Raw genomic sequence first — 57,331 nt, 5'->3', positions numbered from 1 at the left:
CACGATGCATGTAGCGGGTGAGTTCCGCCTCGTCATAGACGATTTCCATCGCCCGTCCGCCGAGCACATAGGACGGACGCACCACCAGCGGATACCCGATGGCGGCGGCCAGGGTCACCGCCTCGGTTTCACTGCGCGCCGTGGTATTGGGCGGCTGCATGAGCCCGAGCTGATGGATCAATTGCTGGAAACGCTCCCGATCCTCGGCCCGATCGATGGCATCCGGCGTCGTGCCGATGATGGGCACGCCGTTGGCCTCCAAGGCGCGCGCGAGCTTCAATGGTGTCTGACCGCCGTACTGGACGATGACCCCCAGCGGCCGCTCCTTGTCCACGATCTCCAGCACGTCCTCGAGGGTCAGCGGCTCGAAATAGAGCCGGTCGGAGGTGTCGTAGTCGGTCGAAACGGTCTCCGGATTGCAATTGACCATGATGGTTTCATAGCCGTCCTCGCGCATCGCCAGGGCGGCATGGACACAGCAATAGTCGAACTCGATGCCCTGCCCGATCCGATTCGGACCGCCGCCGAGCACCATGATCTTCTTGCGGTCGGTCGGAGCCGCCTCGCACTCCTCCTCATAGGTGGAGTACATATAGGCCGTGCTGGAGGCGAACTCGGCGGCGCAGGTGTCCACCCGCTTGTAGACCGGACGCACGCCCAGTGCCCGGCGCAGGTCGCGGATTTCGCCTTCGGTCACCCCCGTCAAACGGGCGAGGCGCCGATCGGAGAAACCCTGGCGCTTGAGCGAGCGCAGCCGCACCGCATCCAGTCCGGCGCGGCCGTCTTCGAGCAGCCGCGCCTCGGTGGCCACCAAGTCCTGGACCTGGGCCAGGAACCAGGGATCGATCTGCGACAGGGTCTGGATCTCGTCGCACTCCATCCCGGCCCGAAAGGCATCCGCCAGATAGAAAATCCGCTCGGCGCCGGCCTGGCGCAGTTCGTGCCGGATCGTCTTATGGGCATCGGGGTGCTTGAGATCGACGATCTCATCGAGCCCGTAGCGGTCGGTCTCTAATCCGCGCAGCGCCTTTTGCAGGGACTCCTGGAAGGTGCGGCCAATGGCCATGACCTCCCCCACCGACTTCATCTGCGTGGTCAGGCGCGCGTTGGCCTGCGGGAATTTCTCGAAAGCGAACCGCGGAATCTTGGTGACCACATAATCGATGGCGGGCTCGAACGAGGCCGGAGTCGCCCCGCCGGTGATATCGTTGCGCAGTTCATCGAGTGTATAGCCCACCGCCAGCTTGGCCGCCACCTTGGCGATCGGAAAGCCGGTCGCCTTGGAGGCCAATGCCGAAGACCGGGAGACCCGCGGATTCATCTCGATGATGATCATGCGCCCGTCCGCCGGATTGATGGCGAACTGGACATTGGAGCCGCCCGTATCCACCCCGATCTCGCGCAGTACCGCGAGCGAGGCGTCGCGCATGACCTGGTATTCCTTGTCGGTCAGGGTCTGGGCCGGCGCCACCGTGATGGAATCGCCGGTGTGGATCCCCATTGGATCGAAGTTCTCGATCGAGCAGACGATAATGCAGTTATCCGCATGGTCGCGGACCACCTCCATTTCATACTCTTTCCAGCCTAGGGCCGATTCCTCGATCAGCAGTTCATGGGTGGGCGAGAGGTCCAGACCGCGCCGGCAAATCTCCTCGAATTCCTCGGTGTTATAGGCGATGCCGCCGCCACTGCCGCCCATGGTAAAGGAGGGCCGGATGATGCAGGGGAAACCGATCGAGGCTTGCACCTGGATCGCCTCCTCGATGCTGTGGGCGATCACCGACCGGGGCATATCCAGCCCGATCTTGCGCATCGCCTTGCGGAACAGGTCGCGGTCCTCGGCCTTGTCGATCGCCTCCCGCGAAGCGCCGATCAACTCCACCCCAAACCGCTCCAACACCCCGCGGCGCACCAGATCCAGGGCGCAATTGAGCGCCGTCTGACCACCCATGGTGGGCAGCAGGGCGTCCGGGCGTTCCTTTTCGATGATGGCGGCGACCGCCCGCCAGGTGACCGGCTCGATATAGGTGGCGTCGGCCATTTCCGGATCGGTCATGATGGTCGCCGGGTTGGAGTTCACCAGGATGACCCGATAGCCCTCCTCGCGCAGCGCCTTACAGGCCTGCGCCCCCGAGTAATCGAACTCGCAGGCCTGGCCGATGACGATCGGCCCGGCACCGATGATCAGGATACTGTGGATGTCAGTACGCTTTGGCATTCTGGAGTCCTTGTCCGCACATGAACACAAATGAACACAAATGAATGAAACGAATGCCTGTCATCACGGAGTCTGCTTGCGTTCTTTCATCAACGCAATAAAGTGATCGAAGATCGGTGCCACATCGTGAGGGCCGGGGCTGGCCTCCGGGTGACCCTGAAAACTGAAGGCCGGATACTCACGGTGGTGGATACCCTGCAACGAGCCATCGAACAGCGAGCGGTGAGTCGCCTCCAGACAGGCCGGCAGGCTCGTCTCGTCCACCGCGAACCCGTGGTTCTGGCTGGAGATCATGACCCGACCGGTCTTCAGATCCTGCACCGGATGGTTGGCCCCGTGGTGTCCGAACTTCATCTTGACGGTCCGCGCCCCACTCGCCAGGCCCAGCAACTGGTGTCCGAGACAGATGCCGAAGATCGGGATACGGGTTTCCAACAGCGCGCGAATCGCGGTGATCGCGTAGTCGCAGGGCTCCGGGTCGCCCGGGCCGTTGGACAGAAAGACCCCGTCCGGCTCCTGCGCCAGCACCGCGGACGCCGGCGTCCGGGCCGGCACCACCGTCACCCGACACCCGCGTGCCGCCAGCATCCGCAGGATGTTGCGCTTGATGCCGTAATCGTAAGCAAGGACATGATAGGGCTGCTCACCCGCGACGTCCTGATGTCCGTGGGCCAGCGACCAGACACCCTGGGTCCAGTCATAGGGTTCCGCGGTGCTCGCATATTGCGCCAGATCCATGCCCTTGAGTCCAGGGAAGCCGCGCGCCTCGCCCAGGGCCGCCGCTTCGTCGATCCCCTCCCCTGCTATCAGACAACCGCTCTGGGCGCCTTTTTCGCGCAGGATGCGGGTCAGACGGCGGGTATCGATACCGGCAATGCCGACCACGCCTTGACGGGCGAGGTAGGCGTCGAGGCGCTCGGTCATGCGAAAGTTGCTGGGCAGCAAGGGCAAGTCGCGGATGATCAGCCCCGCCGCCTGGACCCGCCCGGACTCTTCGTCCTGCGGGTTGACGCCGACGTTGCCGATGTGCGGATAGGTCAGCGTCACCAGTTGGCGCAAGTAAGAGGGGTCTGTCAGGATTTCCTGATAACCGCTCATGGCGGTATTGAAGACCACCTCACCGACGCTGGAACCGGCGGCACCGATCGCGACTCCCCGGAAGACCGAACCGTCCTCCAGGACCAGAACTGCGGGCATTTTCAAGGGTTTCTCCGAACGGGAGACGGCATCGCCGGCAACATTAGGGCCGCGAGGGCCACCGGGACGTCAGCGGGCGCACGCGAGAATGATTCGGATCAGGCTTCGGATCAGGCTTCGGATCAGGCTTTTGATCAGGCCTTGGATCAGACAGGGGGCCGAACCGCCTGGGATTCTATCGATTCGACGCTGAACTGTCCACGCGTGCTCGGGCCGGAGGTACGCGATGCGTCTCAGCCGCCGGCCGACGGCACCGCGGAACCGCTGTTACCGGCCCTGCCGCGCCCAGGCGACGATCCCTTGGGTGTCCATGGCGCCCGCGGTGCGCCGCACCTCGGCTCCCCCTTTGAACAGGGCGAGCGTCGGGATACTCCTGATCCCCAACCGCGCGGCCAGCGCCTGTGCCTCCTCGGTATTGACCTTGACGAGCCGGAACGCGGGCTCCAGGGCGCGCGCCGCCGCCTCGAAGGCCGGCGCCATCGCGCGGCAGGGACCGCACCAGGGGGCCCAGAAATCCACCAACAGGGGCACATCGCTGCGGCTGAGATGACGGGCGAACCCGGCCTCATCCAAGGCCACCGGATGACCCGCAAACAACGGTTGATGACATTGGCCGCACTTGGGGTCCGCCCCCAGGCGTGCCGTCGGCACCCGGTTGACCGCGTCGCAGGCCGGGCAGATTACATGCAAACTCTCTGACATCGGAGTGACCTCACCTTCAGCACTGATCGTAAAACCTCGTCCCTGAGTCAGGATGCTACAGCGTTGCCAGGGTCCGCAAGGGGTAGCGCCAGGACCCGAATCGGCGTCGGTGGAAATCCGCTCCACCTGACCTGGCTCGACGCGCATCCGAACCCTGTGATTTCCACCAGCCTTATCGGGTTCGCACCTGATATCCAGACAGACCTTCGCGTAGGGGCGGGTTTGAAACCCGCCCTACGTCCGGTTATCACGTCCGAAGGCTCTATGACGAGCTGACGGCAACGCGGACGCTGCCGCGATCTCCCCGCGGGGTCTGTACGCCAGCGCACCGACCCGCCGGACGGTCCAGCCTATAACAGCATGGACTAAGACGGATCTGAGCGCCGGCACCATGGGTCTCGCTGATTCCGCAGTGCCATCGCGCCCTCGCCAAAATAACGCCTCGGTCCTCGTGCGCAGTCAAGGCTGAACTGCTGATTACAGGAACTGATCCCGCTGGAGAGCGCGTCAACCGAACCTTTTTCTTCGACAGAGAGCACAATGATGAACCACAGTACCAACATCCTGGCCATTGGCATCGCGATCACCGCCATGAGCGCGGTCCTATCCACGTCGGCGCAGGCTCAAGACGGCGTGGTCGGCGGCCCCTTGCCGTTCGTGAGCTACGATCAGGACGGCAGCGGCAGCGTGACTGAGCAGGAGTTCGACCGGGTTCACACGCAGCAGATCAGGGACCGTGCGGCGGCGGGCGCGCCCATGGGCGGAACCGCCAATACGACGACCTTCGCGACCTTCGACCGGAATGGCGACGGGCAGATCACCTCCGCCGAATTCGTTACGGTCCAACCGCCCCCGACCTCGGGTGGTCCAGGGACCATGGGCTCCGGTGTGCAAATGGGGCTCAGCGATGGCCGGGGGGCCGGTATGGAAGGGACGCTTCCCAGCTTTGCCGATCTCGATGAAAACCACGACGGCAGCATCAGTCCGTCCGAATTCAACGACGCGCGAGCCAATCGCGCCGTCGAGAAGTCACAGGAAGGCCTGCCGCTCGGCAGCCTGCGCAATGCCCCGCCCTTCACTGCACTTGATCTCAATAGCGATCAACAGATCAGCCCGGAGGAATTCTACACCGTCCAAGCACAGCATTCGCAGCCGCAGCCGCCGGCGCCTCAGCGCTGAGATCGGCTTGATTCCCCCCGTGATCGCGCCCACGTTGACTCAAACTTGTCGATCACCAAGCCTCGGAGTCACACGTCATGGCCGATTCACCTTACGTCGTCACCGTCACCACCGCGAACTTCGAGTCGGTGGTGATCGACGGCTCCTACGACCGCCCGGTACTGGTCGATTTCTGGGCCGACTGGTGTGCGCCCTGCCGGCAACTGATGCCGCTGCTGGCCAAGCTGGCCGACGCCTACGCGGGTAAGTTCCTCCTGGCCAAGGTCAACACCGAAGAGGAGCAGGCCCTGGCCGCCCACTTCGGCATTCGCAGCCTGCCGACCGTGCAGTTGTTCATGTCCGGCCGGCCGGTCGATCAGTTCATGGGCGCCCTGCCGGAGTCCCAGGTGCGCGAATTCCTGGAGCGGCACCTGCCCAAGCCATCCGATGGACTCCTGGCCCAGGCCCAAGGCCTGATCGCTGCCGGCGATCTCAAGCGCGCCGCCGCGGTTATCGCGGAAGCGAAGGTCAAAGAGCCCGATAACGCGCGGATCGCGCTGGCCGAAGTCCAACTCACCGCGGCCCGCGGCGACATCGCCGAGGCCGCCGCCCAGTTGGAGCGGCTGCCGCTCGAACTTGCCCAGGATCCGGAAGTGACCGCGTTGCGCGGTCAACTGCGCTTCGCCGAGGCCCTGATCGGCGCCCCGTCAGCCGCCGTCTTGCAGCAGCGGCTGACTGCCGACCCGACCGACAGCGCGGCACGCTACCAACTTGCCGCTCACCGGGTGTTGGCCGGCGACTACGCGACCGCGTTGGAAGACTTGCTCACCCTGATGAAGCGCGACCGTCCCTATGGAGACGACGCCGGCCGCAAGGGCATGGTCGCCATCTTCGACCTGCTGGGCGGTCAAGGCGAGCTGGTGACCCGCTATCGTGCCAAGATGATGACCGCGCTCTATTAGCAGACTCCTTATGGCGTCTCGGTCGTTGTCGTTGTTTAACTTGTTTCCGACGCGTCACTGACCGCATCGCGGGCGCACGCTATCTATAGCGTTCGCACCTGATATCCAGACAGACCTTCGTGTAGAGGCGGGTTTGAAACCCGCCCCTACGTCCGGTTATCACGTCCGAACTATAACCCCAGTTCCCGCCAGCGGGCCTCGATGCGTTTGACCGAGACCGGGGCCGTGGTGCCCAACTGCTGGGCGAAGAGCGAGACCCGCAGTTCTTCGAGCAGCCAGCGGATTTCCTCCAGACGCGGGTCGGCGCGACCGGTGCGCGCGGCGGCGGCGCTGCGCTCACGCCAGCGGCGTTCGAGGTCGGCAAACTCGGTCATGCGCTGTTGGTCACGGGCGGCGGCAAAGCGCAGCCGCTCGGTGCGCTGCTCGGCCGCCTTGAGATAGCGCGGGTACTCTTTGAGGTGGACATAGGGAACGACGAGCAAGAAGCCACGGAACACCAGGCGGTCCACCTGGGCACGCAGGTCCTGGACCGCGCCCTCCCAATTGACCTGGGTGATCGCGGCGAGGCGGGCGCGCAGGCCATGGTAAGCGTCCAGGATCGCGGCGGCCAGGGTGCAGACTTCCTGCGCGGTGGTCATGATCCGGCCCTTGCGCTCACGCAGCCGCTGCTCAAAGGCGGCCTGGGTGCGGATGGGCTCCAGACCCTCGACAAAGGTGAGGTCCAGGATCAGCGCAATGAGCTCATCCGCCAGGTCGGGCTCTCTGACCTGGGCCGGTCCCGGACCGTCGGCCGCGCGTCCGGCCGGCGTCTCCGCAATCCGCGGGGCTTTGGCATATTGCAGCCGCATCCGATCCAGTCCGCCGAGTCCTTTCTTCAGGATGCGCAGGTCGGCGCCCAGGTGCAGCATGAAGAGTCGGCGCAAGCCGACCCGGGTGGCCGTCGCCGCACTCTCGGCGGAGTCCAGAACGCGGATGGCGACACTGTCCCCCAGATCGACCAAGGCCGGGAAGCCGCGCAGCCGGATGCCGGCGCGGGTCAGGTCGACCTGTTCCGGCAGCTCGCCGAAGGTCCAGCGCCTGAGCCCTTCCTGCTCCAGCCCGCTGGCCGGGATCTGCGCAAAGCTGTGCTGCCCCTGGCCGCCGTGGGCGCGCTTGAGTGCGACCGGATCGGCGCCGGTGGCGATGACCTGGCCCGTATCGTCCACCAGCCGGACTTTCATACGCAGATGTTCAGGGATGGCCGCCGGATCCCAGGCGCCTTCCGGTACCTGGATCCCGGTCAGTTCCCGGATGGCCTCACCCAGGGCCTGGATCAGCGGACGCTCGGACGGCTTGAGATGAGCCGCCAGGCGTGCCGCCGTATCCGGGATCGGCACCAGACCCTTGCGGATCTGTTTGGGCAGGCCGCGCAGGAGTTCGGTGATGCGCTCGGTGAGCAACCCCGGCACCAGCCACTCCAGGCGCTCGCCGGAGACCTGGTTGATCAGCGGCAGGGGAACGACCAGGGTCAGACCGTCCGCCTGGCTGCCGGGATCGAAGTGATACTCGAGCGGCAGCGCGGTGGCGCCGATCTGAAGACTGTCCGGGAAGCTCTCCGCGGTGACCGCCGCCGCCTCATGGCGCATCAGGTCGGCCATGCGCAGATGCAGGATCTTGGGGTCCCGGCGGGTCGCCTCGCGCAGCCAGCGTTCGAACTGGGCGGTCGAATAGATCCCCGGCGGCACCCGCGCATCGTAGAACGCGACGATGGCTTCCTCGTCCACCAGGATATCGCGGCGGCGGGACTTGGCTTCCAGGTGCTGGACGTACTCGATCAGCTCGCGATTGTGGCGCCAAAAAGGCGCACGGGTCTCGAAGTCGCCCGCGGCGAGGCCGTGCCGGATGAAGATCTCGCGCGCCTCGGCCGGGTTGATGGGCCCGTAGTTGATCCGCCGATGCGGCACCAGGGTGACACCGAAGAGGGTGACGCGCTCGTAGGCGGCGACCTGCCCGGCGTCCGCCTGCCAATGGGGCTCGGCGTAAGTGCGCTGCAACAGATGGGCACCGGCCGCCTCGATCCAGCCGGGTTGGACGCGGGCACAGATACGTCCGTAGTGCCGGGTGGTCTCGATCCGCTCGGCGGCGACGATCCACTTGGGGCCTTCTTTGAACAGGGCGCTGCTGGGATGGATGACGAAGCGGCTGTTGCGGGCGCCCTGATATTCGCGGTTCTCGTCCTTGAAGCCGATGTGACAGAGCAGACCGTGCAGCAGGGCGCGATGGATTTCCTCCGGCGTGCCGGCGGCGGCGCCGTCGTCCGGAACCGGCGTGGGTTCGGGCTCCCGCGCGCGGCCGGGCGCCGGGCGCACGGACGGGCGGGACCCGCGCCCACCCGCGGCTTGAATGGCGGGTGTCGCCCGCGCCCCGCGGGACTGATTGGCAATCCCCATCTCGTGCAACTGTTCACGCAATTGCGCATGGATGTCGTGCCACTCCAGCACCCGGTTCCAATTGAGGAAATGCTGTTGGCACAGCTTGCGGAACTGGTTCTTTGACAGGTGCTTGCGTTCCTGCTCCAGAAAGCGCCAGAGATTCAACAGCGTCAGGAAGTCCGAGTCCGGATGGTTGAAGGTGGCATGAATCTGATCCGCCGCCTGCTGCCGATCGAGCGGGCGCTCGCGCGGGTCGGCAATGCTCAGGGCGGCGGCGATCACCAGGACCTCCGCCAGGCAATGGTGATCGGCAGCGGCAAGCAACATGCGACCGATGCGCGGGTCGACCGGCAGCCGGGCGAGATGGCGGCCGAGTGCGGTCGGCTCGCCCTGGGCATCGATCGCCGCCAGCTCTTCCAGGGTGCGGTAGCCGTCCGCCACCAGCCGCGGGTCCGGCGGGTCGACGAAGGGGAACTGATCGATCGCCCCGAAACCCAGGACCTTCATCTGCAGGATGACGGCGGCCAGGTTGGTGCGGTTGATCTCGGGCTCGGTGAAGGCGGCCCGCGCCTGGAAGTTGTCCTCGGTATAGAGGCGGATGCAGATGCCGGAAGCAACCCGTCCGCAGCGCCCCTGGCGCTGGTTGGCCGAGGCCTGCGAGATGCGCTCCACCGGCAGACGCTGCACCTTACTGCGATGACTGTAACGGCTGATGCGGGCGAAGCCGGGGTCGACCACATAGTGGATGCCGGGGACGGTCAGCGAGGTTTCCGCCACGTTGGTGGCCAGCACCACCCGCCGGGTACTGTGCGGCTGGAAGATCCTGGCCTGTTCCTCGGCGCCCTGGCGGGCGAACAGCGGCAACACCTCGGTCGATGGCGGATGCTGCTTGCGCAGGGTCTCGGCCGTCTCGCGGATTTCGCGCTCACCGGAGAGGAAGACCAGCACGTCCCCGCGGCCGGCGCGCGCCAGTTCAGCCACCGCGTCGGAGATCGCCTGCTGCATGGCATCGTCGCGCTCCCCGGCATTTTCATCTTCCACCGGCGGGCGGTAGCGGACCTCGACCGGGTAGGTCCGCCCTGAAATCTCGATGATGGGAGCCGGGCGGCCCTGGGCATCGGCAAAGTGCTGGGCGAAGCGCTGCGGGTCGATGGTGGCCGAGGTGACGATGATCTTCAAATCCGGCCGACGCGGCAGCAGGCCCCGCAGATACCCCAGCAGGAAGTCGATGTTGAGGCTGCGCTCATGGGCCTCGTCGATGATCAGGGTGTCGTATTCCAGCAGGGCGCGGTCATGCTGGACCTCCGCCAGCAGCATCCCGTCGGTCATCAGCTTGATGCAGGTTTCCGGCCGCACCCGGTCGTGGAAGCGGATCTTGTAGCCGACCAGGCCGCCGAGTTCGCTGCCCAACTCCTGGGAGACCCGACTTGCCAGGCTGCGGGCGGCGATGCGGCGCGGCTGCGTATGGCCGATGCGGCCGAGGATGCCGCGGCCCAGTTCCAGACAGAGCTTGGGCAACTGGGTGGACTTTCCGGAGCCGGTCTCACCGCACAGCACCACCACTTGATGGGCCTGAATCAGCGCCGCCACATCGGCGCGGCGCTCACTCACGGGCAGTTCCGGCGGGTAAGCAATGGTCGGGACCAGGGCCCGACGCCGCTCGCCGAGTGCCTGGGAGGCGCGCAACGCCTGCCAGATCTTCAGCAGCCCCTGCTCCACCGGCTGTCCGGTCCGGGCACGGCGGCGCAAGCCCTGCAACCGCTGGCGCAGGGCGTGTCGATCGGCGATCAGACCGGTCGCCAGGTCCTGGTCGGTGGGAAACGGCAGGACTGGGGGTGGAGCAGTATTCAAGGTGCGCGGGAGACCACTCGGGCAAACAGGTCAGCCGGGAGGTGAAACCAACAGCGCCAACCACTGTCGCGACAGATATCGAACAGTTTGTCGGCTGATAGATGTCAGCATCCGGCCGGGAAAGGGGGTATGTTACCGCGCCAGGTCGGATCAGATGCTTCCGCCTGGTGAGAATTCCTGCCCGTTACGCGGCAGCGACCGCCCGGACACATCCGGCGACCCAGTCGGCGGCGGGCGCAATCAAGACAGACCCTACGAAGAAGAACGGACGGTAGCGCGATGACTCAAGACCGCGGCACGCGGCACCTGCCGAACCTGGACGCCACTGACACGAGGACCCGATACGTGAATGCGCCCATGGTGTCATACACCATATGGTGGCTACCCGACTTGATCAAGGGCCGGCACCGCTCCATCGCCGCGATGGTCCGGCGCTGCACCCTCGCCCTCACGCTGGGTGCGGCGATGCCGGCTCCACTTTACGCCCAGGCGGGACCGGTCCCGTCGCCGGCCCAGGAGGCCCCCAAGCCCGCGGCAAGCATAACAACCGACGCTGCCGCGCCAAGCGGACCCGCCGAGCCGACGGAGCGGCCGGAGCCCGCGCCGGGTTCCGTCGGCGCCTTCGAACAGGGCCCCGGCGTTCTGGGAATCAGCTTGCGCACCCAGCGACAGGCACAACTCAAGCATTACGTGAGCGAGCCCGTCGGACTGGTCGCCCTGGGACTGGAGGATTTGCGCTTCGCTCCGGTCAACAAGCGCACCCACGTGGAGGTCAATCTGACCAACCGGATCCCCTTCGAGGGCAAGGGAGATCAGGTCGGTCCCAAGGCCAAGCGCACGCTGGATGCACTCGCCGGGCTATTCGCGGACAACCCGCGGACCCGGGTGAAGATCATCGTACACACCGATGACCAGGGTGACGCGGGCTACAATCTGCGACTGTCCCAGCGGGCGGCCGATGCGGTCAAGCAGTATCTGGTCGGTCGCGGCGTCGCCGCCGAACGCCTGACCCCGGTCGGCCGCGGCGAGGCGGCGCCCCTGGCCGCCACCGGCAAACGCACACCCACCCGCCAGGAGCGCGAACGCAACCGGCGGGTCGAACTGGTGATCGAGCCTCTGGAGCCGTCAGACCAGCCTGGCGAGTCGGCACCGAAACCCCCGACCGAAACGGACGCCAAGCGCACGGCCGGCGAACCGCTGAGGCCGGAATGACCGGGGCACCACGCCCTATCCGGCTTCCAGCGCCGCGAAGTCGAATTCCATGGACTCGGCGGGCGGTTGGACATAAGTCCCCTGGATCAGATCCACCCCGGCGCGAAACAGCCGGGCGATGATGTCCGGCCCCTCCACCCCGGTGGCGATCGCCAGCGCCTGGCGTTCATGGATACGGCCGACCAAGGCCGCGAGCTGCGCTCCCTGCAGCCCGTGTGCCGCCTCTCGGGCCAGACGGACGAAGGCGGCGGGTAGCCGGTCGAGCACCCGCTCGCCGCGTTCGCTTGCCGTCATTCCATTGAGGCACAGACGGATGCCGAGCTGCTCTAATTGGCCGGACCGGCTGACCGCCAGATCCAGGTGGCGATCCGCATCCGCGATCTGAAACTGGATGATCGGGCGGAACGCGATCAGATTGCGGGCGCTGATCGCGTCCCGCAGGCCAACGACCCAAGCCGGATCGGCCGCGCCCGCAAGGGATTGATGCAGAAACAACTCCACCGGCCGACCCGCCTCACGACGGATGCCGAGCGCGTCCAGACCCGCGCCCAACAGCCAGCGATCGATCGTGGCCGCCTGCCCGGCCCGCAGCGCCAGGGGCGCAAACGCGCTCGGCGCCAGGAGTTCGCCATCGGGCGCGTTGAGCCTCAGGGTCGCCTCGTAGCGCTCGCTCGGCGCCGAACGCAGCGGCACCATGGGTTGGAACAGGAGCTGGAAGCGACCAGCCGCGACGGCTTCCAGCAACGGACTGCGCTGCGCGGCGGCGACCTGGGCCAGCGGCGCCGACGCATAGCACTCGACCCGACGCTGACCGCGGTGCAGACTCAGGCGCGCGGCCTTGCGCGCCCGCGAGACCAGGGTGACGGCTTCCCCGCCGCTTCGGGCCACCGGGCACCAGCCGACCCCGCGGTCAGCGACCGCGGCATCCGCCGCCAGGTCCTGCTGGACACCCTGCGCCAGCGTCTCGGCCCGCATCGCAAGGGCGCCCTCATCGCCGCCCGACAGGAGGGCGGCGACGCCGTGCTCGCCGACGCGGGCCGCCGGAGCCTCCTCCCCCAGCCGCGCGGAGACCGCCGCGCCCAGCCGCGTCATCACCGATTCATCCCCCGGCTGTTCGAAATAGAGCAAGGCCCAGTGCGTCGGCGATCCGGCACGCAGCAGGCGGTCGATCCGCGTGAAGAGGCGCTCCCGCCCGGCCAGCCCCGCGGCGGACTGCTCACTGACGGACTCGCGCACCAATCGATGGCGCGCACGCACCAGCCGTTCACGCACACGCGCCACCAGCCGCTGCGGTGAGACCGGTTTCGCCAGAAAATCATCCCCGCCGATGCGCAGCGCATCCAACTGCCGGCCGGGGTCGAGTTCCCCGGAGAGAAACAGGATCGGCAAATCGGCAAACCGCTCCTGTCCGCGGATGACGCCAGTCAACTCGATGCCGTTGACGCCGGGCATATGCAGATCCATCAGGATAAGGTTCGGCGCAAAGCGCTCCAAGGCGGCGAGGACTTCCAGCGGGTCGTGGACGCGCTCGACGACCAGACCGGCGTGCTCCAGCACCCGCGCCGCGAAGAGGGCCGCCACCGGCTGATCATCCACCACCAGCACCCGCTCCGGCCCCCCGTCCGGCAGCGCGACCAGGGACGCCACCCGCGCGGCAAGCGCTGCCGGCCCGAGGGTCGCCGACAGGCAGACCGCCGCCCCGGCGCGCATGGCCGCCAGCCGCTGCGCAAGCGCGTCCTCCTCACCCAGACAGACCAGCGGCAGGCAGCGACCCGCGTCGTCGGCGTGATCACCAGCCAAGCGCGTCAATTCCGCAGGATCGGCCAAGGCCCGCAAATCGACCAGCAGCAAGACCAGGGGGTGCTCGGGCAGATCCGGATCCACCGGAGCCGCGAGCCGCCGACGCAGCGCGTCCGGCTCCCCGTGGACCTCACTGCGAAAACCGAAGGTGCTCAGCTGCGGACCCAGGGCCGCGATCAAGGCCGTGTCGCGGGACAGCAGGAGGATGGTGCCGCGGGTCGGCCGGGTGGGGTTCGGGTGATTCATCCTGAAGCGGCTCAGGTCAGCGTATACAGCCGGCCGCCATCCTCGGGCAGGGACAGATCGTCGAAACCGGGACCGAAGCAATGCCCCTGATGGAGACAGAAGGCGAGCCATTTACCGAGGAACAGATTCGCCTTCCACTTGGCATCGAGCGCCGGCGGCTGATATTGGGCACGCAACGGCAAAACGGTCTGCCGCAGATCCAGAACCTCGACCTGGCGGGCATCGTGATAGACCCGCAAACGTGCGTCCGGGTCGGCTCCGAACCCAGCGAGATCGCTGGCCTGGGCATAACTCGAAGCAGCGCTCCAACCCCGATCAGGGTTGGGAAACCAATGGGTCAGCCGCGCGAGACTGGTATAGCGGGACTGCTCCTCGATCGTCAGGTAGAGGTCCACACTGCCCTTGCGGCGGGAGACGCTCAGCCCCCGCTGGTCTTTCAGATCAGGCGCAAGACGCGCGAGCAGACGGTAATTTTCCTCGCAGAGTGTCATCAGGTCGCCCACGGTCGGACGCCCTGACAACTGAATCAACTCGTCCAGAGAACAGAAGACGGCTTGCATGGGACCTAAGACCGCCGGACGCCTGAAGCGACGCGCTGAGTCGGCCGGATCCGCGTCGGCACCGCCTGAGCCGTCGGCTTGCGAACCACGGACGAGACGCCGCTCAAGCCGAACCGCCGGACGGATCGCCAGCCCCGCGCGCGGCCTGCTCCGCGGCGATCTGCTGTTTGACCTCCGCCATGTCCAGCGCCTTGGCCTTGCCGATCAGGTCGCGAAACTGGCTCTCCGGAAGCGCACCGGCCTGAGAAAAAATGATGACCTGCTCGCGAAAGATCATCAGGGTCGGGATAGACCGGATCTGAAAGTGGACCGCGATCTCCTGCTCGTCCTCGGTGTTGACCTTGGCGAAAACGATGTCGCCGAAGTCGGCGGACACCTTGTCGTAGATCGGGGCGAAGGAGCGGCACGGACCGCACCAGGGCGCCCAGAAATCGACGATCACGAAGTCGTTGGTGCTGATCGCCTCTTCGAAACTCTGCTTGTCCAGTTCTACAACCGCCATCGGAACCACCTGCGTAGTGAAATATCGGGAGATACTACCAGAATCCTGCGCAGACCGCGGTTTTCCGGGTTTTTCTGAGCGAATTCGGTACCTTGAAACAACTGTCGCGCACGAAAAAACCGGGCATTCGCCCGGTTTTCGAGCATCGACCGCAAGGCCGGATCAGACCGCTTCGAGGGCGCTGATGATCTGACCGCGAATCTCGTCCACGGACCCGATGCCATGGACCTTGATGTACTTGGGCGCGCCCTGACCGCCCGCCTGCGCCCAATCCGAGTAGTAATGGATCAGCGGCTCGGTCTGGTCATGATAGACCTTGAGTCGGGCCTTGACGGTCTCTTCCTGATCGTCGTCGCGCTGGATCAGCGGCTCGCCGGTCACGTCGTCCAGCCCCGCGGTCTTGGGTGGATTGAAGACGACATGGTAGGTGCGGCCGGAGCCCGGATGCACCCGCCGACCGGACATGCGGCGGATGATCTCCTCGTCGGGAACATCGATCTCGACCACCGCGTCGACCGCCACCCCCGCCTCCTTCAGCGCATCGGCCTGGGCCAGGGTGCGCGGGAAGCCGTCGAACAGATAGCCGCTTGCGCAGTCGCCATCAGTGATGCGCACTTTCACCATGCCCATGATGATGTCGTCGGACACTAGACCGCCCGCATCCATCACCTGCTTGGCCGCCTTGCCCAGTTCGCTGCCCTGCTTGACATGAGCCCGCAGCATGTCGCCGGTGGAAATTTGGGGGATACCGAAGTGCTCCTTGATGAAGCCGGCCTGGGTACCTTTTCCGGCGCCGGGGCCGCCAAGTAGGATCACGCGCATGGGATTAATCTCCTCGTCATTATTGACAGACGCGGCAGTGTGCCACAAGACCCTGGAAAAATCGCCCTTGAGGGCGATTTTTCCAGGGCGATCAAAGACTGAAACCCGGTCAGCGACCGGACAGCAGCATGGACATCATGAGCCCGTTGAGCCGGCCGACAAAGGCCGCCGGGTCATCGAGTTGACCGCCCTCGGCGAGTTGCGCCTGATCGAACAGGATCAGACCCAAGTCCTGGAAGCGGGTCTCGTTCTCCTCACTCTCCAGGCGCTTCACCAGCGGGTGGTCCAGGTTGACCTCCAGCGTGGGACGCTGCTTGGGAGCGTCCTGACCAACCGCCTTCAACACCCGCGCCAGATTGGCACTCATGTCGTACTCGCCCACCACTAGACAGGCCGGGGAGTCCACCAGGCGGGCGCTCGGACGCACCTTGTCGACCCGCTCACCCAGCGCGGTCTTGAGCCGCTCCAGCAGGGTGCCGTGTTCCTTGGCCGCCTGTTCGGTTTTGGCCTTCTCCTCCTGATCCGCCAGTTGGCCCAGGTCCAGATCGCCCTTGGTGACCGACTGCAAGTGCTTGCCCTTGTAGTCGTGCATGTGGTTGACCAGCCACTCGTCCACCCGGTCGGACAGCAGCAGGACCTCGACGCCCTTCTTGCGGAAGACCTCCAGATGGGGGCTGTGGCGGGCGGCGGCCGCGCTGTCGGCGGTAATGAAGTAGATCTTGTCCTGACCCTCTTTCATGCGCTCGATGTAGCCGTCCAGGGTCTCGTTCTGGGTGTCGCTCTCGGTATGCGTCGAGGCGAAACGCAAGAGCCCGCCCAGACGCTCCCGGTTGGCGAAGTCCTCGGCCGGCCCTTCCTTGAGGACCCGACCGAACTCGCCCCAGAACTCGGCATATTTCTCCGGCTCATCCGTGGCCAGGGTCTCGAGCAGGCTCAGGATGCGCTTGGTGTTGGCCTGGCGGATGCTGTCGATCTTACGGTTGTGCTGAAGCAGTTCGCGCGAGACGTTCAGCGGCAAGTCGTCAGAGTCCACCACGCCCTTGACGAAGCGCAGGTAATGCGGCAGCAGCTTGTCGGCCTCGTCCATGATGAAGACGCGGCGGACATAGAGCTTGACGCCGTGCTTCTGGTCGCGGTCCCACAGATCCCAGGGGGCCTTCTTGGGAACGAAGAGCAGGGTGCTGTACTCGTTGGTGCCCTCCACGCGATTATGGACATAGGCCAGCGGCGGATCGTAGTCGTGCGCGATGTGCTTGTAGAAGGCGTGATACTCCTCCTCGGTCACCTCCGACTTGCTGCGCATCCACAGGGCCGTTCCGCGATTGACCTTCTCCCATTCGGGAGCCTTGGCCTGGGGCTCCGCCTTGGCTTCGTCCTGCTCCGCGTCCAGCGCGTCCTCGTCCGGGCCGTCGTGGTGCTCCTTCAACATCTCCACCGGCAGGGCAATGTGGTCGGAGAACTTGCTGATAATGGAGCGCAGCCGCCAGCCGTCCAGGAACTCCTTCTCGTCGTCCTTCAGGTGCAGGGTCACGTCGGTACCGCGCCCGGCCTTTTCCACCGTCTCCAGAGTGTAGCTGCCGCGCCCGTCCGACTCCCAGTGCACCCCATGCTCGGTCCCCAGACCGGCCCGGCGGGAGACCAGCGTCACCTTGTCGGCGACGATGAAGGCGGAGTAGAAACCGACCCCGAACTGGCCGATCAGCTGGCTGTCTTTGGCCTGATCGCCGGTCAGCTTCTCGAAGAACCGGCGGGTCCCGGAACTGGCGATGCTGCCGATGGTCTCGACGACCTCCGACCGGCTGAGACCGATGCCGTTATCCGAGACCGTCAGGGTCCCGGCCTCCTGGTCCACGGTGACGCGGATTCGCAGGTCGACGTCACCCTCGTAGAGCCCGTCGTCGCTCAGTGACTCGAACCGCAGCTTCTCGGCGGCGTCCGAGGCGTTGGAGATCAGCTCGCGCAGGAAGATCTCCTTGTTGGAGTAGAGTGAACGGATCACCAGGTCCAGGACTTGGCTGACTTCGGCCTTGAACTCCAGTGTTTCCTTATGCGCTTCAACTGTCATTTCGGTTCGTTACCTCTTGAGTAATCATTCATTTTTTGACTTTCGGGTGCACTCGCGGCGGATCGGCATCCGCGCATCGGCGTGCCGCGGCTGCGGCCGTGCGCTCCCGGCGCCGGAATAGAATGGAATGGGTATTGTCGCACGCCCGGCAGCGGCTACAATCCAGCCTTCACGATCAGGGGCACCGCGCCCGTCGCGCACCCCGGCCGTGACCGACCGCCCGCGCCGCATCAATGTAGGCCATCACACCGATAATCAAGGGGTTGAATATGGAGTCGAACGTTATCGCCACTACCCCCTTCGAAGGGCAGCGTCCGGGCACCTCCGGGCTGCGCAAGAAGGTTCGGACCTTTCAGCAACCGCACTATCTGGAGAACTTCGTCCAGGCGATCTTCGACACTCAGACCGAACTGGCCGGCGGCACCCTGGTGGTCGGCGGTGACGGCCGCTACTACAACCGCGAGGCCATCCAGGTCATCCTGCGCATGGCTGCCGCCAACGGCGTGGCGCGTGTGCTGGTCGGGCGCGGCGGCATCCTCTCCACCCCGGCGGTCTCCTGCGTGATCCGCAAGTACAAGACCCAGGGCGGGATCGTGCTCTCCGCCAGCCACAATCCGGGCGGACCGGAAGAAGACTTCGGGATCAAATTCAATGTCGCAGCCGGCGGCCCGGCCCCCGAATCGGTGACCGAGGCGATCTTCGCGCGCACCCAGTCCATCGACCGCTACCGCGTACTGGACTGTCCAAATACCAATCTGGACATGCTCGGCACCGTCGCCATCGGCGCCATGCAGGTCGAGGTCATCGACCCGGTGGCGGACTACGCCGCCTTGATGGAAGACCTGTTCGACTTCAACGCGATCCGCGCGCTCTTCGACTCCGGGTTGTTCAGCATGCGCTTCGATGCCATGCACGCGGTCACCGGCCCCTATGCCACCGAAATCCTGGAAAACCGGCTCGGCGCGCTGCCGGGCACCGTGATGAACGGCATCCCGCTCGAAGATTTCGGCGGCGGACACCCGGACCCCAACCTGGCCCATGCCCACGACCTGGTGGCCCTGTGCGAAGGCCCCCATGCGCTGGACTTCGGCGCCGCCTCCGACGGTGACGGCGACCGCAACATGATCCTGGGCAAGAACTTCTTTGTCACGCCCAGCGACAGCCTGGCCGTATTGGCCGCCAACGCCCACCTGACCCCCGGCTACCATTCCGGCATCCGCGGCATCGCCCGCTCCATGCCCACCAGCCAGGCGGCGGACCGCGTGGCCGAGGCCCTGGGGGTCGAGTGCTTCGAGACACCCACCGGCTGGAAGTTCTTCGGCAATCTCCTGGACGCCGGCCGCATCACCCTCTGCGGCGAGGAGAGTTTCGGCACCGGGTCGGATCATGTGCGCGAGAAGGACGGCCTGTGGGCGGTGCTCTTCTGGCTGAACCTCCTGGCGGTCCGCCAGCAGTCGGTCGCGGAGATCGTCAGCGAGCACTGGCGGCAGTACGGTCGCAACTACTATACCCGGCATGACTACGAGGCGGTGGATGCCAAGGCCGCGGGCGCCCTGGTCGACCATCTGCGGATCATGCTCCCGGCGCTGCCCGGCCAACGCTTCGGCAACTATACCGTCGCTTATGCCGACGACTTCGCGTACACCGACCCGATCGACGGCAGCGTCTCAGCGAATCAGGGCATCCGCATCGGCTTCGAGGGCGGCTCGCGGATCGTGCTGCGGCTCTCCGGCACCGGCACCGAGGGTGCCACCCTGCGGGTCTATCTGGAGTTCTACGAACCCGATCCGAGCCGTCACCACCAGGACACCCAGGAAGCCATGGCGCCGCTCATCCTGATCGCCCGCGAACTGGCTCAGATCGAGGCCCGCACCGGACGGGCCGAACCAACGGTCATCACGTAAAGGCTTGTAATAAAAACAGATCGTCGACCCAAGAGTAAAGCTCCATCCACGAATAAACTGTCCGCGAATGGAGCCTCGCTCTTCGTTGTTGCCGGCGTGCGCCGCAGGGCCTCGATCGAGATTCCGGCCACTTGGGCTCGCCGGGTGCGTAGTCAGGCCATCCTGGCCTGACACCGTCAGGGCTGGAAGCCCTGACTACGCACGCCGCTGGCCGGGATTACGATCAAGGTCCGCCGCAGTGACCTTGGTCATCGTTCCGACCAGCTTTCGCTGTCGCCTAAGGCCAGAACTTTCATCCACAGATGTCACAGATGTTTTTCTTCATCTGTGAACATCTGTGAACATCTGTGACATCTGTGGATATATCCGAATTGCTATCTCTATTCTCGGCAGGTATCTACCGGCGACCATCACGCGCATCCTTCGCGCGACTCATATTGACACTCAGGTTACGTCATGCTGCATGAATTTATCGATTGGATCCTGGTCACCGTCAACGGCTGGGGCTATCCGGGCATCTTCGTCTTGATGGCGCTGGAGTCCACCGTGCTGCCGGTACCGAGCGAATTGGTGCTGATCCCGGCTGGCTATCTCGCCTACCAGGGCAAAATGAATGTCCTGGCGATCTGGCTCGCCTCCACCCTGGGCAGCCTGGCGGGGGCCGGCGTCAATTACGCCTTCGCGCTCTGGGTGGGGCGCCCCTTCCTGGAGCGCTATGGCCGCTGGTTCTTCGTGCGCCCCGCCCTGCTGCACAAGACCGACCTGTTCTTCGAGCGCCACGGGGCCATTTCGACCTTTACCGGACGCCTGATCCCCGGCATCCGGCACCTGATCTCACTACCCGCCGGGCTGACCCGGATGAACCTGCTGACCTTCAGCACCTATACCCTGCTCGGGGCCGGTCTGTGGTCCGCCGTGCTCACGGCCATGGGCTATTTCATCGGCGGCAATGAACGCCTGATCCAGGACAACCTGCCCCTGGTGACGGTCGGCGTCCTCCTCTTCGTCGCCTTGATCCTGGCGATCTACGTGTTCCGGCAGAAGCGCCGTCAAGCCTGATCCGGAGCATCGCCCCACGATGTGACTGTATTCGCTGTTGCGCTTGTTCCTTACTCAGGTGATGGTCGGAACACGAAACCGGGGACCAGGAGCAACAACAAGAACGGCGCCACCAGCCAATGCCCGCTGCCGGCTAGCAAGAGCGCGTCCAGCGGGATCAGGCCGAAGGTCAGTCGCTGGACCAGGCTCTGCACCGCCGCCGGACTACCGTCCGCGGTCAAACGCCACAGCCAATACCCCAGGGCCAGCACCGCCGGCGCCACCAAGGCCAGGATCAGCGGCTGCTCCATGCGGCCCGCGAGCACCAACTCGACGATCACCAGGGCCGCAAGCCCGAACAACACACCCGCGATCCGGGTGGTTTGCGGCGCCGCCCCCTTGGCCTGGGCCCCGACCAGGACCGTGAGCGCCGCCACATAAAGGAACACCGGCACGGCCAGCGCCTGGGCCCCGCTCTCCAGCCCCGCCACGGTCAAGCCAAACATCCACTGCATGTAGTGAATCGCGCCCATAAAGACTGAGCCCAGCAGGGTGTCTTGCAGAAAGCCGCGGTAGGCGACGATGGCGAGCCCCAGCGCGACCGCGATCCGCAGACTGGTCCCGCCGGCCAGCGCGGCGAACGCCAGCCCCAGGACCATGAGCCCGCCGCCCAGCACCCAGGCCGCCTGACCCGAGATCCGCCCGGAGGCCAGCAGACCCGAGGGTTCGCCCGTACCGCCCTGCCGCAGGGCAAAGCACTCCTTCAGCACCACACCAGACCAGCACAGCGCCGTGCCGGCGGCGAGTTGAGGGATCAGCACCAACCAGTGCGGCCAGCCCCCGGTGGCAATCAGATGCGCGGCAAGGATGTTGGACCACACCACGTAGGTCGCGGGCAGTCGGACCAGTTGCAGCGCGTCCTCGGTGGACAAGGCGATCTTCATAACAGGTCTCCGATCAGGCAGGGGGTTGAGCCGACGCGCCCGGGCTTGGTCATCGTTCCGGCGACCGGAGGTCGAGGCTTTAGCCGGCCCGGCGCGCAGGCACCACTGATTTTCTTTGAGATCTCGGGAATCGCCACCGGCTAAAGCCTCGACCTCCAGTTGCGGACAGGCCGTCGCTGGCCGAAACGATGATCAAGGCCACCTAGGCTCGCGTTGCGCAGGTCGGTCGATGCCTTGGCTTCGTCGAGTTCCACCTGGATTTTACCGAGTTGGGCCTGGCTTCTCCCAGGTCGGGCGCTGGGTCTCGTAGAATATAGCCGCAACGATGATCAAAGCCACCAACGGTCGCCCCGGGGTTACCAGTCCAGGCGCGCTAGACTCGGATCGCGGGCCTTCAGAGAACCAAGCCATGTACACCAACGCCCAGTATCAAGCGCGAGACGATCGGCCGGTCGATGACCAGATCGTCAACCTTGAAGTCACGGGACCGCACGCGGGCGGCCGAGCCGGACGAGTGCTGGGTGTTCGGCACCGCGCCCGCCGACCGCCCGCAACTGGCCGTCGAAGTGGTCTGGACTTCCGGACGGATCGACAAACTCGACATTGACCGCAAGCTCGGCGTTGCCGAGGTCTGGTACTGGCGCCGCGGGCGTCTGCAACCCTATTGTCTGCGCGGTGAACGCTATGTTCCCGTCACCGCCGGCGAAGTGTTACCGGGCCTGGATCTGGAACTGCTGACCCGCTTTCTCGACCAGCCCACCACGTCGGACGCCATTCGCGGCTATCGGCAGGCGTTGCAGATGGGGGGCGTTCCGGATTGAACCAAAGGAAGTCAGCCCGGAATCTTGCGATCATTCGGAGTTGTCCACAGATGATCACAGATGAAGATGAACATGTGTGTTCATCTGTGACATCTGTGGATCAGCTTTCCTCCCCACGACCTCGGCAAAAGGCCTGGCCGGAACGACGACCAACGCCGCTCAACTCATCCAAGAAGATCCCGTTACTCCGAGTCCGAGGCTAGCAGCCTGTCGGACTTTAGGCGATTTCCGAATAAGACGCTATCAAGAATCAAGCTCCGTAGGAGCCCGCTTGCGGGCGACGTGACCTGTCGGAATCGCGTCATTGTGCCCCCCACCCGTCGCCCGCAAGCGGGCTCCTACGGGTTGGATTTTTCGCGGAAATCACCTAACGTTAGATTGTAGAGCAACAAAAAGCCTTTTTATTGACTCACGCCCTTATCCTAGGGGCTAAGTCCGACAGGCTGCTAGACTGCCTGCGCCTGGCCCATCAGCGTATGCACCAGCACCCGCTCGCCACTCGGGTCCAGCGCCCTGGCCTGATCGACGACCTGCCGATGATGGGTGAACAAAATCACTTGGGTCCTGACTGAGAAGTCCGCCAGGGCGGCGAGCGTGGCCTGGGCGCGCGCGTCGTCGAACTGGATGAGAATGTCGTCGACGATGAACGGCAGGGGCTCGGCGCTGTCCAGGTAATGGTCCAGATTGGCCAGGCGCAAGGCCAGGTAGAGCTGATCGCGGGTACCGGTGCTCATGCCCTCCACCCGCACCCGCTCGCCGGTGGCGCGCCGGCCTGTCAGCACGGGCTGATCGCAGGTGTCGAAGTCGGTTTCGACCGCACTGAAGGCGTTGCAGGTCAGTCGGGCGAAATAGCCGCTGGCGCGGCTGAGGATGGGGTCGCGGTGCTGACGGCGGAAGCGCTCGATTTCATCGCGCAGAATCCGCGCCGCGAGTTTGACCCGGACATAGCGCTCGCCCTGGGCACGCAGGCTCGACAGACTCTGCTGCGCCTCCTCGGCCAGGGCAGCGGCAGCATCGTCACCGGCCATGGCGGCGAACTGGCGTTCGACCTCCACTTTCTGTTCGAACAATGCGGCCTGCTGCGGACGCAATTCACCCTCGATCCGCGCCTCCAGTGCCGTCAGTTCGGCCAGGACGGCATCGCGGTCGACCTGCCCGGCTTCCTCCTGCAACGCCTCGATCCCCAGACCATCGCCGGCGGTCACCAGTTCGATTTCGACCTCGCTCAGTTGCCGGCCCAACTCGCGATGTTCCTGGACTCGTTGCTCGACGGCCGCCAGTTGGTCCGGATCGGCGCAGCCGGCCTCGTGGCAGAGTTCGGCGAGCACCGCGTCGGCCGCCTGGATCGCGGCTTGCGCCTGCTGGATCTCCTGCTGCGCGCGGCGCGACTGGGCGGTGAGTTCATCGCGTCGGCTCTGGTCCTCGCGCTGCCTGACCAATTGGGCATGTAACTGCGGCACGGTCTCCTCGACCGGACGGCCGCGCAGTTCCGACGCCAGTCGCGCCAAGAGCGCGTCGACCTGAGCGCGGAACTGTACACCGTCGGCGTCGATGCCCTGGATGCGCGCGTCCAGCCGCTCGGCCTCACCGAGTTGTTTGAGGCACGCGTCGAGGCCCATCAGATAGTCGGTCAGCTCGCCCGGACTGGCATCCGCTGCCAGGCCGAGTTCAGCCGTTAGTGCACCCCAGGCAGCCAGCCAGTCGGCCCGCTCGTCCTGCCTGGTCTTGACCTCGAGCATCAGCCGCCGCTGGGATGCTTCGAGCGCGGCGATCTCCTGCGCCAGCAGGACGCGACGGCGTTCGGTCTCCTGCAGGGTGCGCAGTTGCGTCTCGGCCTGATCGAGCAGTGGATTAAGCGCTGCTGCTCCCGACGCGGGCGGCGTCGGCGGCACGGCCAGCCCCAGCGCGTCGAGCGCGGCCTGAACGGCGCGCAGATGACCCTGCCGGGTCGCCTCCAGGGCCGCCAACTCAGCCGCCAGCGCATCGCCCTGCCCGGCCCGTTCGCGCAACCGCAACGCCGCCGCGTGCCACTGGCGCATCTCACGGGGCGGCAGCGGTATCAAACCGCAGGGCGACCAGAGTGCGCACCAGGCCTGTTCGAGTTGCTCACTCTGCTCCGCCAGGCGCGTCGCGGCCTGCCCGGCCGCGTCCAGCCGCTGCTCACAGGCTTCCAACCGGGCCTGCGCGGCAGCCTGCTCATGGACCCGCTGAGCCTCGCGCCGCAGACGATCGGCGACCTCATCGGCCTGTGCCACCGCGCCCTCGAACGCCAGGGGCAGCGCGGTCCCCGCCGCATAGGCGTGGGCCGCGGCAGCGATGTCCTCGCCCTCGAGCCACTGCCGTTTGATGAGTTGCCAGCCGTGCTCGCGCGCGGCACGCGACTGTTCGAGATCGACCTCCGACGGCGCCGCGCCGGCCAACTGGAAGACCCGCAGTGACTCCGCGCTCTGCCGCCGCTCGGCCTCAACCTCGGCGCGCAGCGTCTCCAGGGAGCGTCGGGCCTCGTCCAGCCCCTGCGCGTCGGCGATGCAGCGCTCGATGGACTCACCGCTCGGCAAGGGCGCGGCCCGCAGCGCGTCCAGGTCGGCGCCCCAGAGCCCGAGTGCGGCCAACTCGCGACGGCAGGCGTCCGCGTGCTGCGTGCTGCGCGCGCGCGTCTCGGCGATGGCGCGCTCCAGATCGCCGGCCCGCCGGGCCTCCTCGGTCGCCCGGCGCAGTCCGTCCGGCGGCGGGCTGACCGGCAGCCCGGCGTGCGCGGCGCGCCGGTCCGCGAGTTGTTCCGCGGCCTCGGCCAAGGTGCCCCGCGCCTGTTCGAGCGCGGCGGCGACCGCTTCCTGACGCCCGCCGAGCTCGGTCGCCCGCCGCCGCCGATTGAGCAACGGACGCAAGGTCGGCGCCGCGTCCAGGGTCAGATCGGGACGCAGTTGCCCCAGCAGGGTGGCGGCCTGACCCGCCAAGGCGGCCCGCTCGGCCACCAGCCCCGGCCGATCCGCGGCCGCCTTGCGGTGACTGCCCAGTCGCTCACGCAGGGCATCGATCAGCTCGGCCTCCGCCAGCAGATCGGCGGACACCTGCAAGGCCGCGGCCTGCTCCTTGAGTTCCGCGTCCCGCGTCTGGGCATTCAGGCGGCTGGCCAGTGCCAGCGTGCGTTGGGCCATCGCGGTTTCACGCCGCTGCCCAAAACCCGCGGACAACCCCGGCACCTCGCCCAGCCGCGCGCGCTGTTCAAGCAGTTGGGCGCGCCGCGCCAAATTCGGCAGGGTGCGGCGGATGCGCTCCAACCGGTGGCGCTGTCCGGCCGCGAGCGCCAGCGCGCCATCCAGTTCGGCCAACCGCCGCCGCGCCTGCTGCACGGCCTTGCGCGCCTCGTCCCACTGCCGCGCGGACAGCGAGACCTCGCGCTGACGGTGTTCGATCTCCGCGAAGCGGTGCAGCTCGCTGTTGATCGTCGGCTTGGCGCCGCGCGGCAAGAACAAGGCGCTCGCTTCCTCATCGAGCCGCCGCAGGACCGCGTTGAGATCGACCCCGCCCAGGCCGCTGCCGAACAACGCCTCGGCCTCACGACCGCGCTCGGCCAGCAGCGCCTGACCGCCGCTCACCAGCCCTTCATGATCGATGCCGAACAGGCGCTCGAACAGGCGGTCATCGACACCGGCGAGCAGCGGCGCCAGGGTATCGTCGGGGAGTGTCTTGCCGTCGCTGTCCAACAGGGTGTTCTTCCGGCCCTTGCGCCGAATGCAGTGGACCTCGGCACCGTTCGACCCACGCAACCGACCGCCGACCCGCAGATCCTGCCGGTCGTGCAGAAAATCGTCGCCGGTGCGCTCGGGGATGCCGTACAGCAACGCCCGTAATGCGCGCAGGGCCGAGCTCTTTCCCGCCTCGTTGGGTCCGAAGATCAGGTGCAGACCCTGCTGCCCTCCACTCAGGTCCAGATCGCAGTCGGTGAAGGGGCCGAAGGCACGCAGGTGCAGATCCAGAATCTTCACTTGCTCGGCCTCCGATCGCCGTCCGCATCCCGGTGCTGACCCAACAGCCGGTCGAGCAACAGGGCTTTGACATCCTCCAGACACTCCTGGAGATAGGGCGGCGCGGCGGGGTCGAAACCGTCCGCGCCGGAGCGCAGACTCAGCGGCAGTTTGATCCCCAGGTCAGCGACCTCGGCGGCCAGATCGGCCAGCCGCGGCGGGTCCAGCTCCAGCCCCTCGATCGCCCGCAACAGGCTGCCGAGCGCATCGTCACCGGCGGGAGCGGACGCCGTCCCGCGGGTGTCGATCTGCACCTGTTCGACCCACAGGTCACCGGCGCCGACACTGCCGGCGAGCACACGACAGTCGTTGACCACGCGCTCGCGCTCGGCATGCAGTCGGCCATGGACCCCGCACGCGCCGGTGAGCCGGATGCGCACCGCCGACAAGCGGCCCTCGGCAGCGGGCAGCACGGCGCGCAGGGCCGGCTCGACCCGGTCATAAACGGCCTCCAGGGTTGCCACCGCGGTCAGGTCGACCATGCAGACCGACCAGCGCACCACATCCAGGGCGCGGTGTTCGAGGTGGCTCACCTGTCCGTCCTCGACCCGCACCAGGGTGCAGCCCTTGGGTCCGGTTTCACGGGCGTGCCGTCCCTGAAGATTCCCCGGAAAGACCACCCAGGGCGCCTGGGCGACCACTTCACGCTGGTGCACATGACCAAGCGCCCAATAGTCGTAGCCGCGGGCGCGCAACCCGGCCAGGCTGCTGGGGGCATAGGATTCATGCCCCGGCCGGCCGTCCAGCGAGGTATGCAGCAAACCAATGTTGAACAGATCCGGGTCCGCCGCGGGATAGGTCAGCGCCAAATCCTCGGTGACCGCGCGCGTCGGGAAACCCTGCCCGTGAACGGCTACTCCGAGCGGCTCCAGAATGCGGGTCTCGGGCGCACGGGTCGAGAACACCAGGACATTCTCCGGCGGACGCAGCACTTTGGTGAGTTGACTCGCCGCGTCGTGGTTTCCGGCGATCATCAAGACCGGAATAGCCGCCTCCTGCAACCGGGCCATCTGATGAGTGAAAAAGAGCCCGGTGTTGTAGTCCCGCCAGTCGCCGTCATAGAGGTCACCCGCCAGCAGCACGAAGTCCACCGACTCGGCGAGCGCCAGATCCACCAACTGCGCGCAGGCCCGCCGCGTCGCCCCACGCAACTCGCCCACCGGCGCCCCTTCATAGCGTTCGAGACCGCGCAGCGGGCTGTCGAGATGAACGTCGGCGGCGTGAATGAATTTCAAGTTGGGACCTGTGACGCGTGCAGCCGGGTTCGGGGTTCGGGCCGCGGGCCTTGATCGTAAGCCAGCGGCATGCGTCGTCAGGGCTCCCAGCCCTGACGGTAACGACGCACCCGGCGAGCCCAAGCGGCCGGAATCTTGATCGAGGCCCGGCTGCGCGGCGCCCGGTCAAACGTGGGGACGACGAACCTTATCTTAGGCGATTTCTGTCAAATCCTATACTCAGCGATTTGATTTGACGATCCGACAAGGTATCTCGATACTCTAATCCTTGTCATTGTTCCAACAACTGTCTGCCGGTGACGCGCAACACTTCAGCCCACGGAAGCTCATCATGATCGAACCCGTCAACCTGATCACGCTGCCCTCACACTTACCCGGTCCGCTGGCCGTTGCCATGCGTGCGAGCCTGGGTCCAAGCCCGGCCAGGCACCTCGCGGCAGCGAGCGTCCTGGCATTGGCGCTTGCGAGCCCGCTGAACACCTTGGCCGAGACCTTCACCGTCACCACTACCGACGATGCCGGGCCGGGCAGCCTGCGTCAGGCGATGCTCGACGCCAATGCCGAACCGGGGCCGGACGAGATCGTCTTTGCGTCCACCGTCACCGGCACCATTACACTCACCTCCGGGGCACTGGTCAGCACGGACGTGCTGACGCTGAGCGGGCCGGGCGCGGCGGAATTGACGCTGGATGGCGGTGGAGCTTTCGATATCCTGCAGTTGCAGTATGACCGCCCTTCATATCAATCCCTAGAACTCACCGTTTCCGGCTTGACGTTGACGAACGCACTCACCGCAATCAATGGCTCCGACTATAGCACTCGAGTCAAGGTTGCAGATACGGTTATCACTGGAAACACTACTGGAATCTATCCTAGCGATTCGTACGGATACGGTGATTTGGAAGTCAGTGATTCATTGGTCTCCGACAACCATTTTGGCATCATTGTTGGCGCTTCTTGGAAATTGGGCGATAATCACACGACAACCATCCGAAACACCGTGGTTATAGGGAATGTGACAGGTATTATTGCCGACAACAGTGTTGCGATCACCGACAGCACGATTACCGATAACGCAACCGGAATTCGTGCATGTTATGGGGGCGGTCGTGCTTCCATTAGCGGCAGCCTGATCTTCGGGAATCACTCCGGCGTTTCGGTAAGCCTCGGCTACTCCAGCTGCGCATTCACAATCGATAACAGCACCATCACCGGAAATGGGGGCACCGGATTTTCCTCCTCGTTATGGCTCAGCCAACTATCTCTACAGATACGGAACACGACAATCACCGGCAACGCGTTCGCCGGCGTCGAATTTCTACCATTTTATTACAATGATCATTCATATGGCGAGATTTCTATCCTGAATTCAATCGTCGCGGGTAACGGGTCAGGCTCGGGGCTGGACCTGACCGGGCCTATCCCCTTCGACGTCGATTATTCGTTGATTCAGGCGCCGCCTGACGTAACGATCAATGAGAAGGTGACCGGGTCCAACCTCTTCGGCATCGACCCGATGCTCGGACCTTTGGGAGACCATGGCGGCCCCACCCACACCCAAGCCCTGCGACCTGGCAGCCCGGCGCTCGATCGCGGCGATCCGGACTTCAGCCCCCCGCCCGAGTTTGACCAACGCGGCACCGGCTTTGCCCGCGTGGTCAGCGACCGCATCGACTTGGGCGCGGTTGAGGCGCAAGTCGACGAGGCGCCCTGGCGTGCCAGGCTGCTGTCCCTCGGCGACACCAACGGTGACGGCTCTCCGGAGATCGCCGTCATCACCAGCGCCGAGGGTCCCAGTCGCGCGACGGTGAAGGACGCCGTCAACGGCGCCCTGATCAGCCAATTCGAATTCAGCGTCGGCCTGCGCCCGGTGGTCGCCGCCAAGACGATGCCAGCCGTCAGCCAAGACCTTAGCCCGCAGCTCGTCCTGCTCGGGGGCGTCCCGAGCCGGGCCGAGACCCGTCATGCACCGACGGGCGATCTGCGCGGGAGTGTCGCCTTCGATCCCGAATCCACCGCCGTGGATCTAGCGGTGCTCCCCGACCAGGATGGCAATGGCGTCCAAGAACTTGCCACGCTCCTCACGGCATCGACGATGATGCAGATCGCGGCGGAGGGGGTGACCGAGCGGGTGAGTCTCGACTCGAACGGAGCGCAAGGCAACCAAGGCGGAACCGAGTTCCCGGCAATCAGCGCTGACGGACGGTTCGTCGCGTTCAAAGCCCAGTCCAGCAATCTCGTACCGGATGACACCAATGACGCGCATGACGTCTTCATCCGCGACCGTGAAACGGGCACGACCGAGCGGATTAGTCTCGACTCGAACGGAGTTCAAGGTAACAACTCCAGTTCTTATGCTGCGATCAGTGCCGATGGACAGTTCGTCGCGTTCGCATCCTACGCCAGCAATCTCGTGCCAGGCGACACCAACGCTGCGGAAGACGTCTTCGTCCGCGACCGTAAAGCGGGCACGACTGAGCGAGTCAGTCTCGATTCAAACGGGGTCCAAGGTAATTCTTCGAGTACTTACGGTGATAAAATAGCAATCAGCGCTGACGGACGGTTCGTCGTATTCACCTCCGCGGCCAGCAATCTCGTATCGGGCGACACCAACGCTGCGGATGACATCTTCGTCCATGACCGTGAAACGGCCACGACCGAGCGAGTGAGTCTCGACTCGAATGGGGTTCAAGCGAACGACTGGAGCTGGTCTCCGGCGATCAGTTCAGACGGACGGTTCGTCGCGTTCGCCTCCATTGCCGACAATCTCGCCTCGAACGACACCAACCGTGCGACTGACGCATTCGTCCACGACCGCAACACCGGTGCGACTGAACGGGTGAGTCTTGAGTCGAACGGGGTTCAAGCGAACGACTCGAGCCGGTCTCCGGCGATCAGTTCGGACGGACGGTTCGTCGCGTTCACATCCGCGGCCAGCAATCTCGTATCGGGCGACACCAACGCTGCGGATGACGTCTTCGTCCACGACCGTGAAACAGCCAGGACCGAGCGAGTGAGTCTCGACTCGAGCGGGGTTCAAGGTAACGGCACGAGTTCTTATCCTACGATCAGTGCCGATGGACAGTTCGTGGCGTTCGCGTCCTCCGCCAGCAATCTCGTGCCGAAAGACAACGACATTGAAGACGTATTCGTCCACGACCGTGAAACGGGCAGAACCGAGCGCGTGAGCACCGACACCTGCGGGGATTCAGGTCAGCTTGGCTCGTGGGATTATATGGCATCGAACGCGCCGGCGATCAGCGCCGACGGCAGCACCGTCGCATTCCTGTCTTATGCGAACCTCGTTGCGGACGACACCAATGGTACGGGTGACATTTTCGTCCGGGCACCCGCACCCGCCAATGCCCCGACGCTCTGCCCGGTCACCGTGGACTCGACCCGTGTCGACATACGCGATTCGCTCACCGGTAACCTGCTCAACACCCTGCCCGTCGCCGCGCAGTTCGAACCGCGCCAAGTGCTGGCCTTGCCCGACCTCAACGGCAACGGCAGCGCCGAGGTCGGGGTGATCCTGTCCGAGAAAGACAAGGCCGATCGCGTACTCATCATGGACTCCCGCACCGGGGCCACGGTACAAACGCTCTGGTCCGGGGCCGACTTGCTGCAGGCCGAGGCGGTCACCGACCGGAACGGCATCACCCAGGTCGCGATGCTGTGGCGTCCCGCGGCCGCGGACGCCACGCAGGTGTGGGTGGTTAATGCGGTCACCAACCAACGCGTCGCCACCTTGGCCGCTTTCAACCCCGAGTACGACCCGCTGAAGTTAGTCGTCGTGGACGACATGAACGGCAATGGTGCGCAGGAGTACGCGGTGCTGGGCCGCAAACCCGCGACCGGCCAAGTAAACACGACCGTGCTGGACGGCGCGACCGGCCGGTGGCTGAACCAGATTTGGTACGACAGGGCTTGTGCGCCGCTCGACCTGGTGAGCATCGCCGACCTGAACGGCAACGGGGCCGCCGAGTTAGTGATGCTGGGCCGCTGCGGCACCGCGAAAGTGCTCCGCGCCATCGTCAAGGATTCCAAGACGGGGCAGGTGTTGAACCGGCTTGATTTCTAGCAAGGCGGACGCCGTGATGGCCCACTCATGGCTGTCAATCGCCTTATTTCTGACGCGTCATTTAACCTTCACCGGTATGGCTTCCTTCCCATGTTTCTGGAGCGCGGCGCGGGTCTGCTCCATGGCTTTCTTTCCGTCCAGCGGGCCGGTCATGACACGATGCCAGATGTCGCCGTTCTTCATGGTGACCGGCTGGACCCGGGTGGAGACGCCGAGCAGGGCGAGTTGGGCTTTCATGCGGTCGGCATCCTTGGCGGTCTTGAATGAGCCAACCTGGAGCACATAGGTGCCGGACCCGGCCGGGACGGCGGTAGTCTTCTTGGGCGCATCGGCCGGCGGGGTGCTCGGCTGGACCGGCGCGTCAGGTTCGTCCGGCGGGGGCGGTTCCGGACGGGGAGCGGGGGGCGGCAGCGGCTTGTCGTTGGCCTTGATGTCGACGACGGTGTCGCGCAGGATGTTCTCGAACTGGAAGTTCGGCTCCTGCGGCGCCGGCCGCTCGGCCTTGGGGGCGACGGCCACCGGGGGCGTCACCGGTCCGCGGGTTTGCGTCATCCAATAGAGCCCGACCCCGAAGCTGCCGGTCAGGGTGCCGAGCAGGAACCACCAGACACAGGAGCGCGGACGGGTGCGCCGGGGGGTCACCTTGGCGGCGCCGCGACGATAATCCCGGACCATCTACATGGCCTCCGGGGCGGAGACGCCCACCAACGCGAGCCCGTTGCGCACGACCTGCCGCACGGCCAGGATGAGCTTGATGCGCGCGTCGCGCAGGTCGGCATCCGGCACCAGGAACTGGTGGGCGTTGTAATAGGTGTGCAGATCGTTGGCCAGTTCGCGCAGATAGGTGGTGAGCAGGTGCGGCTCGTGGCCGATGGCGGCGAGTTCGATCACCTCAGGGTAACGGGCGAGCGTGCGCAGCAGCGCCTGCTCGTGGTCTTGCGTGAGCAGTTCCAGGTTGGTGATGCCGGGGGTCGGGTCGATCACGATGCCCTTGTCGGCGGCCTGGCGCAGTACACTGCACACGCGCGCATGGGCGTACTGGACATAGTAGACCGGATTGTCGGCGGACTGGCTTTTCGCCAGGTCCAGGTCGAAATCCATGTGTTGCTCGCACCGGCGCATGACATAGAAGAAGCGGGCGGCGTCGCGCCCGACCTCTTTGCGCAGTTCGCGCAGCGTAACGAACTCGCCGGAGCGGGTGGACATCTGGGCACGTTCACCCCCCCGGTAGAGAATGGCGAATTGCACCAGGAGCACATCCAGGCGCGCGGCGTCGTCGCCCAGCGCGGTCAGCGCCGCTTTGACTCGCGGAATGTAGCCGTGGTGGTCAGCCCCCCAGATGTCGATGACGCGCTCGAAACCGCGCTCCAGCTTGTCCATGTGATAGGCGATGTCGGAGGCGAAGTAGGTGCCCTGGCCGTTCTCGCGCACCACGACCCGGTCTTTCTCGTCGCCGAAGGCGGTGGAGCGGAACCAGAGTGCCCCGCCCTGCTCGTAGACGTGACCGGACTCACGCAGGCGTTCGATGGCGCGGTTGACGGCGCCGCGCTCGGCCAGCGAGCGCTCTGAGTACCATTCCTGATAGGTGACACCGAACTCGGCGAGATCAGCGCGGATATCGTCGAGGATGGTGTTGAGCCCGAGCTCGAAGCAATAGCGGTAACGGTTGTCGCCGAGCAGGTGCTTGGCGGCGGTGATGAGGGCATCGATGTGCGCCTCCTTGTCGCCGCCGTCCAGGCCGGGCCGCTCGTCGGGCGGGGCACCGGCGAAGACCTGATCGGCCTCCACCCGGTAGGCGTCCGCGTGCTCGCGGTGCAGGGTGGCGGCGATGTCCCAGACATAGTCGCCCTTGTAGCCGTTGCTCGGGAAGTCGATGTCCTCGCCGCACAGTTCCAGGTAGCGCAGCCACACGGAGGTGGCGAGGATGTCCATCTGGCGGCCGGCGTCATTGACGTAATACTCACGATGGACCTCGTAGCCCACCGCGGCCAGCAGATCGGCCACTGCCGCGCCGTAGGCCGCACCGCGTCCGTGGCCGACATGCAGCGGACCGGTGGGGTTGGCCGAGACGAACTCGACCTGCACCCGCCGGCCGGCCCCGAGTTGCGAGCGGCCGTAGTGATGGCCGGCGGTCAGGATGGCCGGGATCAGGGCACGGTAGGCGTCCGCCGCGAGGAAGAAGTTGATGAAGCCGGGGCCGGCGATCTCGACCCGCTCGATCAGGGACGAGTCCGGCAGCAGGTCGACGAGCCGTTGCGCCAGATCGCGCGGCCGGGTGCGCGCCGGCTTCGCCAGGACCAGGGCGAGGTTGGTGGCGAAGTCGCCATGGGTCTGGTCCTTGGTGCGCTCGACCGCGGGCACCGGCAGTTCGTCCAGGCCCCAGTCGCCATCGGCGGTGAGGCGCGCCAAGCCGGCGCACAAAAGGTCCGTAATCTGTTGCTTCATGGGTGCTACGCGTGGAGAAAAGAGAAGGGCCGCAGGGCACGGCGCGCTTGGCGTAAAGGCGTGAAGGATAGCCTAAATCGGATCTTACGGCATGTCCCAAGCGTCAGGTCAGGTCTTGCGGGTCCACGTCCAGCGACCAGCGCAGACCGCCGTTGCGCGGGATGCTGCGCAATTGCGCGACCCAGGCGGCGAGCAGGGTTTGCAGGCCCGGACGGCGCGCACACTCCAGCAGGAGTTGGGCACGATAGCGGCCGGCGCGGCGCTCCATAGGAGCCGGAACGGGACTCGAGACCTGGACGCGCAATCCGGGCTGATCCACCAACAGGGCCATGGCGAGCGCACGGGCCTGGTGCAGGAACGCCATGGGGACCTGGGCATCCGGGGCGTCGGCCCGCAGCAAGGCGAGGTGGGCGTAAGGCGGCAAGCCGGCGGCCTCGCGCTCGGCCAGGGCGAGCTCGGCGAAGCCCGGGTAGCCGCTGGTGATCAGTGATTTCAGAAGCGGATGCTCGGGATGGCGGGTCTGCAAGACGACGCGCCCCGGCCGCTGCGCCCGCCCGGCGCGGCCGGCGACCTGGACGATGAGTTGCGCGGTGCGCTCCGGTGCGCGAAAGTCCGCGGCATAGAGCGACTGGTCCAGGTCGAGGATGCCGACCAGAGTCACGCCGGGGAAGTCGTGCCCCTTGGCAAGCATTTGCGTGCCGAGCAGGAGTTGGACCTCACCCTGCCGGATGAGCGTGAGGAGACGGTCCAGTTCGCCCTTGCGGCGGGTGCTGTCCCGATCGATCCGCGCCAGACTCAAGTGCGGGAAGAGCTCCCGCAATTCCTCTTCCAGCCGCTCGGTCCCCAGACCCAGGCGGCGCAGGTCGCTGCTCCGACAATCCGGACAGGTCGACGGCAAGGGCTGGAACCAGCCGCAGTGATGACACCAGAGACGCTGCAGCCGCAGGTGCAGGGTGAGCCGGGCATCGCAATGCGGACAGGCACCCACCCAGCCGCAGTCGTGACAGGTGAGCACCGGGGCATAGCCGCGGCGGTTGAGGAACAGCAGGACCTGGTTACCGGCGGCGGTGTGCAGCTCGACCTGTTCGCGCAGCCGCGGCGACAAACCGGCACTCATGGCTTGGCCGCGGATATCGAGCAGCGCGATGGCCGGGGCGGCGGCACCGCCGGCGCGCGTGCTCAGACGCAGCCGACGGTAACGCCCGGCCCGCGCATTGTGCAGGGTCTCCAGGGACGGCGTGGCGGAGCCCAGAATCACCGGGCACCCGACCTGCTGCGCCCGGCGCACCGCCAGGTCGCGAGCGGAATAGCGGAAGCCGTCCTGTTGCTTGAGCGAGGCGTCGTGCTCCTCGTCGACGATGATCAGCCCCAGCCGCGGCAGCGGGACGAAACAGGCCGACCGGGTGCCGAGTACCAGGGTCGCGCGTCCGGCGGCGGCGCTGTGCCAGGCGCGCTCGCGCTCGGCCTCGGGCAAGGCGGAGTGCAGCACCGCATGGGGTCCGGGCAGGCGCCGCTCCAGCCGCCTGCGCAATTGGGGGGTGAGACCGATCTCGGGCACCAGCACCAGCGCTTGCCGACCGGCCGCGATGACGTCCTGGATCAGCCGGATGTAGACCTCGGTCTTGCCGCTGCCGGTAACCCCGTCGAGCAGAAAGGGCGTGAAGCCAGTGCCCGCGCCCTGCACCGCCGCCACCGCCTGCGCCTGCTCCGGGTTGAGGTCGGGACCGGTCGGGTCGGGGATCGCGGGCGCGTCGCATTCCGCGGGCAGCACCCGACACGGCTCGATCAGGCCGCGCTCGCGCAAGACCTTGAGCGGCGCCGTCGCGGGACCGAGCTGCGCTTTCAAGACGCCGGTCGCGAGCCCCGCCGGCGCGGCGCGCAGGATCTCCAGGATGCGGCGTTGACCCACCGCCCGCCCGAGTTCGGCCAGATCCAGCGCACACCCGGCAGCGGTTGCGCGCAGACCGGGAACCCCCTCCTCCAGCGGCGCGTCCGGACGGCGCAAACGCACCGGCAGGGCGCTGAACAGGGCCTCGCCCAGGGGTTGCCGGTAATAGTCCGCGGCCCACCGGATCAGGCTCAGATCGGCGGCGGCGAGCACCGGCAGCGGGTCGAGCTGGGCGATCACGGATTTCAGACGCGCCGCGTCCTGATCCGAATCGGCGGCGGTCTCCACCAGTATCCCCACCCGGCGGCCGCGGCCGAAGGGCACCAGGAGACGGACCCCGGGGATCAGCCCGTCCTGCGCGGCCGCCACGGGGGGCAGATAATCGAAGAGCCCGGCCAGGGGCGCGGCGATGGCGACGCGCAGGATCAGCGGGACCGGCGCAGCGGCTGGAAGGCTCGGCGGCGGCCCGGTCGGCCCCTCAGAGGCAAGTGGCGAGATCGTCGTTCTCCTGCGCGGTCGGCCCCGGCGCGGCATAACACGCCAGAATACCCTGTTCGGCGGCAACCGCGGCATTCGGGAGATCCCCGCAGGGCACCGCGACGCTTGCGCACCCGGATACAGTGTGTATCATGGCTGCAAACTCCGAGCCGTATCCCGCTATGGTGCCATTGAATCAACAGGTACTGCGCACGGATCTGGCGGGTATGCCACTGGAGTGGGTGGATTACCGCACCGCCGCGCGTCTGTATTTACTCGAACAGGTCGCCTACGCCTGTGGGGATCCTTTGTTCCATCTGCGCGGCGGCATCAATGCGGTCACCAGGCGCCGCAGCCGGCTGCTGATCCACTCGATCATCGCCACCCATGGCGTGCACCACGCCCTGAACAAGCTGCAGGGTGATTATGCACCGCCGTTGTGCAATCGGACGCTGTTTCAACGCGACGATCACCTGTGTATGTACTGCGGCTGTCGGTTTACGAGCCATCAGCTCTCCCGCGACCATGTGCGGCCGTCCAGTCAGGGTGGACGCGACCACTGGAACAACGTGGTGAGCGCCTGTGTGCGCTGCAACAACTTCAAGGCCGGGCGGACCCCGGAGTCAGCCGGCATGGAACTGCTGGCGGTCCCCTTCACGCCGACCCATGCCGAGTATATTTACTTGATGGGTCGCGGCGTCCTGGCCGATCAGATGGAGTTTTTGCGCGCCCATTTTCCGCGCAGCAGCCCGCTGCATGGACGCCTCGGCAAGGACCCTTCGGCTTGAGCGGGCGCTTGAGCCGGCGGCGAAGCGCACAGCAGTTCCAAATTTGGGTGGCCACCCCCAACAGCGTGCAGGCCGCGAGGCTGATGGTGGATGCGCTGCGCTTATCCACCCTACAAAATCTGCAATTTTGTAGGGTGGATAAGGCGCGCCGCACGCTGTTCGGGACTCGGCACGTCGGTCGTGCGCGCCGCATCCACCAGGGGTCGCGCGAGGTCGCCCAAATTTGGAATTGCTGCGGAGCATATGACTGACTGGACGGTGATCGCCACGCGGATCGGGACGGCCACCGGCAGTCCATTCACCCCGCGAACCACGCGCGCGGTCGGCGGCGGCTGCATCAACACCGCGATGACGATGAGCGACAGCGCCCGCGCTTTCTTCGTCAAGACCAACACCCCGGCCCGCCTCGCGATGTTCGAGGCCGAGGCCGCCGGGCTCGCCATCCTCGCCGCCGCGGGCGCCATCCGGATCCCCAGGCCCATCTGCTGGGGCCGGACCGACACCCTCAGCTATCTGGTGCTGGAGCACCTGGATCTCAGCGGACCGGCACGGGGTGCCGCGGCCGGACGGCAGTTGGCCGCGTTGCATCGCACGCGCTCCCCCACCTTCGGCTGGGAACGCGATAATCATATCGGCTCAACCCCGCAGCGCAACACACCGAGCGCGGATTGGGCAAGCTTCTGGCGCGACCAGCGGCTCGGTTACCAACTCGAACTGGCCGCGGCCAACGGCTACGATGGCGCGCTCCAGACACGCGGTGAACGCCTGCGCGCCGAGTTGGATAAGCTCCTGGGGCACCAACCCCAGCCTTCGCTCCTGCACGGCGACCTGTGGGGCGGCAATCTGGGGTATCTGCCCGACGGCCAGCCGGTGATCTACGACCCCGCGGTCTACTTTGGGGATCGCGAGGCCGATCTGGCCATGACCGAGTTGTTCGGCGGCTTCGGCGCCGAGTTCTATGCCGCCTATCGGGAGGCCTGGCCGCTGGACCCTGGCTACGGGGTCCGTAAAATCCTCTACAACCTCTACCACATCCTCAATCACCTGAACCTGTTCGGGCCGGGATACCTGGGTCAGGCGCGCGGCATGATCGACCGAATCCTGGCTGAGCTGCGTTGATCGGACCCACCCGCGCGGGTGCGCGGCGCTTCCAGGGGCGCCGCGGTCCCTGGCCGCCAAGGTAGTTGGAAAATGACCGTTGTGTTAAAAAGGCGGCGCCCCTTAGAACAAGGGCCACTGAACGCTTTTCCTCACTCTGTCGCGTCGAGCCTTGCCCACATGCCACGGGAACTCCTGATCCTCCGCCACGCCAAGTCCGACTGGGATTCACGGGCGAAGTCCGACTTCGACCGCCCGCTGGCCAAACGCGGCAAACAAGACGCCCCCAAGGTCGGCGCCTGGCTTTACCGGGAGGGTCTGGTGCCTGACCATGTGGTCAGTTCGCCCGCCCAGCGGGCGCGCCAGACCGCCATCAAGGTCTGCAAGGTGCTGGAAATCGGCCGGGAACGGATCGCTTGGGACACGGATATCTACGACGCGACGCTGGCCGCATTGCTCGATGTGCTCGGACGCTGCCCGGCCGCGGCTCATACGGTTCTGCTGATCGGGCACAATCCGGGCCTCGATGATCTGTTGTTACACCTGAGCGGCGACGACCTCGACCCGCCGCAGGACGGGAAACTGCTCACCACCGGGACCCTGGCGCGACTGGAAATGCCGGACGACTGGGATCAATTGCCGCGCGGCTGCGCGCAACTGATCTCCATCACACGCCCGCGCGCCCTCTAAGGCGTCGCCCCGCAATAATTCACACAATCCTCCAGGGTCTCGAACGGCACCCGGCCGCCGCAGCCGGTATGCGTGAAGGACTTGCAGCGGTTGTCACGATAATCGAAATAATACTTGGTCTGGCGGCCCCGACAATTCCCCTTCGCAGGCTTGGCCACGCAACTCACCGGTAAGTCCTCCGGGTTACCCCGCCCCACCTTGCTCCCGCCGCAACCGACGAGCGCCAACACCGCGACCAGCATCGCACACACCCAGACCAAACGCATAGCACCCCCAAACAACATCCGACTCGACACTTCAGGGTGCCGATTCTAGACGCTTCGGCAGAGTCTCTCACCTGAATCAGGTGGATCGGCGCGACCGCCAAGTTTGCAGTTGCGAATGAGAACGTATATTATTCACGAAATAGATCTGCACAGCGCGCCTGCGGATGCCCCGCACCTGGCGCCGGCGGTGACTGTCGGCAATCAGGCAGCCATGGTTCCGCGCGTCACGCCTCAATCGTCAAGCACGACAGGCATCAGTCGTGCAGTTTGACGCCATCAGAGCGACGGAATCATACTAATGGACAAATCGTAATATCCATGACACCAGGTTGGGCAGCCCGACCGGCAGTCACCATCCGGCAACACCGGCCTTTGTCGCTTGATCTTTTCGGGGGAAATCAGTTCATGCACAGCAACGCCCAACAGCTCCGCTCCGCGCTCGCCATCGCCCTGATCAGCCTCTGCGGCGGGGCCGCGCGTGCCTACGACGTGAACGAGCAACTCTCGATCAACCTGCTGCTCGCCGGGGCCGGCCAGTGTCAGGAGGTTACGGGTGGCGGGGACGAACAGAACGGGTGTCGCGGCGCCGTTCCCGTCCGGCCCGAGATCTTCTTCAACCCCACCAAGCAGGACCAGTTCTTCGTCAAGTTTGGATTCGCTGCCGGGAACGGACTCAACCCGGTCTCCCCGTTCGCACTCTCCCCGTGGGCCGCGGACCTGGAAGCGGATGTCAGGAACATCAACGGCCGCGACCGCAGCTATCTGCTGGAGGCCTGGTATGCCCACACCTTCCGTTTCTCCGACACTAATGAAGTCCAGGTCACCGGCGGCATCATCGATCCGGCGTTCTACGTCAACGAGAACGCCTACGCCAACGACGAGTACACCCAGTTCATGAACGAGGCCTTCGTGAACTCGCGCAACGCCTTTCTCCCCGCCTATGACGTGGGCGGCGCACTGGTCTGGAAGATCGACCGCCTGACCCTCAGCGGCCTGGGGATGAATGTCGGCGAGAATGACGATGGGAACAACTTCAACTGGTTCGGCGTCGAAGCAGACTACAACCTGCAGACACCTTGGGGCGAGGGGAACTATCGTGTGATGTATGTCGGCACCTCCCGCGCCTTCCTGGCCCCAGCCGCCGGGCTGGACCCGGAACCGAATCCGGATCTCGACCCGGCACTCGACCTGGACTCGGCCGAGGAGCCGGACCCGACCGACAAAGAACACCTGTCCGGTTTGCTGCTGTCCTTTGATCAGGAGTTCGGCAAGATTGTCGGCGCCTTCCTGCGCCTGGGCTGGCAGCGAGAGGATGCACTGGTCGACTATCAGGCCGACTACTCGGGCGGGTTCGATTTCAAAGGGGCTGGCTGGGGACGGGAAAACGACAATATCGGTATCGGTTACGCCTACCTGGAAGGCGGCAGCGGTGAGCTGGCGCGCACCAATGCGGTCGAGGGCTACTATCGACTTGCCTTCAACGACACTCTGGCGCTGACCGCCGACGTACAGTACATGAAGGACAAGTACCGCACCGGGGATGTCATCGACGGCTGGGTGTTCAGCCTGCGCGCCGTCGCCGAATTCTGAGTGCGCTCACAATAGCCGGCGCTCGATGTGCTCCAACAGCCCGCGAGCGGCGGCCTCCACCATGTCGAACACCTGATCGAACCCGCGCTGCCCGCCATAGTAGGGGTCCGGCACCTCGCGCCGTTTCAGGTCCGGGGCGAAGTCCAGGAACAGGCCGAGTTTGGGCTCCATCCCCCGCGGGCAGATCCGCGACAGACTATGGTAGTTATCCTGATCCATGGCGAGGATCAGATCATACTCAAGAAAGTCCTCCGGCTCGGCCCGGCGCGCCCGCAAGTCGCTGATGTCGACCCCGCGCGCCCAGGCGGTCGCGGTCGCCCGGTCGTCCGGCGGCTCGTCCAGGTGGTAACCATGGGTGCCGGCCGAGTCGATCGCGATCACGGCCGCCAGGCCAGCCTCCTGCACCAGATGGCGAAAAACACCATGGGCGGTCGGTGAACGGCAGATATTTCCCATACAGACGAAAAGGACTTTTACTTTTGGGCGCTCAGTCATCTTGCTTGCTTCTGCTAGTCTGCAGCTTGTTTGATGTGGCGAATGACCCGCCAAGGCACCAAGGCACGCTCACCTGGCTGCAGGGCACGGTTGCCTTTCAGTCGCGTGAGCGTGATCGCCTCGATCCGGTAATACCAGAGAAATCGACCGAGAATCCGTACGGTGTAATCCGTGCGCCCGAAGGGACCCATCAGAGTCAACCTGCCCGTTCTTATCCCGATCGCGCTCACAGCCGTGCTCCGATTGAACTACTTTTTTGGCATGCAGTCATCAATGCCGAGATCAGGGTTCCGGCCACGCGCGAGCGTAGGTGGACAAGGCCGTCATCAATCCGCTCCGCGGCGGACTAACCGACCCGTTGGATACCGCCTAACGGCAGGGTCAACACGACCTGACGGTGCAGCAGCTCGATCAATAAGCGCACACGCTGCTGCCCCTGATGGGTCTGGAAGATCGCCTCCAAGCCTTGGAACGGACCGGCAATGATCCGCACCGTCTCACCGGGATGCAGCACCAATTCGGGCGACTGATCGCCGATGCGGCGACGGATGGTTTCGATCAACGCATCGTCGATCGGCAAGGGTTCGTTGCCGAACGCCACCAGTCGCGCCACACCGCGCGTGGAGCGCAGCGGGTACCAGTTGTCCACCCAGCGCTGCAACCGAATGAACAGGTAGTTCGGAAACAAGGACTCTTCGACCATGACCCGTCGCCCGCGACGAATCCGCTCGATCTGGAACCGCGGATGAAATACGCGGTAGCCCTGCTGCTCCAGATTCAGCGCGGCGCGCTCCGCCTGGCGCGGCCTGGCCTGCACCAGATACCAGCGTGGTTGGGCGGCGAGTTCCGATTCACCCAAATCCTCAGCGGTCATAAGTCATCAGCGGTCATGATTCAGCAGCCACCACATGATGACCCACCGTCGGTAACGCGTCGGACGTGGATGTTCGCCGACGCAGGTCCATTGTTCGTTGGCGCGCCAGCGACCGGTACAGCCGCGGCGCATACCGCAGGACGAACAGGTAGAGGGCGAAAACCGCCAGCGCCGCCCAGATCAACGCCGCCGACGCGACGTGCTGGACCTGCCCCAACAGGCCGATACCGGCCAACACTGCCGCCGCCGGCAGGATCAGGCTCAGCGCCTTACGTGGACTGTTGAAGCAGCGCGCCAAGACGTGATGCAGATGCGCCCGATCGGCGCAGAACGGGGATCGGCCCCTGAGCATCCGCCGACCCATGACGCAAAACGTGTCCATCAAGGGGATCGCAACGATCCAGATGGCTGCCGCGGGCTCCAGCGTTGCCGGGGACTGTGCGGCGGTGATGAGCATCCAGACGACGAGGTAACCAAGCAACAAACTCCCGGCATCGCCCAAAAAGACCTTGCGCCCGGTGCAGCCGAAGAGTTGCAGGTTGCAGATCAGGTAGGGAACGATTGCGGCGATCGTCACCAGCATCAGGGTTCGCGGCGCACCATCCGCCGGCGAGAGCAGCACCACGGCGCCGAGCGCGATCAGCGTCAGCCCGCCGGCCAACCCGTCGATGCCATCGATCATATTGAATGCATTACAGATGCCGACGATTGCAAAGACCGTGAAGGGGACCGCAAACAGCCCCAGATCGAGCGAGCCGAAGCCGAACAGGTCACCCAGCGACGTCAGCGTGACACCGCCGCCGACCGTCAGCAGCAGCGCGGCGGCGATCTGGGCGACAATCCGCAGCTTAGGGCCAAGGTCGAGGATGTCGTCAAGCAGACCGACCACGACCAACAAGGCCGCACCGCTGAGCCCATAGGCAAGTGGCCGATCCAGGGGAATCCACACCAGGACGCTGACCATGACGGCACCGAAGATCGCGATGCCCCCGATCAGCGGCACGGGCTGCGCGTGGTTCTTGCGCCGTTCGCCCGGATGATCGAGCAGACGCAACCGCGGAGCAAGCGGGCGGAGCAAGCCCAGGATCGTCGCACTGACAAAAAACGAAAGTAGCATGAAAGGCTCCCGGCGCAACGTCCTCATCTGCTGACGAGTTTGCACCTCCCTAGACCGACGACCTGCCGACAATTATCATTCGGTGCGAACTATACCCTAACATTGTCCCGTGATCGGCTTGCTCAGACAACCTCAATCGTATGAATGATGCGTGAAGAATTGTTAGAAAAATTTCACGTTAAGTGCAAGACCGACAGCGGCCGTACACTGCGCACGTGCGTTTCGCATCACCGCTGAACGCCTGAACCCTAGTTCTCAGGTGCGGCACACCACTCAGACGGGCCGCGAAGCCGCACGAAAATGACAGGGACGGATCGGATTCCCAAGGATCGGACGCATATCCATGGTTCTTGCGCACTGACAACGCCGGACTCACCTATCATCTACCGCCATGCGGCCCGCGCCGCACGGGTTGGAACTTGCTCGCCGCGCGCGTATCTCAACGAATCATGACACAAGGTCTCAGACGCTCCCGAGCGGGACAAATCACGGTCAGACTTGCGGTTGCCGCGACGCTGGCCTTGAGTCCGCTGGCTCCGGAGATGAGTCGGGCCGCGCAGTTCGACCTGCCGGAGATCGGCAACTCGGCGGACGCGGTCATGGGCAGCGGAGCGCAACTGCGTCTCAGCAAGGCGTTCATGCGCCAGGTGCGCGCGGCGCTGCCGGTGCTGGACGATCCGCTCTTGACCGCCTACCTGGAGTCACTGGGCAATGAACTGGTGGCCGCGGACAAGAGCGCGGGCGGCAGCTTCACGTTCTTCCTGATCGATCAGCCCGTGGTCAACGCCTTTGCCGGACCCGGCGGGAATGTCGGGATCTACTCGGGGCTGATCCTGGCCGCCCAGAGCGAGGACGAGTTGGCGGCCGTGGTGGCCCACGAAATCGCCCACGTCACCCAAAACCATCTGCTGCGCGGCCTCGAGGATCAGGGCAAGCTGAACATGCCCACGATGGCGCTGATGGTGGCGGCCGCGATCTTGGGCGCGCAGGTGTCCGCGGATGCGGGGATGGCCGCACTGGCTGGAATTCAGGCGGCGGCCATGCAGCGCCGGATCAACTTCACCCGCGAGAACGAGAAAGAGGCGGACCGCATCGGTATCGCCACCCTGGCGGCGGCCGGACGCGATCCTTACGCCATGCCCGGCTTCTTCGAGAAATTATCGAAAGCCAGCCGGGTCTATGAGAACAACGCACCCGAGTTTCTGCGCACCCACCCGGTGAACAGCAACCGCATCGGCGATGCGCTTGGCCGCGCCGACGAGTATGGCGCCCGCCAACGCGCCGACAGCCTGGGCTTTCTGTTGGCGCGCGCCCGCCTGCGCGAGCGCTCTTACGACCGGCCCGAGAAGTCGCTGGAGAGCTTCAAGGCATCGCTGCGGGAAGGCCGCTACCTCAACGAGACCGCCGAGCGCTATGGCTACGCGCTGGCCCTGCTGCGCTCGGGTCGACTCGATGAGGCCAAGACGGAGTCCGCCAAGCTGCTCGGCGCGCAACCCAGTCTGGCCGAGTTCATCGTACTGGATGCGCAGCTCGACCTGAAGCAAGGCCGCTCGGCTCAGGCCCTGGATCACCTCAAGCAAGCGGTGACCCTGTCGTCCGGCAACTGGGCCTTGCGCAGCGCCTACGCCGAGGCACTGATGGCGGCCGGACAGCCACGCCAGGCCATGGCGGAACTCAAGACGGTGGTGCGAACACGTCCAGGCAACACCACACTCTATGACCTCCTGACCCAGGCGGCAATCCAATCCGGCGACAAGCCCGCGACTCACCGGTACCGTGCCGAACGACTGTATACGGAGGGCGACCTGGAACCGGCGATCAAACAACTGGAGTTCGCCCTGCGTCAGCCTGGGCTCGGCTATCAGGATTCGGCCCAGCTCCAGGTCCTGGTCGATGCCTGGAAGGAAGAACAGCGGGATCAGAAAAAACGCGGGCCTGACCCGTTCGACTTCAGCAACGATAGGGGCAGTGCCGCCACGGCGCCCTGAGCGAACAGCCCGCACCAAACCAGTGAAATAGCGATGCCGGTTTCAAGACCAACTTGAGTGCTGTAAGCTTCCCGAACAGACGGTAGACGCAGCGTCGGCGGCGGTGTTCAAGCCGCGTTTCACGCGGTCCGGCAGACACCAAGCCACGCCTACCGATCAACCGGCGGGGGCCTCCGAGGCTGACGCCGGATGCGCACAGGCGTCGGCGTCAAGAACCGGACGGTTCGCCGTATGCCACCCAACCCAACCACTGATGCTCGATGAGGAGACAGTTGATGATCGACGCAAAACGCAGAATCCTGCTCAAGGGCTCGCTAGCCGCCGGGTCCGTCGGCGTCGCGGTCGCCGCTGGGCTGCTGACCCCGCGCCTGGTCCTGGCCGATTGGAATGCCGCCGCCTTCGAATCCAAGGATGTTAGTGCCGCCCTGAAGGGTCTGCTGGGCAGCGATGCCATGGAGACCAATGACGCCGTGGTCGTCAAAGCCCCGGACATTGCCGAGAACGGCGCCGTCGTCCCCGTTACCGTCGAGACCACCCTGTCGGATATCTCGTACATCGCCATTATCGCCTCCGGCAACGCCACACCCCTGGTCGCCTCCTTCGCACTCGGCGCGGCGGCTATGCCGTTCGTCTCCACCCGCATCAAGATGGGCAAGACGGCGGACGTGGTTGCGGTGGTGAAGCAGGGCGACAAGCTCTTCAGCAACGCGAAGAATGTCAAGGTCACCATCGGCGGCTGCGGCGGCTGAGCACGCCGGTATCCACTGTTGATCCCCTTAGCCAAAGGTCACCGACTATGTCCGATATCAAGGTACGCGCGAAGCTCGAAGGCAACGAGACGGTTGTCAAATGTCTGATGAACCATCCGATGGAGACCGGCCTGCGCAAAGACAGCAAGACCAACGAACTGGTTCCGGCACACTTTATCCAGGAGGTCGTCTGTAAATGGAAGGATCAGGTGGTGCTGACCGCCGCCTGGAGCGGCGGTGTCTCCAAGAACCCCTACCTGTCTTTCAAGTTCATCGGCGGGGCCGTGGGTGATCCGGTCGAGGTCTCCTGGAAAGACAACAAGGGCGAGAGCCAGACCGAAACCTCCCAGATCGCTTAGGCGCGGCAGACCACGCGCCGACAAGGCCCCTCACGGGGTCTTGCCGGGTTGAAGCAGCGCCCCCGCGGGCGCTCCTGCAACCGGTCAACCACTCGATAATGAAAGGATATTCCTGCTTGAGTCAACTTTGCATCATGCCCCTTCGCCGGCGTTGGAGACCCGCGACCTGGTTGTCCAGGCTCCTGCTCGGCGTTGCCGCCCCGGCCGCGGCGCAAACCGGGGTCGGGGAATTCAACCCCGCCGTACCCGCCGCGCCGATCGATCCGAATGGGCTCTTCAACGAGGCGTTCTTTCTTAAAGTCGGCTTCTCCTTCATGGTCGGCCTGGCGGTAGGCTACGCGCTCAAGGTGGCCTTCAAGGTCGCGCTGGTGATCTTTGGGTTGATCCTGCTCGGCATCTTCGCGCTCCAGTATGCCGGAATTGCCCAGGTCGACTGGTCCGGCATGGAGGTCCGTTACGACACCTGGGCCACCTGGCTGTCGGTCAACGGCGGGGCCTTCCTGGACTTCGTCGGCAACAATCTCTCCAGCACGGCCTCCTTCATCGCCGGATTGGCCTTGGGCCTCAAGATTTAGGCGATCTCCGAAAATTGTCTCACCGGCACACCCGGCACTGGTGATTCGGCCAAGCGTACCCAGATTGTGGGTTCGCCGTTCAAAGAAGTCTTACTATGTCCACCGCCCCGTCGTCCCCGTCGCTGCGCGACTCCCTCCGCCTGGTGAATTGGATCTACAACCCCTTCCAGTCACTGGATGTCGCCGGGGTCTACAACCTGTTGTCCACTCATGCACCAACCGAGCGCGGACTCTGGCTCAACCTCGGGTACTGGCGCGCGGCACAGACGCTCGACGACGCCTGTGAGGCCATGGCCGCCCTGGTGGCGGATGCCGGCGGGATGACCAAGGAGGATGAGGTGCTGGACGTCGGGTTCGGCTTCGCCGATCAGGATCTCTACTGGGCCAAACGGTATCAGCCGCGCCGGATCACGGGCATCAATATCACCGCCTCTCAGGTCGCGGTCGCCCGCGCACGGGTGGCGGACGCGGGCCTGAGCGACCGGATCGACTTACGCGAGGGCTCCGCGACCGCGCTGCCGCTGCCGGACGCCGCCTGCGATCTGGTCATCGCGCTCGAGAGCGCATTCCATTTCGACACGCGCGTGGCCTTTTTCCGCGAAGCCTATCGGGTACTGCGCCCCGGCGGTCGGCTGGTGCTGGCGGACATCCTGCCCCTGCCGGAACACCCCGGTTTGATCGCGCGCCTGAAACAACGCTGGTCCTGGCGCCTGGTGTCCGGCAAGTTCCCGATACCGAAGCTCAACGTCTACAATCGCGACGCCTATCGCGACCGGCTGCGCGTCGCCAAGTTCGAGTCGGTCCGGGTCGAGTCCATCCGCAACGAGGTCTACGGCCCGCTGCATCAGTATCTCACCGGGCAGCCGGACGCCATCCGCAGGCTGCACCCCCTGATGCGGCCCATGGTGCGGTTCATGCTCTCGCGTAATCCGGCGAGCACCTTCCAGGGAATCGATTACGTGCTGGCCGTGGCGCAGAAGCCTGGTTGACCGGCAACAGGCTCGCCCCCGCTCCACTGTAGGGGCGACTTTAGTCGCCCCTAATGTCGATGGATCCTTACCGTGAAAGTCGCGCAGCGACCCCGTGGGAGCGGCGTCCCGCCGCGATGGGGCCGGGCGTGGAACCGCAGCGTTCGCGGTCACCGCGGCACCGCATCGCGGCGGGACGCCGCTCCCACGAGGGACGTCCATCTTCCGGGGTGGCTTGATGTTCCTTCCATGGCCGTTACCGGAAATCACCCTACTGGCTTTGCTGCCCCCGATAGTCGGGGTCGGTCCAACACTTCGGCATGGGTTCATCCGAGCAGAAGGCCAGCTCACCTTTGTCGAAACTCTCCGGGTCTTGCGCTTCCTCGCCATCGCCATAGTGGTAGCGCCCGATCACGGTGTCGTGCAGTGGGTTGAAGAGGTCGCGCAAACTCAGGACCTCGATCATCTTCCCGGTCATCGTGTGTTTCAGGAACATGGTTTAGACCTCCGTTGCCGACCACTGGGCCGGGGTGAAGGTCTTGATGGAGAGCGCATGCAGTTCGCCGCTGGCAAGCTGCACCTTCACCGTCTCCATGACCAGGCGTTGTTTCTTGATGGGCGTCAGGCCCGCGAACGCCTCGCTGATCACGACAGCATCGAAATGACTGCCATCCCCGGTGACCTGGACCTCCGCCCCCGGCAGACCGGTGCGGATCAATTGCTCGATTGCCTGGGTTTCCAAGCCGATCACCTCGTTTGATTTGCGTCAGTTGACGTTGATCCCCGTCGGACGTGATAACCGGACCTAGGGGCGGGTTTCAAACCCGCCCCTACACCAAGAGTCTGTCTGGATATCAGGTACGGAGCCTATATTGAATACTAAAGTTCCCGCGTCGCCAGGAAGCGAATGTCCGGCCAGCGCTCCTGCGTGAGCCCCAGGTTGACCCTGGTCGGGGCCAGATAGACCAACCGGTCGTCGCCGTCCAGGGCCAGATGCTCGTAAGCCTTTTCCTTGAACCGCTCCAGCATCTTGGGGTCGTCGCAGGCGATCCAACGGGCGGTATGCACGCCGACCGGCTCGACCATGGCATCGACCCCGTATTCATCCTTGAGCCGGAAGGCCGCCACGTCAAACTGCAGGATGCCCACCGCTCCCAGAATCATGTCGTTGTTCTTCAGCGGCCGGAAGACCTGGGTGGCGCCTTCCTCGGCAAGCTGCACCACCCCCTTGGCCAGCGCCTTCATGCGCAGCGGGTCGCGCAGCACGATGCGCCGGAACAACTCCGGGGCAAAATAGGGGATGCCCTCGTATTTGAGTTCCTCACCCTCGGTGAAGGTGTCGCCGATCTGGATGGTCCCGTGGTTATGCAGGCCGATGATGTCACCCGGCCAGGCTTCCTCGACCTGGCGGCGCTCGTCCGCCTGGAAGGTGATGGCATTGGCGACCTGGACCGTCTTGCCGATCCGCACATGGCGCATCTTCATGCCCTTGCTGTAGCTGCCCGAGCAGACCCGGAAGAAGGCGACGCGGTCACGGTGGGCCGGGTCCATGTTCGCCTGGATCTTGAAGACGAAGCCGGTAAAGCGCTCCTCGACGGGCTCGACCACACGTTGGGTTGTCTGCCGCGGCCGCGGCGGCGGGGCGTATTCGACAAAGGCGTCGAGTAACTCCTTGACCCCGAAGTTGTTGATGGCGGAGCCGAAGAACACCGGGGTCTGGCGCCCGGCGCGGTAGGCGTCCAGGTCCAGCGGGTGGCTGGCACCCTGCACCAGTTCCATTTCGACGCGCAGCTCGTCGGCCTGATCGCCGAGCATCGCGTCCATGCGCGGGTTGTCGATCCCCTGGATCAGCTCGCCGGTCTGGATACGCCCGCCGTGCTGGGCGCTGAAGAGATAGGTACAGTCGTGGCGCAGGTCATAGACACCCTTGAACCGCTTGCCCATGCCGATGGGCCAGGTGACCGGCGAGCACTGGATTTTGAGCACCGATTCGACCTCATCGAGCACCTCGACGGCGTCGCGGCCCTCACGATCGAGCTTGTTGACGAAGGTCAGGATGGGCGTATCGCGCAGCCGACAGACATCCATCAGCTTGATGGTGCGCTCCTCCACGCCCTTGGCCACGTCGATGACCATCAGGGCCGAGTCCACGGCGGTCAGCGTGCGGTAGGTATCCTCCGAGAAGTCCTCGTGGCCGGGAGTATCGAGCAGGTTGACGATCGCGTCGCCATAGGGAAACTGCATGACCGATGAGGTCACGGAGATGCCGCGCTGTTTTTCCAGCTCCATCCAGTCGGACGTCGCGTGACGCGCCGCCTTGCGGCCCTTGACCGTGCCCGCCATCTGAATGGCACCGCCGAACAGCAACAGCTTCTCGGTCAGGGTGGTCTTGCCGGCATCCGGGTGGGAGATGATGGCAAAGGTACGGCGGCGGCGCAGTTGGTCGAGAAGATCGCTCATAGCAAGGGACTGGACAGGGTGACAAAGGGTACGGCGTAACCGCGGGAGTATAGCATTCGGACGTGATAACCGGACGTAGGGGCGGGTTTCAACAGCAGTTCCAAATTTTGGTGGCCGCCGCCAACAGCGTGTCGGCAGCGAGGCCGATGGTGGATGCGCTGCGCTTATCCACCCTACGAAACCGGCTCCGTTGTAGGGTGGATAAGGCGCGCCGCTCGGTCTCAGGGACTCGGCACGGCGGTCGCGCGCGCCGCATCCACCAGAGGTCGCGCGGTGCCGCCCAAATTTGGAATTGCTGGGGTTTCAAACCCGCCCCTACCCTCCAAGGTTCAGCGAACCACGCCCGGCGTGACAGGGGGTGCCAGGCGGGGATCGAAGCCGAAGGGCTCGTCAGCCGCGCCCCCGGCGATGGCCCGAAAATCCGGATGAGCCGGATTCAACAAGACGTTGTGCTCACGCGGGATGAGGGTGCTCGGCACCCGCAGGGCGACCGAGCGCCCCGCTGCCACCCAACCGTCGCCGATGCCGACGATGCCGCCGGGGGCGGGATCGGCGCGCCAATTGTCGGGAAAACACGCGGCATCCAAGCGCATCAACGCATCGTCTGCGATTTCAAGTGTGAACAGCCGATAGCCTCCCAGGACCTCGCTCCGCCCCAGATGAACCAGTAACTCCAGAGCGACCAGCGCGATGCTCTGCGAGGCATAGAGCATTGACGTGCCGGGACTGTTCCAGCGCCCGCCGTAGATCTTGGCACCTCGGCCATCCAAGGCGCTCGCGGCGAAGCGCGCTTTGACCAATCGATACACCAGCATCAGGGGTAAATGCCCAGCCCCAGTCGGGCGATCAGGCGATGCACTTCGGCCGCACCGACCTCGGTACCCAGATACGCCAATGGGGTCTGTCCACCTAACGCCTTGGCCGGTTCCTTGAGCCAGGCGCGGGCGCTTAGTTGAAGTTTTTTCAAACAGGCGGTGCGAAGTGTCGACAGGTTGGCGCGTGCCACCGTAAACTCAAGGGGTACACCCGTGCCGAGCACATCCACTTGTCGACAGACAGGAAACACAGTGGACTCTGTCTTCCAACAGTAAGAATTGATTTATTTAATATAAGAAATGCCAATCAGCGGGTGTCTCAATCCCCCCACTTAGGCTACTGTTAAGGTAATGCTGCGCTGCACAAAACCCGCGATCGCGGCCGCGCTCTCTGAACGACTTGCCGCGCGCCGCGCGTAAAGGCCCCAAACCATGACCTTATCAACGAAATACGACTGCCTGGTCGTAGGCGCCGGCGTAACCGGTACCGCGCTTCTCTATCAACTGGCCCGGTTCACGGACCTGAAACGGCTCTGCCTGGTGGAACAGTGCGACAGCGTCGCACAGGTCAACTCACACGCGCATAACAACAGCCAGACCATCCACTGCGGCGACCTCGAAACCAGCTACAACCTGGAAAAGGCGCGGGCGGTGCGGCGTACCGGTGCCATGGTGATCAACTACGCGGTCAAGCTGGCAGCGCGAGACCGCGACCGCATCATCTTCTCGATGCCCAAGATGGTCTTGGGGGTCGGGCCCGTGGAGAGCGCTTATCTGCGCCGCCGGTTCGAAACCTTCAAGGATCTGTTCCCGCGCATGCAACTGCTGGAGCACCGGGCGATTGCGGACATCGAACCCAATGTCGCACTGGTGGACGGGGCCTGGCGGCCGGAGGAGATCGTCGCCACCGGGACGCCGGATGCCTATTGCGCGGTCGACTTCGCCGCACTCGCCGAGTCCTTCTCGCACGCCTGCGTACGACTGGACCGGGTTGCGGACCGACAGATCACGCAACTCTTCTCGACCAGCGTCGCGAGCATCACGCGGGACGGGCCGGACTATGTACTGGACACCAATCGCGGCTTGTTACAGGCGCGCACCGTGGTGGTCTGCGCCGGCGGCCATTCGCTGGTGATGGCCCAGCAGATGGGGTTGGGGCATGACTATGCCTGCCTGCCCATGGCCGGATCCTTCTATTTCGCACCCGAAGTCCTGAACGGCAAGGTCTACCGGGTGCAGGACCCAGGGCGCCTGCCGTTCGCCGCGGTCCACGGAGATCATGACATCAAGGCGAGCGGCAAGACCCGGTTCGGACCCACCGCGCTCATGCTGCCCCGACTGGAGCGCCGCAACCGGTCGACCGGCCGGGAGTTCTTCCAGGTGCTGCGGCTCGATCACCAAATGGCGGTCGCGCTCTGGGATCTGATCAAGGCACCGGAACTGCGCAACGACCTGCTGCGCGGTCTGCTCGACGAGGTCCCCGGACTCAACCGTCGCTTCTTCATCAAGGAAATCCGCAAGATCGTCCCATCCCTGACCGTCGCCGATGTGACCTATGCGGAAGGGTTTGGCGGCGTGCGCCCGCTACTCGTCGACCGCAGCACCGGACGGCTGCGCATGGGCGAGACCAAGATCACCAACGGGGATGGCATCATCTTCAACATGGCGCCTTCGCCGGGCGGCACCGGGTGTCTGGGCAGCGGCGAGGCCGACATGCGCACCGTCGCCCGGCGTCTCGGGGCACAGATCGACGAGCAAGCTTTTGAGCGCGAACTCCTGATGGGGTACGAGGATACCCGCGTGCAGTCGGTCGAGGATGACGCCGACCCGCAAGCCTTTGCGCGGGCCGGTTGACCTCCGGCCGGGCCCGCCTTTTCCGCGGTCACTGACGCACGCCGCGCCGGCGCTCTGTGGAGTCCCAGACTTCAGTGCCCACCGCCGCTCATCGCACGCTGATCGATTGAGGCGATGAGTTCATCGATCTTGGCCGCCCGCGTCGGATCGATGCGCTTGGCCTCCTCCAGCGCGGCGCGGGCCAGGGCGTCGTCACCGCTGTGCAGATAGGCGATGGCCATGCCGATGAAGGCGTCGGCGTTGTTCGCGGAAAGCGTGATCGCGGCACGGAAGGCGTCGATCGCTGCCGCGTTCTGCTGCTTGAGCAACAAAGCGCCGCCAAGCCGGGTCTGGGCGCGGCTGGATGCCGGGTCCACCGCGACGGCCTGACGCAGGTCGACGATGGCGGCATCGATCTCACCGATCTTGAGTTTAGACTCGCCCGCGGCAATCAGTGCGTCGGCATCGCCGGCCTGGACCCAGGCCCAGCCGCACAGCCACAAGTTGACCAACAGGATCGTCTGGATCAACCGGTCATTGCGTGCATTCACTTGAGTCCTCCCGCGGCGGGACGGGGCATTCGCCCCGTCCCGAACATTTGATTCGTGGCCGACCGTTGAGTGGAACCGGTTGCCTTGAACTGAGCCTCGCGGACCTCAAAGAGCCGGACGGCTCGCTGGCCCCATCGCCGATTTGCTCGCCGCAGGGCGGCCCATGCCGGTCGAGCCGAGCGGCATCGAAGCGAGCGCAGATCTTATCGAACCCTTGCTTGCAGAATAACAGATATGCCCTTTCGGTACTCCTGCAGCATGGTCATCTAAAGCAATCCACCCCGGCTAGGCCGGCAAGCTCCGCTCAGGCAGTAAACTGCAGCCACTGCTCGATGAGCTGCGTCTTGTCAGCGTAAGTCAAATCGCCCTCTTCGAGAGATAACTGCTGCATCAATTCAGGGCGCTTCGACTGGTATTGATCATAGCCGTCGATAATTGCCGCCGCGCCTGGAATCCGTCCATTGGGGCTTGCGCTGTTGAGAGCGTTGCGGATACTGCGGATAAGCTTGCCCGGGTGGTTATCGTGCGCGTGGATGTCTTGCCCAGCAATATCCGATATGAATTTCTGATATCGGTATTGCTCTGTATCGAAGATAATCGCGATCTTCCCTCTTTGGGTCTGCGAGCCAAATTTCTTGGCGCCAAGAAATAAGCCAAGCTCCAAGGGCATGTTAAACCGGGGAAGGCCGTTCGCTATGTCCAATTCGGTTCTAGATATATCGTGAATCCCGAACCGGCATTGAGAAATGATGCGGTTGATCTTCTCGATTCTTATGTCGCCCGCATTGTCCGCTTCCATAGCACAGCGCGGCCGGTAGCCACAAGCATAGATCGCGAACAGGATGGCATCAAGTAGGGGCGTATAGTCTTCGTCAAACGGGCAGTTGATGAAAACGTTCAAATCGTATTCGGACGCCATCGGCGCAGTCCGTTATTATCCTTTCTCTAAGACTTTGGCTATGGCAATGTTGACATCGCGACTGCTTAATCGACGCCGAACAGGGGCTTTTCTGATTCCAGCCTGAGACGCATCTTTTACGCCAATGACATCCTGTACATCCCCTTGTACGCCGTGAATGATGACTTTCCCACCACTTTTTGCGATCGCCCGTGCTGCAACCATCGCTTCGCTCTTATTGAGATAGGCTTTCGTAGTACGCCCGGAATCGGTATCGCGGGTAACCCATGTACCATCGCCATCTTTAGTGACGGAAAACGTGCTATTCATCGCTCATCTCTCGATATGTTAAAAACCATCGGTTCGAAAACAACCTGAGTCAGAGATCACGGCTTGATCGGCGGGGACCGCGGGGCGAAAACCGCTCGGGCAGTTGCCGTGGTGTGCCAACCACCGTAGATACGCCCTCTGGCTACAGATTAGGTCTCACTACCCCCCCTAGTCAAGCAACCGGAGTCGACCTCACCCAAAACAACCTCCCAACCGGGCACCAGCTCCAACAGCGGTCGCACAGTAACAAGGGAATCGTCCCGTGCGGCAAGGTACGCCGCTGCGTCCGACCGCACGGGGTCGCACTTGGCGGACCTCGCGGCGGCCAGGAGGGGCAAGGGGTCAAGGCAAAAGGAAAGACCTGACCCCATCCTCTTGAGTAACCAGGGCAAGCTCCGCGACGCTGTCTTTCCCCTGCTAGCGGACCAAATCCCACGGCAACTGAGTTTTAAACACAAGGTGCAGCGTCCAAAATCCGATTGACAAGCCCGCAAAATGCATATACATTTTGCCGATGATCGCTTGGGATGAGTCAAAGCGAAGGGAAAACCTTCACATAATCTCTTGCCGCTATGCCGACCGCAAAGACGCCGATGAGTACTTCCGCTCAATTTAGTCCGTCTGAAATTGAAGCTGCAAAGGCAGTTGCGCCCACCTCGTCAGCAGATAATGGCAGAGTCGATTGGCACAATGCAACCGTTACTGAGGGTGGCGGCGTGGCAGCCACCATTTCAGCTTTGCGGCGAACTCGATGACCAAACAAACGTCCCCCAAAAGAGCAGGTCGCTATCCGGCTAGATCCTGACGTTGTCGGTGCTCTTCGAGCGAGTGGCCCGGGGTGGCAGACCCGAGTTAATACAATCCTAAAGGAATGGCTGGCCACCCCTCCAGTTAAAAGCTAACCATCCGTTTCTTCGTCGCCGAATCCTGCGGGCCTATGCCGCTGCTTGTACGTCGATGACCAAGCGCCGACCCACACCGAGTTAAGGCCCGCTCCAGAGGGATTCCGTGGTACGGCCCCCTATCGAGCAGCGCGCAGCGCTGATAGTATGCTGTCCGTCGATCGCTTCGGCCATCGAAGACATGACGGCGTGCTGATTTATCTCGACATCTGCTGCTTCAACCGGCCCTTCGACCAGCAGACGCAAACTGACGCCGAAAACCGAGTCTGAGCTGAAACTGGCCGGGGTCCGGGCACTGATCGCCGCGCGCGGCCCGGTGGATGCCGAACGCTTTATCGCAACCATTTGAGGAACCACCCATGAACTTCACACTTGAGTGCGAGCAGGAAGACGATGGGCGGTGGCTGGCCGAAGTGCTTGAACTGCCTGGCGCTCTCGCCTACGGCGGATCAAAGGACAGCGCCATGGCAAAGGCCGAGGCGTTAGCCCTTCGGGTGCTCGCAGAGCGGCTTGAGCATGGGGAAGTAAAACCTCTGGCCATCAGCATTTCGCTCCCGGCCGCCGCATGAGCCAGGGAGGACAGCCCAATGTCGACCAGCACGTCCACGACCCACATTGACACCCCCATCGGCGCGGACCTGCACGCCATGCTCAAGCGGGCCGCCGAGATCCGGGGCATCGCCATAACTGACTTCGTGGTCGCCGCGGTCCAAGAAGCCGCCCAACGCACCATCGCGGAGACCGAGGTCATACGCCTGTCCCTGGCTGATTCGGAGCGTTTCGCCGAGGCACTCCTGTCCCCGCCGCCACCCTCTCCGGCATTAGAGCGCGCCTTCGCCCGCCGTCGCGAGCTGCTCGGCGGAGAATGACCCGTTACCCATCGATCCCCGCTGTTCGGCTGGGACGCTTGGCCGTCGATCAAGCCTTCCGTGGCCAAGGTCTCGGCAGCGCCTTAGTGGCCGACGCTTTGGCGCGTGCCGCCCGTTCGGAGATCGCACCTTTGCCATGACCGTGCACGCCAAGGACGAGGCCGCCTTGGCGTTCTACCTTCACCACGAATTCATTCCCCTGCTCGACTCGCCGATGACGCTCTTCCTGCCATTGGCACAGGTTCAGGCGTAGCTCCGAGGTCTCGGTGCTCGGTCTTTATCCCGCTGACATATCCGTGGTACGTCCCCTATTTCCTCTGTGGTACGTCCGGCCTTGATCATCGTTCCGGCCGCCCCAGGCCGGAGTCCAAGGCGTCAGCCTTGGATTTTCAGGACCAAGGCTGAAGCCTTGGACTCCAGTAGGTGGCCGCTGGCCGGAACGATGATCAAGGCCGTACGTCCCCTATTTCCTCTGTGGTACGTCCCCTATTTCCTCTGTGGTACGTCCCCTATTTCCTCTGTGGTACGTCCCCTATTTCCTCTGTGGTA

At 64.8% G+C, this 57,331-nt stretch carries 50 protein-coding genes and 1 pseudogene (1 of these 51 cut by a window edge); 22 read left to right on the top strand and 29 right to left on the bottom strand.

Annotated features, from left to right (window positions below; genetic code table 11):
• The 3 genes from carB to trxC form a co-directional block, all read right to left on the bottom strand.
• Positions 1-2,218, bottom strand: partial view of a carbamoyl-phosphate synthase large subunit gene (gene carB / locus A39O_RS0119765; protein ID WP_020506400.1) — the 5' portion only. It extends 989 nt beyond the left edge of the window; only the first 2,218 of its 3,207 coding nucleotides appear in the window; its start codon is at positions 2,216-2,218; the stop codon falls past the left edge of the window.
• Positions 2,219-2,281: 63 nt separating this feature from the next.
• Complete coding sequence (gene carA / locus A39O_RS0119760; RefSeq protein WP_020506399.1) at positions 2,282-3,415, bottom strand: glutamine-hydrolyzing carbamoyl-phosphate synthase small subunit; 1,134 nt, start codon at positions 3,413-3,415, stop codon at positions 2,282-2,284.
• A gap of 267 nt (positions 3,416-3,682) precedes the next feature.
• The gene (gene trxC / locus A39O_RS0119755; RefSeq protein ID WP_020506398.1) at positions 3,683-4,117 is read right to left on the bottom strand and encodes a thioredoxin TrxC; all 435 of its coding nucleotides are present in this window, start codon (positions 4,115-4,117) and stop codon (positions 3,683-3,685) included.
• 543 nt (positions 4,118-4,660) lie between these two features.
• Here trxC and A39O_RS0119750 point away from each other — a divergent pair.
• The gene (locus A39O_RS0119750; RefSeq protein ID WP_026199552.1) at positions 4,661-5,296 is read left to right on the top strand and encodes an EF-hand domain-containing protein; all 636 of its coding nucleotides are present in this window, start codon (positions 4,661-4,663) and stop codon (positions 5,294-5,296) included.
• Positions 5,297-5,373: 77 nt separating this feature from the next.
• A complete protein-coding gene (gene trxA / locus A39O_RS0119745; protein ID WP_020506396.1) occupies positions 5,374-6,237 on the top strand; it encodes a thioredoxin in 864 nt (287 codons plus the stop codon).
• Between the two features lie 170 nt (positions 6,238-6,407).
• Here trxA (A39O_RS0119745) and hrpA read toward each other — a convergent pair whose 3' ends face one another.
• Entirely contained in the window at positions 6,408-10,499 is a 4,092-nt protein-coding gene (hrpA, locus tag A39O_RS0119740; RefSeq protein ID WP_020506395.1) for an ATP-dependent RNA helicase HrpA, read from the bottom strand.
• A gap of 360 nt (positions 10,500-10,859) precedes the next feature.
• On the opposite strand from hrpA, the gene A39O_RS36860 reads away from it, so the two are divergent.
• Positions 10,860-11,711 (top strand): OmpA family protein, encoded by an 852-nt coding sequence (locus A39O_RS36860; RefSeq protein WP_211211638.1) that lies wholly within the window; start codon positions 10,860-10,862, stop codon positions 11,709-11,711.
• Positions 11,712-11,726: 15 nt separating this feature from the next.
• On the opposite strand, the gene A39O_RS34350 is transcribed toward A39O_RS36860, so the two are convergent.
• The 5 genes from A39O_RS34350 to htpG form a co-directional block, all read right to left on the bottom strand.
• A complete protein-coding gene (locus tag A39O_RS34350) occupies positions 11,727-13,757 on the bottom strand; it encodes an EAL domain-containing response regulator (protein WP_020506393.1) in 2,031 nt (676 codons plus the stop codon).
• Positions 13,758-13,768: 11 nt separating this feature from the next.
• Entirely contained in the window at positions 13,769-14,317 is a 549-nt protein-coding gene (locus A39O_RS0119725) for a DUF1249 domain-containing protein (protein ID WP_020506392.1), read from the bottom strand.
• A 103-nt stretch (positions 14,318-14,420) separates the two neighbouring features.
• Positions 14,421-14,819, bottom strand: a complete 399-nt coding sequence (trxA, locus tag A39O_RS0119720) for a thioredoxin (RefSeq protein WP_020506391.1) — start codon at positions 14,817-14,819, stop codon at positions 14,421-14,423.
• 162 nt (positions 14,820-14,981) lie between these two features.
• Positions 14,982-15,641, bottom strand: a complete 660-nt coding sequence (gene adk, locus A39O_RS0119715; RefSeq protein ID WP_020506390.1) for an adenylate kinase — start codon at positions 15,639-15,641, stop codon at positions 14,982-14,984.
• Between the two features lie 109 nt (positions 15,642-15,750).
• The gene (gene htpG, locus A39O_RS0119710; protein ID WP_020506389.1) at positions 15,751-17,706 is read right to left on the bottom strand and encodes a molecular chaperone HtpG; all 1,956 of its coding nucleotides are present in this window, start codon (positions 17,704-17,706) and stop codon (positions 15,751-15,753) included.
• A gap of 269 nt (positions 17,707-17,975) precedes the next feature.
• On the opposite strand from htpG, the gene A39O_RS0119705 reads away from it, so the two are divergent.
• Both A39O_RS0119705 and A39O_RS0119700 read left to right on the top strand, forming a co-directional pair.
• A complete protein-coding gene (locus tag A39O_RS0119705) occupies positions 17,976-19,610 on the top strand; it encodes an alpha-D-glucose phosphate-specific phosphoglucomutase (RefSeq protein WP_020506388.1) in 1,635 nt (544 codons plus the stop codon).
• Positions 19,611-20,066: 456 nt separating this feature from the next.
• On the top strand, positions 20,067-20,669 hold the full coding sequence (locus tag A39O_RS0119700) for a DedA family protein (protein ID WP_020506387.1): 603 nt from the start codon (positions 20,067-20,069) through the stop codon (positions 20,667-20,669).
• Between the two features lie 50 nt (positions 20,670-20,719).
• Here A39O_RS0119700 and A39O_RS0119695 read toward each other — a convergent pair whose 3' ends face one another.
• The gene (locus A39O_RS0119695) at positions 20,720-21,592 is read right to left on the bottom strand and encodes a UbiA prenyltransferase family protein (RefSeq protein ID WP_020506386.1); all 873 of its coding nucleotides are present in this window, start codon (positions 21,590-21,592) and stop codon (positions 20,720-20,722) included.
• A gap of 455 nt (positions 21,593-22,047) precedes the next feature.
• On the opposite strand from A39O_RS0119695, the gene A39O_RS34345 reads away from it, so the two are divergent.
• A complete protein-coding gene (locus A39O_RS34345) occupies positions 22,048-22,413 on the top strand; it encodes a Uma2 family endonuclease (protein ID WP_083924791.1) in 366 nt (121 codons plus the stop codon).
• Between the two features lie 446 nt (positions 22,414-22,859).
• Here the strand turns inward: A39O_RS34345 and A39O_RS0119685 are convergent, their stop codons facing one another.
• Together A39O_RS0119685 and A39O_RS0119680 are read right to left on the bottom strand one after the other, a co-directional pair.
• On the bottom strand, positions 22,860-26,402 hold the full coding sequence (locus A39O_RS0119685) for an ATP-binding protein (protein WP_020506384.1): 3,543 nt from the start codon (positions 26,400-26,402) through the stop codon (positions 22,860-22,862).
• Positions 26,399-27,676, bottom strand: coding sequence for a metallophosphoesterase family protein (locus A39O_RS0119680; RefSeq protein WP_020506383.1), 1,278 nt, complete (start codon positions 27,674-27,676; stop codon positions 26,399-26,401). The genes A39O_RS0119685 and A39O_RS0119680 overlap by 4 nt, the downstream gene beginning before the upstream one ends.
• A gap of 331 nt (positions 27,677-28,007) precedes the next feature.
• On the opposite strand from A39O_RS0119680, the gene A39O_RS38835 reads away from it, so the two are divergent.
• Entirely contained in the window at positions 28,008-31,757 is a 3,750-nt protein-coding gene (locus tag A39O_RS38835; protein WP_157640283.1) for a choice-of-anchor Q domain-containing protein, read from the top strand.
• A 57-nt stretch (positions 31,758-31,814) separates the two neighbouring features.
• Here A39O_RS38835 and A39O_RS0119670 read toward each other — a convergent pair whose 3' ends face one another.
• The 4 genes from A39O_RS0119670 to A39O_RS41805 all read right to left on the bottom strand — a co-directional run bounded on the left by A39O_RS0119670 (position 31,815) and on the right by A39O_RS41805 (position 36,721).
• The gene (locus A39O_RS0119670; RefSeq protein WP_020506381.1) at positions 31,815-32,432 is read right to left on the bottom strand and encodes an SPOR domain-containing protein; all 618 of its coding nucleotides are present in this window, start codon (positions 32,430-32,432) and stop codon (positions 31,815-31,817) included.
• A complete protein-coding gene (argS, locus tag A39O_RS0119665) occupies positions 32,433-34,202 on the bottom strand; it encodes an arginine--tRNA ligase (protein WP_020506380.1) in 1,770 nt (589 codons plus the stop codon).
• A 103-nt stretch (positions 34,203-34,305) separates the two neighbouring features.
• Positions 34,306-36,513: a primosomal protein N' gene (locus A39O_RS0119660; protein WP_026199551.1), complete on the bottom strand. Its 2,208-nt coding sequence runs from the start codon at positions 36,511-36,513 to the stop codon at positions 34,306-34,308.
• A 55-nt stretch (positions 36,514-36,568) separates the two neighbouring features.
• On the bottom strand, positions 36,569-36,721 hold the full coding sequence (locus A39O_RS41805; RefSeq protein ID WP_169338466.1) for a hypothetical protein: 153 nt from the start codon (positions 36,719-36,721) through the stop codon (positions 36,569-36,571).
• 28 nt (positions 36,722-36,749) lie between these two features.
• Here A39O_RS41805 and A39O_RS0119655 point away from each other — a divergent pair, with 28 nt between their 5' ends.
• The 3 genes from A39O_RS0119655 (at position 36,750) to A39O_RS0119645 (ending at position 39,143) form a co-directional block, all read left to right on the top strand.
• A complete protein-coding gene (locus A39O_RS0119655) occupies positions 36,750-37,355 on the top strand; it encodes an HNH endonuclease (RefSeq protein WP_020506378.1) in 606 nt (201 codons plus the stop codon).
• Between the two features lie 243 nt (positions 37,356-37,598).
• A complete protein-coding gene (locus A39O_RS0119650) occupies positions 37,599-38,474 on the top strand; it encodes a fructosamine kinase family protein (protein ID WP_020506377.1) in 876 nt (291 codons plus the stop codon).
• 159 nt (positions 38,475-38,633) lie between these two features.
• The gene (locus A39O_RS0119645; RefSeq protein WP_020506376.1) at positions 38,634-39,143 is read left to right on the top strand and encodes a SixA phosphatase family protein; all 510 of its coding nucleotides are present in this window, start codon (positions 38,634-38,636) and stop codon (positions 39,141-39,143) included.
• On the opposite strand, the gene A39O_RS0119640 is transcribed toward A39O_RS0119645, so the two are convergent.
• On the bottom strand, positions 39,140-39,409 hold the full coding sequence (locus tag A39O_RS0119640; RefSeq protein ID WP_020506375.1) for a BPTI/Kunitz domain-containing protein: 270 nt from the start codon (positions 39,407-39,409) through the stop codon (positions 39,140-39,142). The two genes, A39O_RS0119645 and A39O_RS0119640, sit on opposite strands and share 4 nt — an antisense overlap.
• A 405-nt stretch (positions 39,410-39,814) precedes the next feature.
• Here A39O_RS0119640 and A39O_RS0119635 point away from each other — a divergent pair, with 405 nt between their 5' ends.
• Positions 39,815-40,999, top strand: a complete 1,185-nt coding sequence (locus A39O_RS0119635) for a carbohydrate porin (protein ID WP_020506374.1) — start codon at positions 39,815-39,817, stop codon at positions 40,997-40,999.
• A gap of 6 nt (positions 41,000-41,005) precedes the next feature.
• Here the strand turns inward: A39O_RS0119635 and A39O_RS0119630 are convergent, their stop codons facing one another.
• From A39O_RS0119630 to A39O_RS34335, 4 genes are all read right to left on the bottom strand, one after another.
• Positions 41,006-41,494: a low molecular weight protein-tyrosine-phosphatase gene (locus tag A39O_RS0119630; protein ID WP_026199550.1), complete on the bottom strand. Its 489-nt coding sequence runs from the start codon at positions 41,492-41,494 to the stop codon at positions 41,006-41,008.
• A gap of 14 nt (positions 41,495-41,508) precedes the next feature.
• Positions 41,509-41,685: a hypothetical protein gene (locus tag A39O_RS41015; protein WP_020506372.1), complete on the bottom strand. Its 177-nt coding sequence runs from the start codon at positions 41,683-41,685 to the stop codon at positions 41,509-41,511.
• A gap of 155 nt (positions 41,686-41,840) precedes the next feature.
• The gene (gene rfaH, locus A39O_RS0119620) at positions 41,841-42,368 is read right to left on the bottom strand and encodes a transcription/translation regulatory transformer protein RfaH (protein WP_020506371.1); all 528 of its coding nucleotides are present in this window, start codon (positions 42,366-42,368) and stop codon (positions 41,841-41,843) included.
• A gap of 13 nt (positions 42,369-42,381) precedes the next feature.
• Complete coding sequence (locus A39O_RS34335; RefSeq protein WP_157640282.1) at positions 42,382-43,485, bottom strand: undecaprenyl-phosphate alpha-N-acetylglucosaminyl 1-phosphate transferase; 1,104 nt, start codon at positions 43,483-43,485, stop codon at positions 42,382-42,384.
• Positions 43,486-43,934: 449 nt separating this feature from the next.
• Here A39O_RS34335 and A39O_RS0119610 point away from each other — a divergent pair, with 449 nt between their 5' ends.
• From A39O_RS0119610 to A39O_RS0119590, 5 genes are all read left to right on the top strand, one after another.
• A complete protein-coding gene (locus A39O_RS0119610; RefSeq protein WP_051088856.1) occupies positions 43,935-45,473 on the top strand; it encodes a M48 family metalloprotease in 1,539 nt (512 codons plus the stop codon).
• A gap of 275 nt (positions 45,474-45,748) precedes the next feature.
• A complete protein-coding gene (gene soxY, locus A39O_RS0119605; RefSeq protein ID WP_020506368.1) occupies positions 45,749-46,222 on the top strand; it encodes a thiosulfate oxidation carrier protein SoxY in 474 nt (157 codons plus the stop codon).
• A gap of 47 nt (positions 46,223-46,269) precedes the next feature.
• Positions 46,270-46,581, top strand: coding sequence for a thiosulfate oxidation carrier complex protein SoxZ (gene soxZ, locus A39O_RS0119600; protein ID WP_020506367.1), 312 nt, complete (start codon positions 46,270-46,272; stop codon positions 46,579-46,581).
• A gap of 170 nt (positions 46,582-46,751) precedes the next feature.
• The gene (locus A39O_RS0119595) at positions 46,752-47,156 is read left to right on the top strand and encodes an FUN14 domain-containing protein (protein ID WP_020506366.1); all 405 of its coding nucleotides are present in this window, start codon (positions 46,752-46,754) and stop codon (positions 47,154-47,156) included.
• Positions 47,157-47,251: 95 nt separating this feature from the next.
• The gene (locus tag A39O_RS0119590) at positions 47,252-48,145 is read left to right on the top strand and encodes a class I SAM-dependent methyltransferase (RefSeq protein ID WP_020506365.1); all 894 of its coding nucleotides are present in this window, start codon (positions 47,252-47,254) and stop codon (positions 48,143-48,145) included.
• A 250-nt stretch (positions 48,146-48,395) separates the two neighbouring features.
• Here the strand turns inward: A39O_RS0119590 and A39O_RS0119585 are convergent, their stop codons facing one another.
• The 5 genes from A39O_RS0119585 to A39O_RS0119565 all read right to left on the bottom strand — a co-directional run bounded on the left by A39O_RS0119585 (position 48,396) and on the right by A39O_RS0119565 (position 51,650).
• Positions 48,396-48,620, bottom strand: a complete 225-nt coding sequence (locus tag A39O_RS0119585) for a hypothetical protein (RefSeq protein WP_020506364.1) — start codon at positions 48,618-48,620, stop codon at positions 48,396-48,398.
• A gap of 3 nt (positions 48,621-48,623) precedes the next feature.
• Positions 48,624-48,866, bottom strand: a complete 243-nt coding sequence (locus tag A39O_RS0119580) for a BolA family protein (RefSeq protein WP_026199548.1) — start codon at positions 48,864-48,866, stop codon at positions 48,624-48,626.
• 137 nt (positions 48,867-49,003) lie between these two features.
• Positions 49,004-50,584, bottom strand: a complete 1,581-nt coding sequence (locus A39O_RS0119575; RefSeq protein WP_020506362.1) for a peptide chain release factor 3 — start codon at positions 50,582-50,584, stop codon at positions 49,004-49,006.
• A gap of 329 nt (positions 50,585-50,913) precedes the next feature.
• Complete coding sequence (locus tag A39O_RS0119570) at positions 50,914-51,399, bottom strand: RES family NAD+ phosphorylase (RefSeq protein WP_020506361.1); 486 nt, start codon at positions 51,397-51,399, stop codon at positions 50,914-50,916.
• The gene (locus tag A39O_RS0119565) at positions 51,399-51,650 is read right to left on the bottom strand and encodes an MbcA/ParS/Xre antitoxin family protein (RefSeq protein ID WP_245561934.1); all 252 of its coding nucleotides are present in this window, start codon (positions 51,648-51,650) and stop codon (positions 51,399-51,401) included. The genes A39O_RS0119570 and A39O_RS0119565 overlap by 1 nt, the downstream gene beginning before the upstream one ends.
• Before the next feature lie 181 nt (positions 51,651-51,831).
• Between A39O_RS0119565 and A39O_RS0119560 the strand changes: the two genes are divergently transcribed.
• Positions 51,832-53,253: an FAD-dependent oxidoreductase gene (locus A39O_RS0119560; RefSeq protein WP_020506359.1), complete on the top strand. Its 1,422-nt coding sequence runs from the start codon at positions 51,832-51,834 to the stop codon at positions 53,251-53,253.
• A gap of 71 nt (positions 53,254-53,324) precedes the next feature.
• Here the strand turns inward: A39O_RS0119560 and A39O_RS0119555 are convergent, their stop codons facing one another.
• The 3 genes from A39O_RS0119555 to A39O_RS38825 form a co-directional block, all read right to left on the bottom strand.
• Complete coding sequence (locus tag A39O_RS0119555) at positions 53,325-53,783, bottom strand: tetratricopeptide repeat protein (RefSeq protein ID WP_020506358.1); 459 nt, start codon at positions 53,781-53,783, stop codon at positions 53,325-53,327.
• 304 nt (positions 53,784-54,087) lie between these two features.
• The gene (locus tag A39O_RS0119550) at positions 54,088-54,702 is read right to left on the bottom strand and encodes a hypothetical protein (RefSeq protein WP_020506357.1); all 615 of its coding nucleotides are present in this window, start codon (positions 54,700-54,702) and stop codon (positions 54,088-54,090) included.
• 15 nt (positions 54,703-54,717) lie between these two features.
• The gene (locus A39O_RS38825; protein WP_083924788.1) at positions 54,718-55,011 is read right to left on the bottom strand and encodes a DUF2188 domain-containing protein; all 294 of its coding nucleotides are present in this window, start codon (positions 55,009-55,011) and stop codon (positions 54,718-54,720) included.
• A 770-nt stretch (positions 55,012-55,781) separates the two neighbouring features.
• Here A39O_RS38825 and A39O_RS38820 point away from each other — a divergent pair.
• From A39O_RS38820 to A39O_RS43635, 5 genes and pseudogenes are all read left to right on the top strand, one after another.
• Positions 55,782-55,913 (top strand): annotated as a pseudogene (locus tag A39O_RS38820) (BrnA antitoxin family protein); the annotation flags it as partial.
• A 147-nt stretch (positions 55,914-56,060) separates the two neighbouring features.
• Positions 56,061-56,183, top strand: a complete 123-nt coding sequence (locus A39O_RS43225; RefSeq protein ID WP_020506355.1) for a hypothetical protein — start codon at positions 56,061-56,063, stop codon at positions 56,181-56,183.
• Positions 56,184-56,272: 89 nt separating this feature from the next.
• Positions 56,273-56,482 carry a type II toxin-antitoxin system HicB family antitoxin gene (locus A39O_RS0119540; protein ID WP_026199546.1) on the top strand — a complete coding sequence of 70 codons (210 nt, stop codon included), beginning with the start codon at positions 56,273-56,275 and terminating at the stop codon, positions 56,480-56,482.
• An 18-nt stretch (positions 56,483-56,500) separates the two neighbouring features.
• Positions 56,501-56,782, top strand: coding sequence for a type II toxin-antitoxin system TacA family antitoxin (locus tag A39O_RS0119535; protein WP_020506353.1), 282 nt, complete (start codon positions 56,501-56,503; stop codon positions 56,780-56,782).
• The gene (locus A39O_RS43635) at positions 56,779-56,922 is read left to right on the top strand and encodes a GNAT family N-acetyltransferase (protein WP_407635657.1); all 144 of its coding nucleotides are present in this window, start codon (positions 56,779-56,781) and stop codon (positions 56,920-56,922) included. Before A39O_RS0119535 ends, A39O_RS43635 begins: the two co-directional genes overlap by 4 nt.
• The last annotated feature ends 409 nt before the right edge of the window (positions 56,923-57,331 follow it).

The organism is Lamprocystis purpurea DSM 4197 (genome assembly GCF_000379525.1).
Lineage (GTDB): Bacteria > Pseudomonadota > Gammaproteobacteria > Chromatiales > Chromatiaceae > Thiodictyon > Thiodictyon purpureum.
The sequence above is the reverse complement of the archived record's forward strand: the minus strand, read 5'-3'. Positions and strand labels throughout refer to the sequence as shown.

Excerpts from the sequence above, each read along its gene's own strand:
- A39O_RS43225 (WP_020506355.1), top strand. The coding sequence starts at position 56,061 with ATGCTGTCCGTCGATCGCTTCGGCCATCGAAGACATGACGGCGTGCTG.
- A39O_RS0119695 (WP_020506386.1), bottom strand. The coding sequence starts at position 21,592 with ATGAAGATCGCCTTGTCCACCGAGGACGCGCTGCAACTGGTCCGACTG.
- A39O_RS0119700 (WP_020506387.1), top strand. The coding sequence starts at position 20,067 with ATGCTGCATGAATTTATCGATTGGATCCTGGTCACCGTCAACGGCTGG.
- trxC (WP_020506398.1), bottom strand. The coding sequence starts at position 4,117 with ATGTCAGAGAGTTTGCATGTAATCTGCCCGGCCTGCGACGCGGTCAAC.
- A39O_RS34345 (WP_083924791.1), top strand. The coding sequence starts at position 22,048 with ATGACCAGATCGTCAACCTTGAAGTCACGGGACCGCACGCGGGCGGCC.
- A39O_RS0119610 (WP_051088856.1), top strand. The coding sequence starts at position 43,935 with ATGACACAAGGTCTCAGACGCTCCCGAGCGGGACAAATCACGGTCAGA.
- A39O_RS0119655 (WP_020506378.1), top strand. The coding sequence starts at position 36,750 with ATGGTGCCATTGAATCAACAGGTACTGCGCACGGATCTGGCGGGTATG.
- trxA (WP_020506396.1), top strand. The coding sequence starts at position 5,374 with ATGGCCGATTCACCTTACGTCGTCACCGTCACCACCGCGAACTTCGAG.
- A39O_RS0119650 (WP_020506377.1), top strand. The coding sequence starts at position 37,599 with ATGACTGACTGGACGGTGATCGCCACGCGGATCGGGACGGCCACCGGC.
- A39O_RS0119575 (WP_020506362.1), bottom strand. The coding sequence starts at position 50,584 with ATGAGCGATCTTCTCGACCAACTGCGCCGCCGCCGTACCTTTGCCATC.
- A39O_RS38825 (WP_083924788.1), bottom strand. The coding sequence starts at position 55,011 with ATGAATAGCACGTTTTCCGTCACTAAAGATGGCGATGGTACATGGGTT.
- A39O_RS0119570 (WP_020506361.1), bottom strand. The coding sequence starts at position 51,399 with ATGCTGGTGTATCGATTGGTCAAAGCGCGCTTCGCCGCGAGCGCCTTG.
- A39O_RS0119635 (WP_020506374.1), top strand. The coding sequence starts at position 39,815 with ATGCACAGCAACGCCCAACAGCTCCGCTCCGCGCTCGCCATCGCCCTG.
- A39O_RS0119705 (WP_020506388.1), top strand. The coding sequence starts at position 17,976 with ATGGAGTCGAACGTTATCGCCACTACCCCCTTCGAAGGGCAGCGTCCG.
- A39O_RS34350 (WP_020506393.1), bottom strand. The coding sequence starts at position 13,757 with ATGAATCACCCGAACCCCACCCGGCCGACCCGCGGCACCATCCTCCTG.
- A39O_RS41805 (WP_169338466.1), bottom strand. The coding sequence starts at position 36,721 with ATGATACACACTGTATCCGGGTGCGCAAGCGTCGCGGTGCCCTGCGGG.
- A39O_RS0119560 (WP_020506359.1), top strand. The coding sequence starts at position 51,832 with ATGACCTTATCAACGAAATACGACTGCCTGGTCGTAGGCGCCGGCGTA.
- A39O_RS0119630 (WP_026199550.1), bottom strand. The coding sequence starts at position 41,494 with ATGACTGAGCGCCCAAAAGTAAAAGTCCTTTTCGTCTGTATGGGAAAT.
- A39O_RS0119750 (WP_026199552.1), top strand. The coding sequence starts at position 4,661 with ATGAACCACAGTACCAACATCCTGGCCATTGGCATCGCGATCACCGCC.
- htpG (WP_020506389.1), bottom strand. The coding sequence starts at position 17,706 with ATGACAGTTGAAGCGCATAAGGAAACACTGGAGTTCAAGGCCGAAGTC.
- A39O_RS0119725 (WP_020506392.1), bottom strand. The coding sequence starts at position 14,317 with ATGCAAGCCGTCTTCTGTTCTCTGGACGAGTTGATTCAGTTGTCAGGG.
- A39O_RS0119640 (WP_020506375.1), bottom strand. The coding sequence starts at position 39,409 with ATGCGTTTGGTCTGGGTGTGTGCGATGCTGGTCGCGGTGTTGGCGCTC.
- A39O_RS0119550 (WP_020506357.1), bottom strand. The coding sequence starts at position 54,702 with ATGGCGTCCGAATACGATTTGAACGTTTTCATCAACTGCCCGTTTGAC.
- A39O_RS0119670 (WP_020506381.1), bottom strand. The coding sequence starts at position 32,432 with ATGGTCCGGGATTATCGTCGCGGCGCCGCCAAGGTGACCCCCCGGCGC.
- carA (WP_020506399.1), bottom strand. The coding sequence starts at position 3,415 with ATGCCCGCAGTTCTGGTCCTGGAGGACGGTTCGGTCTTCCGGGGAGTC.
- A39O_RS0119540 (WP_026199546.1), top strand. The coding sequence starts at position 56,273 with ATGAACTTCACACTTGAGTGCGAGCAGGAAGACGATGGGCGGTGGCTG.
- A39O_RS0119590 (WP_020506365.1), top strand. The coding sequence starts at position 47,252 with ATGTCCACCGCCCCGTCGTCCCCGTCGCTGCGCGACTCCCTCCGCCTG.
- A39O_RS38835 (WP_157640283.1), top strand. The coding sequence starts at position 28,008 with ATGATCGAACCCGTCAACCTGATCACGCTGCCCTCACACTTACCCGGT.
- A39O_RS0119535 (WP_020506353.1), top strand. The coding sequence starts at position 56,501 with ATGTCGACCAGCACGTCCACGACCCACATTGACACCCCCATCGGCGCG.
- argS (WP_020506380.1), bottom strand. The coding sequence starts at position 34,202 with ATGAAGCAACAGATTACGGACCTTTTGTGCGCCGGCTTGGCGCGCCTC.
- soxY (WP_020506368.1), top strand. The coding sequence starts at position 45,749 with ATGATCGACGCAAAACGCAGAATCCTGCTCAAGGGCTCGCTAGCCGCC.
- rfaH (WP_020506371.1), bottom strand. The coding sequence starts at position 42,368 with ATGACCGCTGAGGATTTGGGTGAATCGGAACTCGCCGCCCAACCACGC.
- soxZ (WP_020506367.1), top strand. The coding sequence starts at position 46,270 with ATGTCCGATATCAAGGTACGCGCGAAGCTCGAAGGCAACGAGACGGTT.
- trxA (WP_020506391.1), bottom strand. The coding sequence starts at position 14,819 with ATGGCGGTTGTAGAACTGGACAAGCAGAGTTTCGAAGAGGCGATCAGC.
- A39O_RS34335 (WP_157640282.1), bottom strand. The coding sequence starts at position 43,485 with ATGCTACTTTCGTTTTTTGTCAGTGCGACGATCCTGGGCTTGCTCCGC.
- A39O_RS43635 (WP_407635657.1), top strand. The coding sequence starts at position 56,779 with ATGACCCGTTACCCATCGATCCCCGCTGTTCGGCTGGGACGCTTGGCC.
- adk (WP_020506390.1), bottom strand. The coding sequence starts at position 15,641 with ATGCGCGTGATCCTACTTGGCGGCCCCGGCGCCGGAAAAGGTACCCAG.
- A39O_RS0119585 (WP_020506364.1), bottom strand. The coding sequence starts at position 48,620 with ATGTTCCTGAAACACACGATGACCGGGAAGATGATCGAGGTCCTGAGT.
- A39O_RS0119645 (WP_020506376.1), top strand. The coding sequence starts at position 38,634 with ATGCCACGGGAACTCCTGATCCTCCGCCACGCCAAGTCCGACTGGGAT.
- A39O_RS41015 (WP_020506372.1), bottom strand. The coding sequence starts at position 41,685 with ATGGGTCCCTTCGGGCGCACGGATTACACCGTACGGATTCTCGGTCGA.